Origin of the sequence: Streptomyces sp. NPDC102360, assembly GCF_044766085.1 — a bacterium.
Lineage (GTDB): Bacteria > Actinomycetota > Actinomycetes > Streptomycetales > Streptomycetaceae > Streptomyces.
The window spans coordinates 109,158-153,283 of record NZ_JBIWLG010000006.1; the positions used below are offsets into that span (position 1 = coordinate 109,158).

Annotated in this window: 47 protein-coding genes (1 of these 47 only partly in view); 18 read left to right on the forward strand and 29 right to left on the reverse strand. The window is 70.5% G+C overall.

The features are described 5' to 3' along the window. The 6 genes from ACIRHA_RS23885 to ACIRHA_RS23910 form a co-directional block, all read right to left on the reverse strand. Positions 1 to 114: the 5' portion of a carbohydrate ABC transporter permease gene (locus ACIRHA_RS23885; protein ID WP_403849239.1), read on the reverse strand. It extends 828 nt beyond the left edge of the window; the window shows 114 of its 942 coding nt (coding positions 1–114); it begins with the start codon at positions 112 to 114; its stop codon lies beyond the left edge, outside the window. Between the two features lie 139 nt (positions 115 to 253). Next, entirely contained in the window at positions 254 to 1,993 is a 1,740-nt protein-coding gene (gene araD, locus ACIRHA_RS23890; RefSeq protein WP_403849241.1) for an L-arabinonate dehydratase, read from the reverse strand. After that, positions 1,990 to 2,907 carry a dihydrodipicolinate synthase family protein gene (locus ACIRHA_RS23895; RefSeq protein ID WP_403849243.1) on the reverse strand — a complete coding sequence of 306 codons (918 nt, stop codon included), beginning with the start codon at positions 2,905 to 2,907 and terminating at the stop codon, positions 1,990 to 1,992. Before ACIRHA_RS23895 ends, araD begins: the two co-directional genes overlap by 4 nt. Next, positions 2,904 to 3,575, reverse strand: a complete 672-nt coding sequence (locus tag ACIRHA_RS23900) for a GntR family transcriptional regulator (protein ID WP_403849246.1) — start codon at positions 3,573 to 3,575, stop codon at positions 2,904 to 2,906. The genes ACIRHA_RS23895 and ACIRHA_RS23900 overlap by 4 nt, the downstream gene beginning before the upstream one ends. Positions 3,576 to 3,744: 169 nt before the next feature. Continuing rightward, positions 3,745 to 4,905, reverse strand: coding sequence for a hypothetical protein (locus ACIRHA_RS23905; RefSeq protein WP_403849248.1), 1,161 nt, complete (start codon positions 4,903 to 4,905; stop codon positions 3,745 to 3,747). Further along, positions 4,902 to 5,846 carry a 5-dehydro-4-deoxyglucarate dehydratase gene (locus ACIRHA_RS23910; RefSeq protein ID WP_403849251.1) on the reverse strand — a complete coding sequence of 315 codons (945 nt, stop codon included), beginning with the start codon at positions 5,844 to 5,846 and terminating at the stop codon, positions 4,902 to 4,904. Before ACIRHA_RS23910 ends, ACIRHA_RS23905 begins: the two co-directional genes overlap by 4 nt. Before the next feature lie 224 nt (positions 5,847 to 6,070). Between ACIRHA_RS23910 and ACIRHA_RS23915 the strand changes: the two genes are divergently transcribed. From ACIRHA_RS23915 to ACIRHA_RS23940, 6 genes are all read left to right on the forward strand, one after another. Continuing rightward, positions 6,071 to 6,901 (forward strand): NAD-dependent epimerase/dehydratase family protein, encoded by an 831-nt coding sequence (locus ACIRHA_RS23915; protein WP_403849254.1) that lies wholly within the window; start codon positions 6,071 to 6,073, stop codon positions 6,899 to 6,901. Positions 6,902 to 7,187: 286 nt separating this feature from the next. Next, positions 7,188 to 7,949 (forward strand): DeoR/GlpR family DNA-binding transcription regulator, encoded by a 762-nt coding sequence (locus tag ACIRHA_RS23920; protein WP_403849257.1) that lies wholly within the window; start codon positions 7,188 to 7,190, stop codon positions 7,947 to 7,949. Between the two features lie 24 nt (positions 7,950 to 7,973). Then, positions 7,974 to 9,350 (forward strand): ABC transporter substrate-binding protein, encoded by a 1,377-nt coding sequence (locus tag ACIRHA_RS23925; protein WP_403849260.1) that lies wholly within the window; start codon positions 7,974 to 7,976, stop codon positions 9,348 to 9,350. Further along, positions 9,347 to 10,285 (forward strand): carbohydrate ABC transporter permease, encoded by a 939-nt coding sequence (locus ACIRHA_RS23930; protein WP_403849263.1) that lies wholly within the window; start codon positions 9,347 to 9,349, stop codon positions 10,283 to 10,285. The genes ACIRHA_RS23925 and ACIRHA_RS23930 overlap by 4 nt, the downstream gene beginning before the upstream one ends. Continuing rightward, positions 10,285 to 11,118 carry a carbohydrate ABC transporter permease gene (locus ACIRHA_RS23935; protein WP_403849267.1) on the forward strand — a complete coding sequence of 278 codons (834 nt, stop codon included), beginning with the start codon at positions 10,285 to 10,287 and terminating at the stop codon, positions 11,116 to 11,118. The genes ACIRHA_RS23930 and ACIRHA_RS23935 overlap by 1 nt, the downstream gene beginning before the upstream one ends. Before the next feature lie 49 nt (positions 11,119 to 11,167). After that, positions 11,168 to 12,157 (forward strand): zinc-dependent alcohol dehydrogenase family protein, encoded by a 990-nt coding sequence (locus tag ACIRHA_RS23940; RefSeq protein WP_403849269.1) that lies wholly within the window; start codon positions 11,168 to 11,170, stop codon positions 12,155 to 12,157. Positions 12,158 to 12,211: 54 nt separating this feature from the next. Here ACIRHA_RS23940 and ACIRHA_RS23945 read toward each other — a convergent pair whose 3' ends face one another. Continuing rightward, entirely contained in the window at positions 12,212 to 13,171 is a 960-nt protein-coding gene (locus ACIRHA_RS23945; protein ID WP_403849272.1) for a PRC and DUF2382 domain-containing protein, read from the reverse strand. A gap of 240 nt (positions 13,172 to 13,411) precedes the next feature. Then, positions 13,412 to 14,644, reverse strand: a complete 1,233-nt coding sequence (locus tag ACIRHA_RS23950) for a TerD family protein (RefSeq protein WP_403850108.1) — start codon at positions 14,642 to 14,644, stop codon at positions 13,412 to 13,414. A gap of 145 nt (positions 14,645 to 14,789) precedes the next feature. Here ACIRHA_RS23950 and ACIRHA_RS23955 point away from each other — a divergent pair, with 145 nt between their 5' ends. Then, entirely contained in the window at positions 14,790 to 16,283 is a 1,494-nt protein-coding gene (locus ACIRHA_RS23955; protein ID WP_403850111.1) for an amino acid permease, read from the forward strand. A 4-nt stretch (positions 16,284 to 16,287) separates the two neighbouring features. Here the strand turns inward: ACIRHA_RS23955 and ACIRHA_RS23960 are convergent, their stop codons facing one another. Further along, positions 16,288 to 17,727 (reverse strand): alkaline phosphatase PhoX, encoded by a 1,440-nt coding sequence (locus tag ACIRHA_RS23960; protein WP_403849275.1) that lies wholly within the window; start codon positions 17,725 to 17,727, stop codon positions 16,288 to 16,290. A 116-nt stretch (positions 17,728 to 17,843) separates the two neighbouring features. Here ACIRHA_RS23960 and ACIRHA_RS23965 point away from each other — a divergent pair, with 116 nt between their 5' ends. From ACIRHA_RS23965 to ACIRHA_RS23980, 4 genes are all read left to right on the forward strand, one after another. Beyond that, entirely contained in the window at positions 17,844 to 18,608 is a 765-nt protein-coding gene (locus ACIRHA_RS23965) for an SDR family NAD(P)-dependent oxidoreductase (protein ID WP_403849277.1), read from the forward strand. Between the two features lie 77 nt (positions 18,609 to 18,685). Continuing rightward, positions 18,686 to 18,937: a hypothetical protein gene (locus tag ACIRHA_RS23970; protein ID WP_403849278.1), complete on the forward strand. Its 252-nt coding sequence runs from the start codon at positions 18,686 to 18,688 to the stop codon at positions 18,935 to 18,937. Positions 18,938 to 18,987: 50 nt separating this feature from the next. Continuing rightward, positions 18,988 to 20,142: a hypothetical protein gene (locus ACIRHA_RS23975; protein ID WP_403849279.1), complete on the forward strand. Its 1,155-nt coding sequence runs from the start codon at positions 18,988 to 18,990 to the stop codon at positions 20,140 to 20,142. Positions 20,143 to 20,159: 17 nt separating this feature from the next. Continuing rightward, entirely contained in the window at positions 20,160 to 20,606 is a 447-nt protein-coding gene (locus ACIRHA_RS23980; protein ID WP_403849281.1) for a hypothetical protein, read from the forward strand. A 209-nt stretch (positions 20,607 to 20,815) separates the two neighbouring features. Here the strand turns inward: ACIRHA_RS23980 and ACIRHA_RS23985 are convergent, their stop codons facing one another. Next, complete coding sequence (locus ACIRHA_RS23985) at positions 20,816 to 22,255, reverse strand: hypothetical protein (RefSeq protein ID WP_403849284.1); 1,440 nt, start codon at positions 22,253 to 22,255, stop codon at positions 20,816 to 20,818. Between the two features lie 212 nt (positions 22,256 to 22,467). On the opposite strand from ACIRHA_RS23985, the gene ACIRHA_RS23990 reads away from it, so the two are divergent. Then, on the forward strand, positions 22,468 to 24,306 hold the full coding sequence (locus tag ACIRHA_RS23990; protein WP_403849286.1) for an endonuclease/exonuclease/phosphatase family protein: 1,839 nt from the start codon (positions 22,468 to 22,470) through the stop codon (positions 24,304 to 24,306). Positions 24,307 to 24,334: 28 nt separating this feature from the next. On the opposite strand, the gene ACIRHA_RS23995 is transcribed toward ACIRHA_RS23990, so the two are convergent. From ACIRHA_RS23995 to ACIRHA_RS24010, 4 genes are all read right to left on the reverse strand, one after another. Next, the gene (locus ACIRHA_RS23995) at positions 24,335 to 25,087 is read right to left on the reverse strand and encodes an SRPBCC domain-containing protein (protein ID WP_403849288.1); all 753 of its coding nucleotides are present in this window, start codon (positions 25,085 to 25,087) and stop codon (positions 24,335 to 24,337) included. A gap of 62 nt (positions 25,088 to 25,149) precedes the next feature. Continuing rightward, positions 25,150 to 25,815, reverse strand: coding sequence for a hypothetical protein (locus tag ACIRHA_RS24000; protein ID WP_403849290.1), 666 nt, complete (start codon positions 25,813 to 25,815; stop codon positions 25,150 to 25,152). Beyond that, the gene (locus ACIRHA_RS24005; protein WP_403849293.1) at positions 25,812 to 26,003 is read right to left on the reverse strand and encodes a hypothetical protein; all 192 of its coding nucleotides are present in this window, start codon (positions 26,001 to 26,003) and stop codon (positions 25,812 to 25,814) included. Before ACIRHA_RS24005 ends, ACIRHA_RS24000 begins: the two co-directional genes overlap by 4 nt. Further along, positions 26,000 to 26,299 (reverse strand): hypothetical protein, encoded by a 300-nt coding sequence (locus ACIRHA_RS24010; protein ID WP_403849296.1) that lies wholly within the window; start codon positions 26,297 to 26,299, stop codon positions 26,000 to 26,002. The genes ACIRHA_RS24005 and ACIRHA_RS24010 overlap by 4 nt, the downstream gene beginning before the upstream one ends. 212 nt (positions 26,300 to 26,511) lie before the next feature. Here ACIRHA_RS24010 and dapA point away from each other — a divergent pair, with 212 nt between their 5' ends. Further along, positions 26,512 to 27,399, forward strand: a complete 888-nt coding sequence (gene dapA, locus ACIRHA_RS24015) for a 4-hydroxy-tetrahydrodipicolinate synthase (protein WP_403849299.1) — start codon at positions 26,512 to 26,514, stop codon at positions 27,397 to 27,399. Here dapA and ACIRHA_RS24020 read toward each other — a convergent pair. Further along, entirely contained in the window at positions 27,386 to 28,609 is a 1,224-nt protein-coding gene (locus ACIRHA_RS24020) for a WD40 repeat domain-containing protein (RefSeq protein WP_403849301.1), read from the reverse strand. The two genes, dapA and ACIRHA_RS24020, sit on opposite strands and share 14 nt — an antisense overlap. Then, positions 28,606 to 29,175 (reverse strand): SigE family RNA polymerase sigma factor, encoded by a 570-nt coding sequence (locus tag ACIRHA_RS24025; protein WP_403849303.1) that lies wholly within the window; start codon positions 29,173 to 29,175, stop codon positions 28,606 to 28,608. The genes ACIRHA_RS24020 and ACIRHA_RS24025 overlap by 4 nt, the downstream gene beginning before the upstream one ends. A gap of 223 nt (positions 29,176 to 29,398) precedes the next feature. On the opposite strand from ACIRHA_RS24025, the gene ACIRHA_RS24030 reads away from it, so the two are divergent. After that, positions 29,399 to 29,722, forward strand: a complete 324-nt coding sequence (locus tag ACIRHA_RS24030; RefSeq protein ID WP_403849306.1) for an SCO4225 family membrane protein — start codon at positions 29,399 to 29,401, stop codon at positions 29,720 to 29,722. Between the two features lie 72 nt (positions 29,723 to 29,794). Here ACIRHA_RS24030 and dapD read toward each other — a convergent pair whose 3' ends face one another. The 11 genes from dapD to ACIRHA_RS24085 form a co-directional block, all read right to left on the reverse strand. Then, the gene (dapD, locus tag ACIRHA_RS24035) at positions 29,795 to 30,784 is read right to left on the reverse strand and encodes a 2,3,4,5-tetrahydropyridine-2,6-dicarboxylate N-succinyltransferase (RefSeq protein ID WP_403849308.1); all 990 of its coding nucleotides are present in this window, start codon (positions 30,782 to 30,784) and stop codon (positions 29,795 to 29,797) included. A gap of 99 nt (positions 30,785 to 30,883) precedes the next feature. Continuing rightward, a complete protein-coding gene (locus ACIRHA_RS24040) occupies positions 30,884 to 31,423 on the reverse strand; it encodes a TetR/AcrR family transcriptional regulator (protein ID WP_403849311.1) in 540 nt (179 codons plus the stop codon). Further along, entirely contained in the window at positions 31,423 to 31,743 is a 321-nt protein-coding gene (locus ACIRHA_RS24045) for a DMT family transporter (RefSeq protein WP_399232402.1), read from the reverse strand. Before ACIRHA_RS24045 ends, ACIRHA_RS24040 begins: the two co-directional genes overlap by 1 nt. A gap of 124 nt (positions 31,744 to 31,867) precedes the next feature. Next, positions 31,868 to 32,206 carry a metal-sulfur cluster assembly factor gene (locus tag ACIRHA_RS24050; RefSeq protein WP_266720908.1) on the reverse strand — a complete coding sequence of 113 codons (339 nt, stop codon included), beginning with the start codon at positions 32,204 to 32,206 and terminating at the stop codon, positions 31,868 to 31,870. Continuing rightward, on the reverse strand, positions 32,203 to 32,661 hold the full coding sequence (sufU, locus tag ACIRHA_RS24055) for a Fe-S cluster assembly sulfur transfer protein SufU (protein ID WP_403849313.1): 459 nt from the start codon (positions 32,659 to 32,661) through the stop codon (positions 32,203 to 32,205). The genes ACIRHA_RS24050 and sufU overlap by 4 nt, the downstream gene beginning before the upstream one ends. Positions 32,662 to 32,697: 36 nt before the next feature. Beyond that, a complete protein-coding gene (locus ACIRHA_RS24060) occupies positions 32,698 to 33,954 on the reverse strand; it encodes a cysteine desulfurase (RefSeq protein WP_403849315.1) in 1,257 nt (418 codons plus the stop codon). Then, positions 33,951 to 34,715 (reverse strand): Fe-S cluster assembly ATPase SufC, encoded by a 765-nt coding sequence (gene sufC / locus ACIRHA_RS24065; protein ID WP_403849318.1) that lies wholly within the window; start codon positions 34,713 to 34,715, stop codon positions 33,951 to 33,953. Before sufC ends, ACIRHA_RS24060 begins: the two co-directional genes overlap by 4 nt. 7 nt (positions 34,716 to 34,722) lie before the next feature. Continuing rightward, positions 34,723 to 35,058: a non-heme iron oxygenase ferredoxin subunit gene (locus ACIRHA_RS24070; RefSeq protein ID WP_403850114.1), complete on the reverse strand. Its 336-nt coding sequence runs from the start codon at positions 35,056 to 35,058 to the stop codon at positions 34,723 to 34,725. Between the two features lie 8 nt (positions 35,059 to 35,066). Beyond that, a complete protein-coding gene (gene sufD, locus ACIRHA_RS24075) occupies positions 35,067 to 36,251 on the reverse strand; it encodes a Fe-S cluster assembly protein SufD (RefSeq protein WP_403849321.1) in 1,185 nt (394 codons plus the stop codon). A 59-nt stretch (positions 36,252 to 36,310) separates the two neighbouring features. Continuing rightward, positions 36,311 to 37,735, reverse strand: a complete 1,425-nt coding sequence (sufB, locus tag ACIRHA_RS24080; RefSeq protein ID WP_403849323.1) for a Fe-S cluster assembly protein SufB — start codon at positions 37,733 to 37,735, stop codon at positions 36,311 to 36,313. Next, on the reverse strand, positions 37,732 to 38,454 hold the full coding sequence (locus ACIRHA_RS24085) for a helix-turn-helix transcriptional regulator (RefSeq protein ID WP_403849326.1): 723 nt from the start codon (positions 38,452 to 38,454) through the stop codon (positions 37,732 to 37,734). Before ACIRHA_RS24085 ends, sufB begins: the two co-directional genes overlap by 4 nt. 207 nt (positions 38,455 to 38,661) lie before the next feature. On the opposite strand from ACIRHA_RS24085, the gene ACIRHA_RS24090 reads away from it, so the two are divergent. From ACIRHA_RS24090 to ACIRHA_RS24105, 4 genes are all read left to right on the forward strand, one after another. Then, positions 38,662 to 39,453, forward strand: coding sequence for an aminoglycoside N(3)-acetyltransferase (locus ACIRHA_RS24090; protein ID WP_403849330.1), 792 nt, complete (start codon positions 38,662 to 38,664; stop codon positions 39,451 to 39,453). A gap of 56 nt (positions 39,454 to 39,509) precedes the next feature. Further along, positions 39,510 to 40,433, forward strand: a complete 924-nt coding sequence (locus tag ACIRHA_RS24095; RefSeq protein WP_403849332.1) for an ABC transporter ATP-binding protein — start codon at positions 39,510 to 39,512, stop codon at positions 40,431 to 40,433. Further along, positions 40,430 to 41,218: an ABC transporter permease gene (locus tag ACIRHA_RS24100; RefSeq protein WP_403849335.1), complete on the forward strand. Its 789-nt coding sequence runs from the start codon at positions 40,430 to 40,432 to the stop codon at positions 41,216 to 41,218. Before ACIRHA_RS24095 ends, ACIRHA_RS24100 begins: the two co-directional genes overlap by 4 nt. A 97-nt stretch (positions 41,219 to 41,315) precedes the next feature. Beyond that, on the forward strand, positions 41,316 to 42,323 hold the full coding sequence (locus ACIRHA_RS24105) for a heme A synthase (RefSeq protein WP_403849337.1): 1,008 nt from the start codon (positions 41,316 to 41,318) through the stop codon (positions 42,321 to 42,323). Between the two features lie 117 nt (positions 42,324 to 42,440). Here ACIRHA_RS24105 and ACIRHA_RS24110 read toward each other — a convergent pair whose 3' ends face one another. Further along, a complete protein-coding gene (locus tag ACIRHA_RS24110) occupies positions 42,441 to 43,529 on the reverse strand; it encodes an amidohydrolase (protein ID WP_403849340.1) in 1,089 nt (362 codons plus the stop codon). A 94-nt stretch (positions 43,530 to 43,623) separates the two neighbouring features. Further along, positions 43,624 to 43,959: a hypothetical protein gene (locus ACIRHA_RS24115; RefSeq protein ID WP_403849342.1), complete on the reverse strand. Its 336-nt coding sequence runs from the start codon at positions 43,957 to 43,959 to the stop codon at positions 43,624 to 43,626. Positions 43,960 to 44,126: the final 167 nt, after the last annotated feature.

Consider the following 44,126-nt stretch of genomic DNA (forward strand, 5'->3'; position numbering starts at 1 on the left):
CAGCCCGGCGGGCGCGATCAGCAGATACGGGAGCCTGCGCGGGGTGGCTGACTTGCGGCGCCGGGGCGGCGACGCGCCCTGCGGTGCTTTGGCCACGGCTGCGGCTTGGGCCATGACGGGAACTCCGTTCTCGGTGGCTCAGGTCGGTGCTTCTTGCTTCTGTACGGGGTGTACGGGGCCGTAGAAAGCGCTTGCACGTGGCACGTATCGAAGCGCTTCCTACGGACTGTGGTGCGAGGTGGTGCGCGGTGACTCAGCTCGCGTACGGGTCCGGGACCGCGCCGGGCCCCGCCAGGAACGCGAAGTCGCAGCCGGTGTCGGCCTGGGTGATCTGCTCGTTGTAGAGCACGCCGTAGCCGCGCTGATGACGCTCGGCGGGTGGCGTCCACGCGTCCCTCCGCCCCTCCAACTCCTCGTCGCTCACATTGAGTTGGAGGGACCGGGCGGCGACGTCGAGGGTGATGGTGTCCCCGCCGCGGACCAGCGCGAGCGGTCCCCCGACGTGCGACTCGGGGGCGATGTGCAGGACGCACGCCCCGTAACTCGTGCCGCTCATCCGCGCGTCGGAGAGCCGCACCATGTCGCGCACACCCTGCTTGAGCAGATGGTCGGGGATGGGCAGCATCCCGTACTCGGGCATGCCGGGCCCACCCTTGGGGCCCGAGCCGCGCAGCACCAGGACGCTGTCGGCGGTGATGCCCAACTCCGGGTCGTTGATGGTGCGTTGCATGGTCTTGTAGTCGTCGAAGACGACTGCCGTGCCGGTGTGCTTGAGCAGCCCCGGCTCGGCGGCGATGTGCTTGATGACGGCGCCGTCGGGGCAGAGGTTGCCGCGCAGGACGGCGACACCGCCCTCGACCGCGACCGGGTTCGTACGGGCGCGGATCACGTCGTCGTCGTGGACCTCGACGCCTTCGACCTGATCGCCGAACCGCCCGCTGACCGTGGGCCGTTCGAGGTGCAGCAGGTCGGTGATCCGGGAGTGGAACGCGGGCAGGCCACCGGCGAAGTAGAAGTCCTCCATCAGGTACGTCCGTCCGCCCGGCCGCACGTTCGCGAGCACGGGAACGGTGCGCGCCACGCGGTCGAAGTCGTCGAGCGTGAGCGGCACTCCGGCCCGCCCCGCCATGGCGATGAGGTGGATGACGGCGTTGGTGGAGCCGCCGAGTCCGAGCACCGTGGTGACGGCGTCCTCGAAGGCCTCGGGGGTGAGGATCTCGGACGGCTTGAGCCCTGTCCACGCGAGGTCGACGGCGCGGCGCCCGGAGGCGGCGGCCATCCGCTCGTGCGCGGAGTCGACGGCCGGGATCGAGGAGGCACCCGGCAGCGTCATACCGAGGGTCTCGGCCGCCGCGGTCATGGTGGACGCGGTCCCCATGGTCATGCAGTGACCGGGCGACCTCGCCAACCCGCCCTGGAGTTCCCGGAGTTCGCAGTCGGTGAGGTTGCCTGCCCGGTGCTCGTCCCAGTACTTCCACATGTCGGTGCCGGAGCCGAGGGTCTCGCCGCGCCAGTGACCGGGCAGCATCGGACCGGCCGGCACGAAGATCGCCGGCACGTCCGCGGAGGCCGCGCCCATGAGCAGGGCGGGTGTCGACTTGTCGCAGCCGCCGAGCAGCACCGCCGCGTCGACCGGGTAGGAGCGCAGCAGCTCCTCGGTCTCCATCGCGAGCAGGTTGCGGTAGAGCATCGGGGTCGGCTTCTGGTACGTCTCCGAGAGCGTGGCCACGGGGAACTCCAGCGGGAAGCCGCCCGCCTGCCACACACCGCGCTTCACGGCCTCGGCGCGCTCGCGCAGGTGTACGTGGCAGGGGTTGATGTCGGACCACGTGTTGAGGACGGCGATGACCGGGCGACCCTTGTACTCCTCGGCCTCGTACCCGAGTTGGCGCATCCGGGCGTTGTGCGACCAGGTGCGCAACTGGCCCTCGGTGCCGTACCACTGGTGTGAGCGGAGCTGTTCGGGCTCGAGTCTCCGGTCCGGGGCGGTCATATGGACCACCCCGCCGCGATCTCGGCGACCTCTGCGCGCTCCGTCTCAGGCAGTTCCTTGCTCGGCGGGCGGACGTCGCGGCGGCACAGGCCGAGGGAGGCGAGGGCCTCCTTGACGACGGTGACGTTGTTGGCGGAGGCGTCGGCGCCGCGCAGTTCCTCGAAGCGGCGGATCTGCTCCCACACCTTCATGGCGGCGGGGTAGTCGCCCGATCGAAGCGCTTCGATCATGGACAGCGAGACGCTCGGCGCGACGTTCACGAGCCCCGAGGTGAAGCCGGTGGCGCCCGCGGAGAAGTAGGCGGGCGCGTACGGCTCGGCGAGCCCGGCCACCCAGACGAACCGGTCGAGGCCCGCGTCCCGGGCGAATCCGGCGAAGCGCGCGGCGTCCGGGACCGCGTACTTCACGCCGATCACGTTCGGGCAGGCCGCGCCGAGTTCGGCGAGCCGGGCGCCGGGGAGCGCCGCGTTCCTGAGGTACGGGACGACGCCGAGTTCGGGCACGGCCCGCGCGATCGCCCGGTGGTAGTCGACCCAGCCGACCTCGGACACGTAGGGGTGCACGGGCTGGTGGACCATCACCATGTGGGCGCCGTGCTCGCCGGCGTGCCGGGCGGCCTCGATCGCGGTCGGCACGTCATGGCCGACGCCTACGAGGACGATGCCCCGCTCCCCCACCTCGTCGAGGGTCAACTCCGTGACGAGGCGGCGCTCTTCGGGGCCGAGGGCGTAGAACTCGCCGGTGTTCCCGTTCGGCGTGAGGGTGCGCACCCCGCTGTCGAGCAGGCGCCGCAGCAGGGCCCTGTACTGGCCCTCGTCGACGGATCCGTCCTCGGCGAACGGGGTCACCGGGATCGCGACCACATCGGCGAGCGCGGCGCGCTGGGTCTCGAACTTGGCTGGTGTGACTCTCATGAGTGCTGCTCACCCTCTTCTTCCCGGTCTTCCCGCACTTCGGGGAAGGCCCGCTCGACGAACGACGCGATGTGGTCACGCAGCGCACGCGAGGCCCCCTGGGCGTCACCGGCGAGGGCGAGCTCCAGGATCTCCCGGTGCTCGGCGGCCTCCCGGTCCCACGAGGGGTCGGCGGCCCACGCCACGGCGGACACGAGGGCGGCCTGGTCGCGGACCTCGTCGAGCATCCTGCCGAGCAGCGGGTTGCCGCAGGGGAGGTACAGGGCGCGGTGGAACTCCCGGTTGGCGAGCGAGCGCTGGGCCGTGTCGCTCGCGGTGGCGGCGCTGTGCAGCGCGTCGCGGGCGGCGTCGAGGGAGGCGCGGCGGCACACGGTGCGGCGCAGCGCCTCCGGTTCGAGCAGCAGCCGCACGTCGTAGACCTCGCGGGCCATGTCGGCGTCCACCATGCGCACCGTGACGCCCTTGTACTGGCTCATCACGACGAGCCCGGTCCCGGCGAGGGTCTTGAGCGCCTCGCGCACCGGGGTCTTGGAGACCCCGAACTGGGCGGCCACATCGGTCTCCACCAGGGCCTGACCGGGGCGCAGCCGCCCGGTCAGGATGCGGCGCTTGATCTCCTCCAGGACGTACTGGGTACGGGAGGGGATCGGCGTGGGCACAGAGGTCATGCGGGCCTCTCGTATGGCGTATCGCGTCTCATATATGACGTACGAAGTACGACGCGTTGAAGCTAGAAGGGCGACTGTGTTTCGTCAACGCTTCCGGCAAAAGAAGTTCACACAACTTCCATGAACCATATGGAAGTTGATCACCCGCTGCCCCTCGCCGCCTCGCCCGTCAGAGCTCTGCGAGCGCCCCCGCCACCGCGGAGAGGTCCCCGTCCGACGCCAGCCCCGCGTGGTACAGCCGGAGTTGTGTTGCGCCCAGCTCCCGTGCCGCGCGCGCGTCCTGCGCGAGGCTGTCCGGGCTGCCACCCATGCCGCGTACGACGGTGAGGTTCGCGGCGACGACACCCCCGCCCTGTTCCGCGAACGGGCGCACCAGGCCCGCACCGCCCGTGCAGGGCACGACGACGCCGTCGGCGACGGAGAGGATGTGCTCCGGGTCGACGCCGGCGTTGGCCCCGCAGTGGTACGACACCGGGTCGGCGTGCAGCAGCACCTGGAAATCGGCGGGTGCCGCGGCCCGTACCGCCGCGACAGCCGCCTGCTGGAGGGTGCGGGCCGTGGTGTCGCGGTACGCGCGCGTGGCGGCCGCGGTCTCGGCGCCGAGCAGCTTCTCGACCGTCGCCCAGCCGTCGTCCGACGCCTTCCCCCGCCATACGGGGTCCAGGGCGGACCGAACGGATACCGCCAACTCGACCGGATCCAGACCGTGTTGACCGTATCCCTCGCGGCAGGATGCGCAGAAGCACAGCGACATCAGGTACTGCCCGGCCTCGCCGAGACCGACGCCGCCGGTCTTGTCGTGGGCGTGCAGATGCGCGAGGCCGTACCAGCCGAGCGATTCGAGTTCGGTGCCGCGCGCGCCGGGGCGCGTCGCCGCCTCCGCCGCCAGGTCGACGAGGTAGGCGCGCGTGGCGGGCTGCGCGATGCACGGCGCCCAGGGGTAGCGGTCGCCGTAGGCGTTGACGACGGAGGTGTGCGGATGCTCGGCGCCCATCCGGGAGTTGTGGGCGAGCACAACCCACGTGTGGACGTCGAGTCCGGCGTCCGCGAGGGCCTCGGCGGCCTCTCCGTAGGCATCACCCGGGGCCCAGTCCCCGGCCTCGTACGGCACCAACTCCCGTCCCTGCCAGCGATGTTCATCGACGGGGTACAGCACGGCCGCGTGCTCCGCCGTCACGATGCGGTGGCGCGGATGGCGGGGCGTCAGCGCGCGCGTGGAGTGGTACGCGGCGGCGAGGGTGACCTGCTGGACGCCGAGGTCGGCGATGCGGCGGGCGGCGTCCGGGTCGCCGTTGACGTCCCAGGGGTAGACGAAGGTGGAGGCCCTCATGCGTCGGCTCCTTCCAGCAACTTGGCGCCCTGTTCGATGAGTTCGGTAAGCCGCTCGATGTGTTCCGCGCGCGGCTCGTGCAGCGGCGGCCGCACCCCGCCGACGTCGAGCCCGCCGAGCCGCACCCCCGCCTTCACGAGCGAGACCGCGTACCCGCGCCCCTGGTTGCGGAGCTCGACGAGGGGCCGGTAGAAGCCGTCGAGCAGCCGGTTCACCGTGATGTCGTCGCCCGCGTTCAGCGCCTTGTGGAAGGCCTGCGCGAGCTCGGGCGCGAAGGCGAAGACGGCGGAGGAGTAGAGGGTGACGCCGATGCCGCGGTAGGCGAGCCCGGTGAGTTCGGCCGTGGGCAGCCCGTTGAAGTAAAGGAAATCCTCCGGCCCTTCCGTCCGTACGGCGCTCACGATCCGCTGCATCAGGTCCAGGTCGCCGAGCCCGTCCTTGAGCCCGATCACCTTGGGGTGACGGGAGAGCGCGACGACGGTCTCCGGGGTGAAGACCGCGTTGTCGCGCTGGTAGACGATGGTGTCGAGGGAGGTCGCGTCGGCCAGCTCGGCGTAGTGCCGCAGCAGCCCCTCCTGACCGGCGACGACGAGATAGGGCGGCATCGCCAACAGGCCGTCCGCGCCCGCCCGTTCGGCCGCCTGCGCGTAGCGGACCGCGAGCGCGGTGCCGTATCCGGCGCCCGCGACGACGGGCACCCGGCCCGCCGTCGCCTCGACCGCGGCCGCGACGCAGTCCTCGAACTCCTCGGGCGTGAGGGCGTGGAACTCCCCTGTGCCGCAGCAGGCGAACACGGCGGCGGCCCCGGCCTCGACGCCGCGCCGGACATGGGTGCGGTAGGTGTCGAGGTCGACGGATCCGTCGGGCCCGTACGCGGTGACGGGGAAGAACAGCGGCCCTCGGGGGTCACGGAGTCGGGCGGCGAGCGAAGGTGGCGTCACGGGCTCTCCCTGAGCTGATGCACGGCCATACGTGCACGGTTATGATTCGCGTTTACATTTCTGAACATCCACGGTAGGACGCCCCTTTGAGCGCGGTCAAGCGCCCGAACTCACCTCCCGTGCAGCTCTCTTGACGGGTACGACACCACTCCATAGCGTTTCCCTGCATCCACGAATGTGAACGGCTCACGGACACACGGCTCACAGACACGGAGATCACACGCATGCCCCGCACCCTCCTGCTCACCGGCGCGGCCGGCGGACTCGGCACCCTGATGCGGGAGCTGCTGCCCCAGCACGGTTACGAGCTCCGCCTGCTCGACGTGCGCCCGGTCGAGAACGCGCCCGACGCGATCATCGCCGATCTCAGCGACACGGAGGCACTGCGCGAGGCGGTGCGCGACGTCGACGGCGTGCTGCACCTCGCCGGCATCAGCCTGGAGTCGACCTTCGAGAAGATCCTCGACTCGAACATCAAGGGCACCTACCACCTCTACGAGGCCGTACGCGAGGAGGCCGCGTCCCGCACGGACGGCACGGCCCCCCGCATCGTCTTCGCCTCCTCCAACCACGCGATCGGCTACACGCCGCGCCCGCACGTGGAGGACGGCGCGCCGCTGGTCCCGGTCGAGACGCTGCGCCGCCCCGACACGTACTACGGCCTGTCGAAGTCGTTCGGCGAGGACCTCGCCCAGTTCTACTGGGACGAGCACGGCCTGGAGACCGTCTCCGTACGCATCGGCTCCTGCTTCAAGGAGCCCACGGACGTCCGCATGATGTCGGTGTGGATGAGCCCCCAGGACGGCGCCCGGCTCTTCCACGCGGCGCTGACCGCCGAGAAGGTCGGCCACACCGTCGTCTACGGCTCGTCCGACAACACCCGCCTGTGGTGGGACCTCTCCAGCGCCCGCGCCCTCGGCTACGAGCCGCAGGACGACTCGGAGGCGTACGCGGAGAAGCTCCTTGCCGAGCACGGCCCGCTCAGCGACGACAACCCCGCGCATCGCTACATGGGCGGCCGCTTCATCAACGACCCGCCGATCTGGCCGTACTGAGCACACGTTTTCCGTAGGACGGAGCGGCGGGCGGGCACCTAACGGGCCCGCCCGCCGCCTTGTTCGGGCATCCGCCCCGCCCGAACCCACATGATTCCCCGCTCCCCCGCAGGTCCGGGCCGGACCGCGCGCCCCGCGAAACGGGCAGGAACGGGCGGCATCGGGCCCGCTGGGGGCCTGTTCACCTCGGCGTACCCCCGGTACAACTTCCGGTGCGGGTCCTTCCGGGCCCGAAAAGCCCGAACGGGCAGTGCACGGGCAGTGACAGGTACGGAGGTCGGCGGGCATGAGCGCGGAGGAACGACAGCGGGAGATCGTGCGGACGGCGCGGCACTCCGGCTCCGTCGACGTCACCGAACTCGCGGCCGCGCTCGGTGTCGCGAAGGAGACCGTGCGCCGCGACCTGCGGGCCCTGGAGGACCACGGCCTGGTGCGGCGTACGCACGGCGGGGCGTATCCGGTGGAGAGCGCCGGGTTCGAGACGACGCTGGCGTTCCGCACGACGATGCACGTGCCGGAGAAGCGGCGGATCGCCGCGGCCGCGGCGGAGCTGCTCGGCGACGCCGAGACGGTCTTCGTCGACGAGGGCTTCACGCCGCAGCTGATCGCCGAGGCGCTGCCGCGCGAGCGGCCGTTGACCGTCGTCACCGCCTCCCTCGCCACCGCCGGCGCGCTCGCCGGGAACGACAACACGACCGTGCTGCTGCTCGGCGGCCGGGTCCGCGCGGGCACGCTCGCGACCGTGGACCACTGGACGTCGAAGATGCTCGCCGGGTTCGTCGTCGACCTCGCCTACATCGGCGCCAACGGCATCTCCCGCGACCACGGCCTGACCACCCCCGACCCGGCCGTCAGCGAGGTGAAGTCGCAGGCGATCCGGGCGGCGCGGCGCACGGTCTTCGCGGGCGTGCACACCAAGTTCGGCGCGACCAGCTTCTGCCGCTTCGCCCCGGTAGGCGCCTTGGAAGCGATCGTCACCAGCACTCAGCTACCCATGTCCGAGGCCCACCGCTACTCGCTGCTGGGGCCTCAGGTCATCCGCGTGTGAACACCCACAACCCCAGGAGCATCGATGCGAACCCAGAGCCGACGCAGGCCACCGGGCCCCCTGCTCGTGATGGCCGCCGCAGGGGCGCTGCTCACCACCCCCCTCCTGTCCGGCTGTTGGGCCGGCGCCGGCGGGCTCGGCAGCGGCGGTGACTCCCTCAACGTCCTGATGGTCAACAACCCGCAGATGGTCGAGCTGCAGAAGCTCACGGCCAAGCACTTCACGCAGGAGACCGGCATCAAGGTGAACTTCACGGTGCTGCCGGAGAACGACGTCCGCGACAAGATCAGCCAGGACTTCGCCAACCAGGCGGGCCAGTACGACGTCGCGACCCTCTCCAACTACGAGATCCCGATCTACGCCCGCAACGGCTGGCTGCGCTCGCTCGGCCCCTACGTGAGCAAGGACAAGGGCTTCGACCAGAAGGACATCCTCGCCCCCATGCGCGAGTCGCTCACCGGCGACGACGGGAAGCTCTACGGCGAACCGTTCTACGGCGAGTCGTCCTTCCTGATGTACCGCAAGGACGTCTTCGCCAAGAAGGGCCTGAAGATGCCCGAGCACCCGACCTGGCAGCAGGTCGCGGACCTCTCGGCCAAGGCCGACGGCGCCGAGAAGGGCATGAAGGGCATCTGCCTGCGCGGGCTGCCCGGCTGGGGCGAGTCGATGGCGCCGCTGACCACGGTCGTGAACACCTTCGGCGGCACCTGGTTCGACAAGGACTGGAAGGCCCGCCTCGACGACAAGGGCTTCAAGGAAGCGACCAAGTTCTACGTCGACCTGGTGCGCAAGCACGGAGAGTCCGGCGCCGCCCAGGCCGGCTTCGCCGAGTGCCTCAACAACCTCACCCAGGGCAAGACCGCCATGTGGTACGACGCGACCTCCGCCGCGGGCTCGCTCGAAGCGGCCAAGTCCCCGGTCAAGGGCAAGATCGGCTACGTCGCCGCGCCCACCGAGAAGACGAAGTCCAGCGGCTGGCTCTACACCTGGGCCTGGGGCCTCCAGAAGGCCTCCCCCAACCCCGACAAGGCCTGGAAGTTCATCTCCTGGGCCTCCGGCAAGGAGTACGAGAAGCTCGTCGGCGAGAAGTTCGGCTGGGCCAACGTGCCGGCCGGCAAGCGCGCCTCCACGTACGACATCCCGCAGTACCGCGAGGAGGCGGCCCCCTTCCAGGCCCAGACGCAGGCCGCCATCGAGAGCGCGCGGCCAAGCGATCCGGGCGTGCAGCCGCGGCCCGCGCCCGGCATCCAGTTCGTCGGCATCCCCGAGTTCACCGACCTCGGCACCAAGGTCTCGCAGGAGATCAGCGCGGCCGTCGCCGGACGCCAGTCGGTCGATTCGGCCCTGGCCAAGTCCCAGAAGCTCGCCGCCGAGATCGCGAAGGAGTACGAGGGCCGATGACCACCACGACCACCGCTCCCGCGACCCGCCCCACTCCCACGCCGGTCGTCCCGAACACCCCGAGCAGACTGCGCGCCTGGGCGACCCGCGCACCACTGCTGCCCGCCCTGGTCTTCATGATCGTGGTCACCCAACTCCCGTTCGTGGCCACGCTCGTGATCTCGTTCTTCGACTGGAACGCGCTGTACCCGGACGCCCGCCACTTCACCGGCTTCGGCAACTACTCCGAGGTCCTCACCGACCCGGACCTGCGCAAGTCCGTCCTCACCACGATCGTCCTGACGGTGTCGGTGGTCGTGGCCAGCCTGGTGATCGGCCTCGCCCTCGCACTGCTGCTCGACCGGCGCTTCAAGGGCCGCGGCCTGGTCCGTACGCTGCTGATCGCACCGTTCCTGATCGTCCCGGTCGCCGCGGCACTACTGTGGAAGCACGTCCTCTACAACCCCGAATACGGCCTGCTCAACGGGCTGTTGCACTACGTGGGCGGCCCCCAGCCCGACTGGATCTCGAACACGCCGCTGCTCGCGGTGGAGCTCTCCCTCGTCTGGCAGTGGACGCCGTTCATGATGCTGATCCTGCTCGCGGGGCTCCAGTCGCGCTCCCCCGAACACCTCGAGGCCGCCCGCGTGGACGGCGCGGGCCCGTGGCAGACCTTCCGGTACCTGACCCTTCCCCACCTGCGCAGGTATCTGGAGCTGGGCGCGCTGCTCGGCTCGATCTACATCGTGCAGAACTTCGACGCCGTCTTCACCATCACGTCCGGCGGCCTCGGCACCGCCAACCTGCCGTACACCGTCTACCAGTCCTTCTACCAGGCCCACGAGAACGGTCTCGCCTCGGCGGCCGGCGTGCTGGTCGTCATCGGCTCGATCATCATCGCGACGTTCGCGCTGCGCGTCGTGTCGTCGCTGTTCCGCGAGGAGGGGTCACGCTGATGACGTTCTCAACTTTTCTGCGCGGCAAGGGACTTGGACTGCTCGCCTGGCTGGCCGGCATCGTCTTCTTCCTGCCGATCGCCTGGATGGCCCTGACGTCCTTCCACTCGGAGTCGGACGCGGCCACCAACCCGCCGTCCTTCGCCGCCTCGCTCACCCTCGACGGCTACCGCGACTTCTTCGGCGCGGGCGGCGGCGCGAGCCCCTGGCCCGCACTCATCAACTCGACGGTGGCCTCGCTGGTCGCGACGCTGCTCGTGCTGCTGCTCGCGCTCCCCGCGGCGTACGCGCTGTCGATCCGCCGGGTCCGCAAGTGGACCGACGTCCTGTTCTTCTTCCTCTCCACAAAGATGCTGCCGGTGGTGGCGGGCCTGCTGCCGATCTACCTCTTCGCGAAGAACACCGGCTTCCTCGACAACATCTGGCTCCTGGTCATCCTCTACACGTCGATGAACCTGCCGATCGCGGTGTGGATGATGCAGTCGTTCCTGGCCGAGGTGCCGGTCGCGGTGATCGAGGCGGCGCAGATCGACGGGGCGCGGCTTCCGACGGTCCTGACCCGGGTGGTCGCCCCGATCGCCCTGCCCGGCATCGCGGCGACGGCCCTGATCTGCTTCATCTTCTCCTGGAACGAACTCCTCTTCGCGCGGGTGCTGACCGGCGTCGTCGCCCAGACCGCACCCGTCTTCCTGACCGGCTTCATCACCAGCCAGGGCCTGTTCCTGGCGAAGGTGTGCGCCGCGTCCCTCGTGATCTCCCTGCCGGTGCTCGCGGCAGGGTTCGCCGCCCAGGACAAGCTCGTCCAGGGCCTGTCCCTCGGCGCGGTGAAGTGAACCGAGTGCAGCACTGCCACAACTCCCGTACGTGCTTTGGAGGTTGTACATGAAGGCCGCGATCGTCGAATCGGTGGGCAAGGTCGTCGTCGGCGAGGTGCCGGATCCGACACCGGGCCCCCGCGACGTGATCGTCGAGGTCGCGGCCTGCGGGCTCTGCGGCACCGATCTGCACATCCTGCAGGGCGAGTTCGCCCCTACGCTGCCGGTGGTCCCGGGTCACGAGTTCGCGGGCACGATCGCCGAAGTGGGCTCTCAGGTAACGGAGTTGAGGGTCGGCGACCGGGTGGCGGTGGACCCCTCCCTGCACTGCCACGAGTGCCGCTACTGCCGGGCCGGGCGGGGCAATCTGTGCGAGCGGTGGGCGGCGATCGGGGTGTCGACGGCGGGCGGCGCGGCCCAGTACGCCGTCGCGCCGGTCGCCAACTGCGTCCCGCTCCCCGACCACGTACAGACCCAGGACGCGGCGCTCATCGAACCGCTGTCCTGCGCGGTGCGCGGCTACGACGTCCTGCAGTCACGGCTCGGCTCACACGTCCTGATCTACGGCTCGGGCACGATGGGCCTGATGATGCTGGAGCTGGCCAAGCGGACCGGCGCGGCGAGCGTGGAGGTGGTGGACCTCAATCCGGACCGCCTCAAGACGGCCCAGCGCCTCGGTGTCTCGGCGTCCGCGGCGAACCCGGACGAGCTGGACCGCCCCACCGGCTGGGACGTCGTCATCGACGCGACCGGCAACGCGGCGGCGATCCAGGACGGCCTCGGCCGTGTCTCCAAGGCGGGCACGTTCCTCCAGTTCGGCGTGGCCGACTACGCGACACGCGTGACCATCGACCCGTACCGCATCTACAACCAGGAGATCACCATCACCGGCTCGATGGCGGTCCTGCACAGTTACGAGCGGGCGGCGGAGCTCTTCGCGGGCGGTGTCCTGGACCCGTCCGTCTTCATCAGCGACCGGCTGCCGCTCGCCAACTACCCGCAGGCGCTCGACCAGTTCGCCTCGGGCGTGGGCCGGAAGATCGTCGTGGTGCCCTGACACACAGCGGTGCGGGCCCGTCTTCCCGGCGGGCCCGCACGCTTCCTGCTGCGGTCAGTGGCGCGGCCCGCGGCGGCCCCGGCCCTCGCCGGGCATGCCGTCGTCCTTCGGCTCGTCGAACTCGATCTTCTCCTTGCGGACGGTGTCGGAGACCTCCTTCGTCTCCGTGACCTTCTCGGTCTCAAGCCGAACGCGCTCGACCGGAACGGTCTCCTTCCGGACGACCGCGCGCTCCGCGTGCAGCGTCACCTCGGTCTCGCCCTCGCCGATCGTGGCCTTCCCGCCATCGCCCTCACGGATCGGTTCGCGCACGACGCGGACCTCTTCGTGGGACACGGGCACCGACGTGGTGACGTTCTCCGTCTCCACCGTCTTGCGCAGGTGCGCGTGGCCGACTTCCTGCTCCTCGACGCCCACGCGCAGGCGCTCCTCGGAGCGGATCATCTCGTCGGCCTTGCGGTCGCCGTCGGCGCCGGCTCCGGAGCGCATGGCAGGCTCCCGTGCGCCGGCACCCGCACCGGCACCCGCACCGGCAGCCGCGTGCCGCCCGGAGTCCGACCGTGCGCCGGCTCCGGCGCCCATGGCACCGGCCGCGCCCGCGGCACCCGCTGTGCCCGCCGTGCCCGCCGCCCCCATCCGCCCCGTGTCGGTCTGGGCCGGTCGCTGGGGCTGAGTGCCGGCGGCGTCCGCCGAGGGGCGCGTCATGCCGTAGTGCGTGTACAGCTCGTTCTTCTCGGACTCGTCGAGGTGCTGATCGGCGTCGACCCGCGGCGCGTCCTTGACCGCTTCCTTGGTGTACCGCACGTTGAGCCGGTCACTGTCGTGCGTGGCCCCCATCAGCGGCACGAAGGTCTCCTTCATGCCGAAGAGGCCCGTCTTGACCGTCACCCAATCGGCGTTGCCTGTCCTGTCATCGAGGTAGACCCGCTCAACGCTGCCGATCTTCTCCCCAGTGCGGTCATAGGCGGTGAGCCCCACAAGGGCATCGGGGTTGTTGATCTCGCTCTGCGTCATGCGTGATCACTCCCTTCGGGACATGGAGGCGGCTGGTGGCCGCCGCTTGGGCCATGTGCCTCAGGTCCATCGCGCGCCGGACCTGGGGAGTTCGCAACAAGGGACTTCACTCGGCGTAGCCGTAACGCCTGGTAGGAGAGCCTTTGCGGCCCCATGGAGGGCCGCCGGCACGCCCGGGCCGAATACGCCGAGTGCCGCCATCCGGGTGAACAGTTGGCGATGACAACAGCCCGCGTGCTGCTACAGCGCCTTCGCCGCCGGCTTCACCATTCCGCGCACCGTCCGTGACTTCACGAACTCGCCGATCGCCGTCATCTCCCACTCGCCGGAGAACTGCTTGATGAGCTTCGCCATCATCACGCCCGTCTGCGCCTCGGCGTTCGTGAGGTCGAAGCGGACCAGCTCCTCGTCCGTCGCCGCGTCGACGAGGCGGCAGTACGCCTTGGCGACCTCGGTGAACTTCTGACCCGTGAACGAGTTCACCGTGAAGACCAGGCCCGTGACCTCCTGCGGGATGCGGCCCAGGTCCACGACGATCACCTCGTCGTCACCGCCGCCCTCGCCCGTGAGGTTGTCGCCGGAGTGCTTGATCGCGCCGCCCACGATCGAGAGCTTGCCGAAGTAGCAGCTGTCGACGTGGTTGCGCTGCGGCCCGTACGCGATGACCGACGCGTCCAGGTCGATGTCCTTGCCGCGGTAGGCGGGCTCCCAACCGAGGCCCATCTTGACCTGCGAGAGCAGCGGCTTGCCGCCCTTGACCAGGGACACCGTCTGGTTCTTCTGGAGGGAGACGCGCCCCTTGTCGAGGTTGATCTTCCCGGAGCCGGGCGCCGGGGCGGGCGCGGCGGCGGCAGGCGCGGCGGCCGGCGGGGCCGGAGTCGTCCGCGGGTCCACCGGCGGCGGCGTCGGCGCGGGCATCGCGGCCGGCGGGGCGGGCGGAGCCTGCGGGGCCGGGGCCGGAGCAGCGGCCGGGGTCGCCGGCTCCTCCACCGACACACCGAAGTCCGTGGCGATCCCCGCGAGCCCGTTTGCATACCCCTGGCCCACCGCGCGTGCCTTCCACGCGCCGTTCCTCAGGTACACCTCCATGACCACCAGCGCCGTCTCCGCACCGAGCTGCGGCGGCGTGAACGTGGCGAGGACCGAGCCGTCGTCCGCGCCGCGGATCGTGGCCGTCGGCTCGACGCCCTGGAACGACTGGCCCGCGGCGTCGGGGCTCGCGGTGACGACGATCTTCTCGATGCCCGGCGGCACTGCGGACGTGTCCACCGTGATGGAGTCGGGCGCGGAGCCGCCGCCCGACGTGTACGTCACGCCGGGTCCCGAGGGCTGGTTGTAGAAGATGAAGTCGTCGTCCGAGCGCACCTTGCCGTCGGCGGTGAGCAGCAGGCCCGATACGTCGAGCCGCACGGGCGCCGTGACGTCAACCGCCACGCGCTGCACGGTGAGCGGGATGTTCGAGCCGGGAGTCATTGCGGTCATGCCTGGGGTAACGATCGACCCCGCTTTACCGTTCCCTTACCCGGGACTTTCGCGGGGGACTTTTCTCGCCCCGGCACGCCTGCGGCGCGTAGCTGCGACGCCGGGCACTTAATTTGCGAGAGTGCCCGTCGTGAACATGCACAAAGGCCACCAAACCGGACCGGCGGGTGAAGACCCCCACCTGGACGACCCGACCACCGCCGAAGGGGTCGCCGACGCCGGTGACCTCGGGTACAGCAAGAGCCTCCAGCCCCGCCACATCAGCATGATCGCGATCGGTGGGGCGATCGGTACGGGACTCTTCCTCGGTGCGGGCGGCAACCTCGCGAAGGCGGGACCCGCCCTCGCGTTCGCCTACGCGATCTGCGGCATGTTCGCGTTCTTCGTGGTGCGGGCACTGGGCGAACTGGTCGTCCACCGGCCCTCCTCCGGCTCCTTCGTCAGCTACGCGCGCGAGTTCCTCGGCGAGCGCGGCGCGTTCGTGGCCGGCTGGATGTACGTACTGAACTGGTCGTCGGCCGGGATGGCCGACATCACCGCCGTCGCCCTGTACGTGCACTACTGGTCGATGTTCACGACGATCCCGCAGTGGGCGCTGGCCGCGGTCGCCCTCGCGATCGTGCTGACCATCAACCTCATCTCCGTGAAGAGCTTCGGTGAGATGGAGTTCTGGTTCGCCATCGTGAAGGTGGCGGCCCTGGTGCTGTTCCTGCTGATCGGGATCTTCTTCCTGGTGACGGGGAAGCCTGTGGACGGAAATTACGACCCGGGTGTCTCGCTCATCAGCGACAACGGCGGTTTCTTCCCGCTGGGCGTGCTGCCGGTCGTCCTCATCACACAGACCGTGGTCTTCGCGTACGCGGCGGTCGAGATGGTCGGTGTGACGGCCGGCGAGACCGCGGAGCCGGAGAAGGTCGTGCCGAAGGCCGTGAACTCGATCATGTGGCGTGTCGGCATCTTCTACGTCGGCTCGGTCGTGATGCTGACGCTGCTGCTGCCCTGGACGGCGTACTCGGCGAACGAGAGCCCGTTCGTGACGGTCCTCTCGAAGATCGGGGTGCCGTCGGCGGGCGGGATCATGAACCTGGTGGTGCTGACCGCCGCCATGTCCTCGCTCAACTCCGGGCTCTACACCACGGGCCGCATCCTGCGCTCGATGTCGATGGCGGGCTCGGCCCCGTCCTTCACGGCCCGGATGAGCGGCAGCCATGTCCCGTACGGCGGGATCCTGCTGACGGCGACGGTGGCGATGTTCGGGGTCGCGCTCAACGCGTGGCTCCCGGACGACGCGTTCGCCATCGTCACCAACGTCTCCTCGCTCGGCGTCATCTCCACCTGGGTGATGATCATGCTCTGTCACCTGGTGTTCGTGCGGCGGGCGCGGGAGGGCGCCGTGCGCCGGCCCGCGTTCCGGCTGTGGGCCTCGCCGTGGATCGAGCTGACCACCATCGCGTTCCTGCTCGGCGTGATCGTGATGATGTGGTTCGACAAGGACGGCGCGGGCCGCGACACGGTGCTGATGCTGATCCCGATCGCGGTGTGTCTGACGATCGGCTGGTACGCGGTGCGGGGGCGGGTCCACCGGATCGCCGCGGAGCGCGAGGCGCCGCCGGTGGACCCGCTCCAGTGAGCCCTCAGCCCTGTCGCTTCCAGGGGCCCTTGATCGCCAGCATGATGCCGGGGTTCTGGATGTTGGCGTAGAGGGTCGAGCCGTCGGGCGAGAAGGTCACGCCCGTCATCTCGCTGTACTCCGGCTCCGCCGCGGTCCCGATGTTGAGATCATTGCGCGCGATCGGGTAGGTACGGCCCCGCTCGGTCGCCCCGAACAGGTGCTGGATGCCCTCGCCGTCCTCGGAGATGACCAGACCGCCGTACGGGGAGACGGTGATGTTGTCCGGGCCGTCCAGGGCGCCGTCCTTCGACGGGTCCGGGTTCACACCGAGCAGCACCTTCAGCGTCAGCGTGCGGCGCTTGGGGTCGTAGAACCAGACCTGTCCGTCGTGCGCGACGGGGCTCTCCTCGCGGGCGTACGAGGAGACGACGTAGGCGCCGCCGTCGCCCCACCACATGCCTTCGAGCTTGCGGGCGCGGGTGATCTCGCCGTCCTTGAACTGCTTGCGCGTGGAGACGGACTTGGCGTCGCGGTCGGGGACGTCGACCCAGTCGACGCCGTACGTCGTGCCGATCTTCGTGGCACGGGACAGGTCGTCGACGAAGCGGCCGCCCGAGTCGAAGCACCGGGTCGCCTGCAGCACGCCCGCGTCGTCGGCGAGGGTGCGCAGCTTGCCGCGGCCGTGCTCGAAGCCCTTCGGCGGAACCCAGCGGTAGAGCAGGCCGTTCGGGCCCGAGGCGTCCTCGGTGAGGTAGGCGTGGCCGCGCTTGGGGTCGATGACGACGGCCTCGTGCGCGTAGCGGCCGAACGCCTTGATGGGCTTCGGGGACCGGTTGGCACGGTGGTCCGCCGGGTCGACCTCGAAGACGTAGCCGTGGTCCTTGGTGAAGCCCTTGGAACCGGCCTTGTCCTCGGTCTCCTCGCAGGTCAGCCAGGTGTTCCACGGGGTGTGCCCGCCCGCGCAGTTGGTGGCGGTGCCGGCGATGCCGACCCACTCGGCGACCTCGCCGCTCCGGCGGACCTCCACGACGGTGCAGCCGCCGGCCGCCTTCGGGTCGTAGACGAGGCCCTCGGTCAGCGGCACCGGGTGCGGCCAGTCGGCGCGGGCGCCCGCCAGCTCGTGGTTGTTGACGAGCAGCGTGGCGCCGCGCGGGCCCGCGAAGGTGGCGGTGCCGTCGTGGTTGGAGGGCGTGAACTCGCCGGACTCCAGCCTGGTCTTCCCGCAGTACGTGATGACCTTGTACGAGAAGCCCTCGGGCAGCGCGAGGATGCCGTCCGGGTCGTCGATCAGCGGGCCGTAGCCGACGCCCTTGTCCTTGCCCTTGAGTACGTCGACGGTGGCGTCGTCGGTGGCCGCGAGGGCGTTCGGCGCGGTGGCCAGGGAGCCGACGGACCCGGCGAGCGCGATGCCGGCGCCGGTGGCCGCGGATCGTCTGGTGAAGTCCCTGCGAGTGAGCGACATGGTGGCTGTCTCCCGTGGTGATCGATGAGAGTGAACGGGCCCTGTTTTCGGCCATACGTTCTCGCTCGCGTATAAACGGCGGTTGAACACCGTCCAACGCCAAGGGGCCCGCTTACATGACTTCCGTGAACCTGGAACCGTCCGACCGCCGCGTCCTCGTCTCCGGGGCCTCGCGCGGCCTCGGCCGGGCACTGGCCCGTGCCTTCGCGGCGAACGGCGACCGGGTCGCGGTGCACTACGGCTCGCGGGAGGACGAGGCGCGGGCCACGCTCGACTCGCTCACGGGTGCCGGGCACGTCCTCGTCGGCGGCGACATCTCCGACCCCGAGGGCGCGAAGTCCGTCGCCGAGCGGGCGGCCGAAGGCCTCGGCGGCATCGACGTCCTGGTCAACAACGCGGCCGTGAACACCCCGCACCCTCCTGCCACCACCCCGTACGAGGAGTGGGTGCGGCAGTGGCAGAACCATGTCTCCGTGAACCTGCTCGGCACCGCGAACCTCAGCCACCTCGCCGCGCAGCGCATGATCGGGCAGGGCACGGCGGGCCGGATCGTCAACATCGGCTCGCGCGGCGCGTTCAAGGGCGAGCCCGACCACCCGGCGTACGGGGCGACGAAGGCCGCCGTGCACGCCCTCGGCCAGTCCCTCGCGGTGGCGCTCGCGCCGCACGGGATCGGGGTGGCGTCGGTGGCGCCCGGCTTCATCGAGACGGAGCGGGTGGCGCACCGGCTGACCGACGAGGTGCGCGCGCAGAGCCCGTTCGGCCGCGTGGCCTCGGCCGAGGAGATCGCCGATGCCGTCCTGTGGCTCGCCTCACCGGCCTCACAGTGGGCCTCCGGCACCGTCCTCGACCTGAACGGCGCCTCGTACCTGCGTACGTGACGTCTCCGTATTCGCGCAGTACACCTTGACCGGTCTGCCGTGCGGCAATAGACAGGCGACAGAAGACAGTTCGGGGGGTGGCGAGCCGAATGGACGTACGCCAGGCACGCGGCCTCCATGAGAGCCGGCTGATGAGGCTGGCCAATGTCACCGGAGTCGGAACCGGGAAGGACGAGCACTCGGGCGAGGACGTCATCGTCGTCTTCGTGACCCGCAAAGTGCCCCGCGACCGGCTCCGTGCGGAGGACATCGTCCCCAAGACGCTCGACGGGGTACCGGTGCGTGTGCTCGCGATCGGCGACGTGCACGCCCAGGACGACGAGCGGTGAGGGGTCCCCCGCACTTCAGCGGTAAGTCAGGGGAATAGAGGTGGTCTGGCGTGCGCCAGCCCGAATTGATGCGCGGACCCGCCGGAGGGCAGCTCAGCGACAGCTCCCGGCAGCAAGCGACCAGTGATTTCCTGCGGCGCGAGGCGCCCCTTGCCAATGTGGTCGGCTTCGGCCACGGCGTGAAATGGTCGAACGGCGAGCCGACGGGCGAGGAGGCCGTCCTCGTCTTCGTGACCCAGAAGGTGCCCGAATCCCTGCTGCCCGAGCGGGATGTGATTCCACGTCAGATGGATGACGGCACCCCGACCGACATCGTGGCCGTCGGCCACATCTCCGCCCAGCGCCGGCAGAGCCGCCCCTCCGGAGCCCGCTCCGAAGAGGTCGTGTACGGCCCCGACGGCGGTATCCCCCAGCAGTTCTCCGGCCACGGCCAGCCACTGCTCGAAGAGCTTGGCGGGCTCCAGGGCTTCGAGCCGCAGCAGCTCGTACGCCGGATGCGGCCGTGCCCCTCCGGCTTCTCGGTCGGCAACGTCGCCATCACCGCGGGCACCCTCGGCAGCGTGGTCTACGACTTCCTGCCGGGCGCGACCGTGGACCCGCCGGGGCCAGGACTCGGCACCCCGGCGAAGTTCTACGTCCTCTCCAACAACCACGTCCTCGCCGACTCCAACCGGGCCCAGCTGGGCAGCGCCATCGTGCAGCCCGGCCGGTTCGACGGCGGCACGGACCCCGCGGACCGCATCGCCACGCTGTCCCGCTTCATCACCATCCAGTTCGCCCCGCAGACGCCGCTTGAGCGGCAGAACAACGTGGTCGACTGCGCGCTCGCCGAGGTCCAGTTCCAGGACGCCACGCGCGACCAGTACTTCAGCGGACCGCCGCGCGCCTGGCGCCGCAAGGCGAACGTCGCCGTCGGCGACCTGGTGAAGAAGACGGGCCGTACGACGAACGTGTCCTTCGGCCGGATCGTCTCGGTCGACGCCACCATCGACGTCAACTACGGCACGGCGGGCACGGCCCGCTTCAAGGACCAGATCCTCACCACCAGCATGTCCGCGGGCGGCGACTCCGGTTCGCTCGTGACGTCCTACGACAACGTGGCGGTCGGCCTGCTGTTCGCCGGTTCGACGACGGTCACGGTCGAGAACCACATCGAGAACGTGCGCACCCTGCTGCGCGTCGAGATCGCCGAGCAACTGGCATAGGAGGTGACGGAAACGCCATGACCACTCAGTCACGCAAGGGCAAGAGCCAGACCCGCTCGGAACACCGCTTCCACAACCCGCAGGGCGCGGAGGTCAAGACCCGCGACGAGGCGTTCGCCACGCAACGCGAGGTGTCCGCGGAGGCGCTGACGGTCGACTGCAAGCTGGAGTTGAACAACGGTTCGGTCACCTTCGCCATCACCGCGAAGATAAACCCGAACACGCACCCGTTCGTGGTGACCGGCGGCCAGATCACCTCGGGCATCTGCGGAGCCCCGTGGGACATCACGGGCGGCTTCATCGGCGACACCATCCGCCTGGACGCGAAGCGGGCGGGCCAGGGTTCGTGCGCCTCAACGATCACACTGGTCGGCGAATTCCAGAACCCACCGTCATACCGCGGCACATACGGCTTCGACGGCGCGTCCTCGTCGTTCAAGCACACGACGCGGTATCTCTGCTAGTGCGCACAGCGCCCGGCCGCCGCATCCAAGCGGCGACCGGGCGCATGTCGCATTTCAAGCCCCGCCGGCGCGCCCAAGCGACGGCCGGGCACATTTCAAGCCCCGCCGGCGCGTCCAAGCGCGACCGGGCACATTTCAAGCCCCGCCGGCGATTGAGGCGCGGGGTCCGGGGCAGCGCCCCGCGACCGCAACCACGGTGCCGCGCACCCTCAACTCCCGTTGGCGGACCGCGCCTTGAACGCCGCCTTCCGCGCCTCCTTGGCCACCTTCTTGTCCGGGTGCAACCGCCCCATCGCCTCCAACACATCCGCGGTAGCGGGATGCTCCACCCGCCACGCCGCCGCGAAAAACCCGCTGTGCTGCGCCGCGAGCCCCTCCACCAACGCCTGCAACTCCTCCGAGTTCCCCTCGATGGAAAGCTGCGCGGCGATCGTGTCGACGGTCAGCCAGAACACCAGGTCCTGCGACGGCGCCGGCACATCCCCGAACCCGTGCTCGGCCAGCCACACCCGGGCGAGACCACCCAGCTCCGCATCGTCGAGCACCTCACGCAGCGCCGGCTCCGCCTCCACGCCGACCAACGAAAGCGCCTGCTGGCACCGCAGCCGCCTGAGCGGCCCCCACTCGTCGCCGCCACGCGCCGCACCCAGCAACTCCCGCGCCGCGGCGAGCGGTTCACGCCGCGCGAGCCACTGCTCGATCTCGACCTGAGCCGCGGCCTCGGGGAACCCGGCGGTGCCGTCGAGCAGCGCGTCGGCACCCTTGTCGGCGAGGTCGCCGACGGCCGGGGCGTCCAGGCCCGCGTCGAGCATCCGGGCCCGGATCCCGTACAGGCCGAGCGGGGTGAGCCGGACCATTCCGTAGCGGGAGACGTCGGAGTCGTCGGCCGGCTCGGCGACCGACTCGTCGGCGTCGGCCATGAGCGCCTCGTCGACCGGCTGGAACTCCACGAGCCCCACAGGATCCAGCAGCCGGAACTGGTCGTCGAGCCGCATCATCGCGTCGGACACCTGCTCCAGCACGTCGTCCGTGGGCTCGCCCATGTCGTCGGGCACGATCATCGACGCGGCGAGCGCGGGCAGCGGCACGGCCTCCTCGCCGGCGCCGCCCTCGCTGACGGTCAGCAGGTAGAGGTTGCCGAGCACGCCCTCCAGGAACTCGGACTCCGCCTCGGGGTCCCAGTCGAGCTGCGAGAAGTCGATGTCGCCGCCCTCCTCGATGGCACCGACCAGGTCGTCGAGGTCGGGCACGCTCGCGTCGGCGAGCACGGTGTCGAGCGCGCCCAGCCACACCGCGAGCACGTCGGAGGGGCCGCCGGAGGTGAGCGTGCCGAGCTCCTCGCCGACCGTGACGGTGCCCTCCTCCTCGTCGACGACCTCCACGAGGCCCGTGTCGACGGCGATGCGCCAGGCCTCGCTCGCGTACGCGGCGGCGTCGGCCTCGTCGACGGCATCGGTGAGCGCCAGCTCTGCCGCGGCGGCGGGCAGCTGCTCCTCGACGAGTTCACCGCCCGCGCCGACCCGGGTCTCCGGACCGGCCCAGCGGGCGAGCTTCACCGCGCGGGACAGCAGGGGGGTGGCGAGCGCGTCCCGCGCCAGCTCCGCTTCGGCGGGCAGCCGCACCGGCGGCAGGGGGGAGCTGTCTGACATCGGCTGGTTCTCCTAGGGGGACGTGCGGGGGGCCTACGTTGCGTTGCGACCGCCCAGCCTAGACGGATTTACACCCATGCTGCCGGGTTCACGGACCGGTCGGCTTCTCCTCATGTCCCCGACATCCCCGAAACCTTGACAACTCGCGTGCGCAGGACGGAAATTGACGCGCGTAGAAGGCGTCGCACGCCTCTCCCAACAAGGAGTCGAACATGAAGCCGAGCAAGTACGTGCTGTCCCGGTCGCGCCTCGCCGCGCTGTCCGTCGCCTGCGCGGCGGTGTCCGGCACCCTCGCCACGCTCCCCGCCCACCCGGCGGCGGCCGCCGACGTCGCCATCCACGACATCCAGGGCGCCACCCGCATATCCCCGCTCGCCGGACAGCAGGTCACGGGCGTGACGGGGGTGGTGACGGGCGTCAGAACGTACGGCTCGTCCCGCGGCTTCTGGTTCCAGGACACCGCGCCCGACGCCGACCCGGCCACCAGCGAGGGCGTCTTCGTCTTCACGAGTTCCACTCCCACCGTGCGGGCCGGCGACTCCGTCACCGTCTCCGGAACGGTCTCCGAGTACGTGCCCGGCGGCGCCTCGTCCGGCAACCAGTCGCTCACCGAGCTGACGAAGCCGACCGTGACCGTGAACTCGTCGGGCAACCGGGTGCCGGTCACGACGATCAGCGACAAGTCGGTCCCGCGCGCGTACGCGCCGCAGGGCGACCCGGCGGCGAACGGCTCGGTCAACAAGCTGCCGCTGCGCCCGCGCGCGTACGCCCTCGACTACTACGAGTCGCTGGAGGGCCAGAACGTGCGCGTCGGCTCCTCGCGGGTCGTCACCGCGTCCGACGCGTTCGGCGAGCTGTGGGTCACCGTGAAGCCGCACGAGAACCGCACGAAGCGCGGCGGCACCCGCTACGCCTCGTACGCGGACCAGAACGGCGGGCGCCTACAGATCCAGTCGCTCGGCGCGCTCGCGGACTTCCCCGCGGCCGACGTCGGCGACGTCCTGACCGGCGCCACCGAGGGCCCGCTCGACTTCAATCAATACGGCGGATACACGCTGGTGGCACGGGAGTTGGGGGGCCTGAAGCAGTCCGGACTTCAGCGTGAGACGACCCGCGAGCAGAAGTCGGGCGAGCTGGCCGTGGCGACGTACAACGTCGAGAACCTCGACCCGTCCGACGCCACCTTCGACGCTCATGCCGCCGCGATCGTCGACCACCTGCGCTCGCCCGACATCGTGTCCCTGGAGGAGATCCAGGACAACAACGGCGCGAAGAACGACGGGACGGTCGCGGCGGACGCGACGATGCGCAAGCTGATCGACGCGATCGCCGCCGCGGGCGGGCCCCGCTACGACTGGCGTTCGATCGACCCGGAGAACAACAAGGACGGCGGCGAGCCGGGCGGAAACATCCGCCAGGTCTTCCTGTTCAACCCGGACCGCGTCTCCTTCACCGACCGCCCCGGCGGCGACGCCACCACACCGGTGGGCGTGACCAGCGAGAACGGCAGGGCGGCGCTCACCGCGTCACCCGGCCGTGTGGCACCCGGCGACGCCGCGTGGGCGAACAGCCGCAAGCCGCTGGCCGGCGAGTTCACGTTCCGCGGCAAGCCGGTCTTCGTGATCGCCAACCACTTCGCGTCCAAGGGCGGCGACCAGGGCCTGCCCTCCCAGTACCAACCGCCCGCGCGCTCCTCGGAGACGCAGCGGCACGCGCAGGCGACGGTGGTGAACACCTTCGCCAAGGACATCCTGAAGGCGCAGCCGGACGCGGATGTGATCACGCTCGGCGACATCAACGACTTCGAGTTCTCCGGAACCGCTCAGCGCCTGGAGGCGGGGGGTGCGCTCTGGTCGGCGATCAAGTCCCTGCCGAAGCACGAGCGTTATACGTATGACTACCAGGGCAACAGCCAGGTCCTCGACCAGATCCTGATCAGCCCGTCGATCAGGGCGAAGGACGCGTTCACGTACGACAGCGTGCACATCAACAGCGAGTTCCACGACCAGATCAGCGATCACGACCCACAGGTACTGCGCTTCCGCCCCTGACCGCCGGTCGACGAGGTCCGAGCCGGGGTTACGCGAAGATCTGCGCCAGCCAGTCGCCCCACTCGGCCTCGTTCCGCGCGGCGTCCGCGTCCTCCGCGAAGTCGTGGACGCTGACGCCGACGGGCGCACCCCAGTGGCCGCGCCCGAAGAAGCGGTACAGGGCGTCCTCGGTGCGCAGCCCGAGGAAACAGGCGTTGCGGTAGTCGAGCACGGCGTCCAGGGTCTGCCCGGCCGGGCCCTGGACGCGGACCCGCGCGCCCTCCGTCGCGTCGGCGGGCAGGCCGAGCGCGCGGCCGACGGCGGTGAGCGCCTCGCGGTTCGCCGAGGTGCCGGGCCCGTCGAGCGTGGCGAAGGCGATCGGGCGGCCCGCGAAGTGCGTCACGTACTGGCGCAGCGTGTGCAGGTAGAAGTCCGTGTGCTTGTCGGCGCCGTCGAAGAGGTCGTCCCAGTGCTCGGTGAAGACGCCGCTGTGGACGTAGCGGACCCGGGACCGGCCGCCGCCGTCGCGCGGCTCGATGGTCCAGTCGAGCTGGTTCAGCGGCTGGCCGGGCGGCAGGGCCGCCGGGTCGTCGGAGCGGACTGTGAGCCGGCGCGGCGGGTCCCACACGGTCAGTACGGAGTGGAAGGGGCCCTCGCCGCCCTCCTTGGGCTCGTACTCCATGGGCCACAGCCAGCCGCCGGACCCCTTGGTGACGGCGTCCCACACCTGCTGGGGGCCGACGCCGACCTCGAACTCGCGTGGGATCTCGAACGGCTTTCCGCCGCCACGTGACCCGCTCATGACCGCCGACTCCGTCGCATGGACTCACGGTCCCACAGGTCGGCCGAGCCCGCCCCGCGTGGCTACCCGCCGCTTCCCATCGCCCGCCCCAGGCGCGCCAACTGCCCCTGGAACCAGTCGAGTCGGGCCTGGAGCAGTGCCGCCTCCGCCGCCAGTTCGGGCATCTGGGGGACGGGCCCCCGCGGCCCCACTCCCGGTGCGGCGCGCACCCGCAGCCCGTCGCCCGCGAGCCGGGCGAACGCCTCCAGGGCCCAGCGCGGCCTCCCGCCCACGCACCCGGCGCACGCCGCCTCCAGCACGAGCCGACCGGCGCGCCCCCACCCCGCGTCGGCGAGCACGGCCGCCTCGGTACCGCACGGGCACGGCCCGACGGTGGCGGTCCGCACCCGCTGGCGCCCGTAGCGGAACCCGCGCTCGAACCGGATGTAGGGCCCGAGGACGGCGACTTCGAGCAGCACCGCCCTACGGTGCCCGGCCTCGACCAACAGCCCTTCCGCGCACCGGCGTTCGTGTACGCAGTGGAATCCGCAGTCGCAGCGCCGGTGCGGTGCGCCGTGCCGCCGCCCGTACACGCAGCGCGCCTCGTCGAGCACCTTGTAGGGCGCGGCGGCGCCGAGCGAGACGCCCAGAAAACCGGCGCTCCCACCGTCCGCGGCGAGCACGGGATGGGCGATTTTGTAACCGGTGGGCGGCTCCGTCGGACGCTCCTGAGGGAGCCGCAGCCTCATCGCGCGGCCGGGACCTCGGCGGGCTCCGGTGCGACCTCGCGCACGACGGCCTCAGTGCGCACGGTGGTCTCAGCGCGCACGGTGGCCTCGGCCGTCAACTCCTTGGCCTCGTCGTCCACTTCGGGACGCTCGGTCTCCCGCGGCGTTTCTTCGGCGATTCCGGTGGCGAGTGCCCTGCCCAGCCTCATGGTGCCTCCCCTGAACGGCCTTCGGTGACCCGGTTGCCGGTCACCGGCCTCTCATGGTGGCGCATCCGGCCCGATTCGGCACCGGTGCGTTCGGCATCCTGCACGAGCAGGGCATGCTCGTCGGCCACCACGGCCTCGGCCACGGCCACCGCCCGCTCCCCCGCGAGCCGCAGCCCGGCCTGCGACCAGGGCGCGGGCACCGGGCGCCTGCGCCTCCACCACACGGCGCACGCCGCGTAGAGCCCACTCGCACACATCACCGTGGGCGCGGCAAGCGCCATCACCATGTCTCGCACCACACGCACCTCGCGAACGGACCAGCATCTTCACTGCGGTTCATCGGGTTCCCGCCACGCCACCTGAAGCGCACATCTCAGCCAAACCGGACACGGAACGACGCATTCACGCCCTGCTGCCCCGATTTCGCCTGAACACTTCAGCAGTGCTTCGCACCACCTCGTAGCAGAATTAAGTGGAGCTGCACCGTGCCCGGGCCGACACTCCCCTCATGGCCGACGCAACCCCACGCCCCTCCCCCTTCAACCGCGCCCTGTGCGCCATGGTCACGCCCTTCACACGGACGGGCGCGCTCGACCTGCCCGCAGCCCAGAAGCTGGCCGACCAGCTGGTCACCGAGGGCTGCGAAGGCCTCGTCCTCTCCGGCACGACCGGGGAGTCGCCGACCACGACGGACGCGGAGAAGACGGACCTCGTACGGGCGGTGCGCGAGGCGGTCGACGGCCGCGCGAAGGTCGTCGCCGGCATCGGCACGTCCGATACCCGCCACACCGTCGACCTCGCCCAACAGGCCCAACAGGCGGGCGCCGACGGCCTGTTGGTCGTCACCCCGTACTACAGCCGTCCACCGCAGGACGCGATCGAGGCGCACTTCCGCGCGATCGCCGACGCCGCGGACCTCCCCCTGATGCTGTACGACATCCCCGGCCGCACCGGCACCCGCATCGAGCCGGAGACGATGATCCGGCTCGCGGGCCACGCCCGGATCGTCGCCGTGAAGGACTGCGCGTACGACCTCCTCGGCACCCAACGGGTGATGTCAGAAACGGACTTGGCGTACTACACGGGCTGCGACGAGTACGTCCTGGCGCTGTACGCACTGGGCGGCGCGGGCTACGTATCGACGGTCTCGAACGTGGCGCCCGCCGCCTTCCGCGCCATCATCGACGCGTACGACGCGGGCGACACCGCGGAGGCCGCGCGCCGCCAGCAACTCACCGTTCCCCTCACCCAGTTGATGATGAACGCGGGCCTGCCGGGCACGGTCACCGTGAAGGCCCTCCTCGGCGGCCCGGTCCGCGCACCCCTGCGGCCCGCCGGCCAGGAGACGGCCGACGGGCTGCGGGTGGCGCTGGAGAAGCTGCTCAGCGCGTCGTGAACTGGGGCGCCCAGCGTCCCGGGTAGTCGGCCGACGCCTTGCGGAAGTCGCTCAGCTGGACGACCTTGTCGCTGCCGACCGTCACCAGCAGCAACTGGTTGCGGAACTCGCCCCCGCCACCGCACTTCCTGGGGTCGCAGCCCCAGGCGACGAGCCGCTTGTCGTCGGCCCAGGCGAGCAGCTGCTGCGCGGGCAGCTTGTCGACGAGTTCGCCGGTCCGCGCGTCGTTCACGGCGACGGCGATCTTGTCGCCCTTGCCGGCGAAGTCCCCGCCCGCGAGCTTCCCGCCCGGCGAGAGTCCGGCCTCGGAGTACATCAGCCAGTGCCGCAGCTTCGCGGGCGTCGGCACCTTCTTGCCGTCGAGCGTGCGGACCTGCGGTCCGCCGTCGGTCATCGAGGCCGTGACCACCAGGTCGCCACCGGGCGCGAACCGGAAGTCCTCACGGGCGTTGTGGTCGAACTCCCCGCCCGTCAGCGGCACCGCGGCCCACGTGCCCTTCCCGCTCTTCACGTCGATGACGGAGAACCCGGTCCTGGACGGGTGCCCGGCGCTCGGCTCCTCCGGGCCGCTGCCGTCGCTCATCGGCCGGTCCTTGTACAGATGGTCCGGGTCGGTCTTGTAGGTCGTGACGACGAGCTTGCTGCCGTCCGCCGAGAACTCGGCCCCGGCCGCTCCCTGCGCCACCGGAATCCAGCGCGTCACCTTGTTCGTGGCCAGGTCGAGGATGCCGACCCGCTTGGCCGGGAGCTTCTTCTCCAGGACGGCGGCGGTGCGCAGGCCCGGAGCGACGGTGAGCCAGGACCATGCCGTGGTCTTCCGATAGGTCTTGGTGGTCGGGTCGAACACCCCGTACGTGCGGACCAACTTCCCGTCCCCGTCCGCGTACTTGACCCGCTTGTACGTGGCGAACGAGGCGAGCGCCGTGCGTCCCGCCGCGATGACGTCCTTGGGCGGCGACTGGTCCGGGTGCGCGATGACGTCGGCGGAGCCGGTCACCTTCGCGGGCGGGGCGTCCTCCCCCTCGTCCATCCGCGGCACCAGCACGGCGGCGGCGACCACCGCCGTGGCGGCCACGAACGCGGCCACGGCCGTGCCGGTACGACGCCTGCGCCGCGCGGCCAGGACCCGGTCGGCGAGGTCGACGGGCGCGGGCCCGACGCCGTCGGCCTGCTCGCGCAGCGCCTCCTTGAGCACGATGTCGACGTTCACGGGCGCACCTCCGCCGGCGCGTAGTCACGGGAGGACGGCGGCCGGTCGTCGCCGTCCTGTGCCAGTTCGGGAGCGAGCCCGCGCAGCTTGGCGAGCGCGCGGTGGGTGGTGGAGCGCACGGTCCCCACGGACACGCCGAGCTCCCGGGCGACATCGCCCTCCGGCAGGTCCTCGAAGTACCTGAGTACGAGCACGGTGCGCTGCCGCGCGGTGAGCCGGGAGAGCGCGGCGCGCAGCACGACGCGCAGTTCGGCGTCGGCCGTTCCGTCCCCCGCCGCGGCCCCGTCCGGCACCCTCCCGTAGCTGACCTCCCGCTTCGGCCACTTCAGCCGCCACCGGCTGATCTGCTGCCGGTAGAGGGCCTGGCGCACATACGCCTCCGGGTCCTCGATCCGGTCCCACCGCCCGGCCACCTTGATCAGCACGCTCTGCAGCAGATCCTCGCCCGCGTGCCGGTCGCCTCCGCTGAGCAGCACGGCCGTCTTCAACAGCACGGACGACCGCTCCGCCACGAACTCCCTGAACGTCTCCGCGCCCACGCTGTGCTCTTTCCGGACCGCATTCATCGACGCCCTCCCCCTCCCCGGGCTCCCCCCGGGCTGCCCCCGGCTGTCCCGCTGTCACCCGTAATGACGCGCGCGGCCGTGGGCCGCTATGCCTGCCGGGCGGGAATTCTTCCGTGTGGCCTGCTCTGAGGGGACGAACCAGGTACGGATACTCATGACGGCGGCGGCCGCCCGGCGTGACCATGGCAGTAGAACGGCACCATCACCCACGGGGAGACGACCGATGAATGCCCGCACCCTGCTGCGCCTGACCGTCACCAACCCCGCGTCGGCGATCTACCTCGGCCTCGTCGGCGCGTCCGTCGTGTTCACCGGCGTCGTGGTGCTGACGTCCTCGGACCCGGGCTTCGTCGGGGTCTGGCCCTTCTTCTTCACCGCCCCGACGTCCCTGCTCGCGATGGGGATCATCGGCGCGGTCGGCGGCCTGGACGCGCCCATGTGGCTCCTCGCCACCGGCATCGCCGCGAGCGCCCTCCTCCAGTCCCTGGCCCTCGGCGCGACCTTGGAGGCCCTTCGCGGCCGCCGCCGCATCGGCCGCGTCGCCTGACACCCTCCGCGAACGCACGAGCGCCCTCCCGTGAGTCACGGGAGGGCGCTCGCCTGTACCGGCTGCCGCAGGCTAGTTGTGGCTGTGCAGCACCTCGTTGAGGCCGCCCCACACCGCGTTGTTCGGGCGGGCCTCGACCGTGCCGGTCACCGAGTTGCGGCGGAAGAGGATGTTCGAGGCGCCGTTGAGCTCGCGGGCCTTGACGACCTGGCCGTCGGGCATCGTGACGCGGGTGCCGGCCGTGACGTACAGGCCCGCCTCGACGACGCACTCGTCGCCGAGCGCGATGCCCACGCCCGCCTCGGCGCCGACGAGGCAGCGCTCGCCGATGACGATGCGGACGTTGCCGCCGCCGGAGAGGGTGCCCATCGTGGAGGCGCCGCCGCCGATGTCGGAGCCGTCGCCGACGACGACGCCGGCGGAGATGCGGCCCTCGACCATCGACGTACCGAGCGTGCCGGCGTTGAAGTTCACGAAGCCCTCGTGCATGACCGTGGTGCCCTCGGCGAGGTGCGCACCCAGGCGGACGCGGTCCGCGTCGGCGATGCGCACGCCCTTGGGGGCGACGTAGTCCGTCATGCGCGGGAACTTGTCCACGGACGTCACCTGGAGGTGCAGGCCCTCGGCGCGGGCGTTCAGGCGCACCGTCTCCAGGTCGTCGACGGCGACCGGGCCGAGCGAGGTCCAGGCGACGTTGGCGAGGAAGGCGAACTGGCCGTCCAGGTTCACGCCGTGCGGCTTGACCAGGCGGTGGCTGAGCAGGTGCAGACGCAGGTACGCGTCGTGCGCGTCGAGCGGCTTGTCGTCGAGGGACGCGATGACCGTGCGGACGGCGACGATCTCCACGCCACGGCGGGCGTCGGGGCCGATCGCCTTCGCCGCGCCCGCACCGAGCAGCTCGACGGCCTGCTCGGCGGAGAGCTTCTCGGTCCCGGCCGGACCCGGCTCGGCGACGAGCCGGGGAGCGGGGAACCAGGTGTCGAGCACGGTGCCGTCGGACGTGAGGGTGGCGAGGCCGGCGGCGACGGCGCCGGTGGAGCGAGAGGCAGTGGTGTCGGTCATGCCCCAAACCTAATCGGCGGCGGCCCACGGAGGCGAACCGGTCCACGCCCCCGTCTCACGTGCCGGGCGCCCACCGTCCCGTACCCGGACAAGCCGCGCTCAGGGGATCAGCCGCGCCAGCATCTCCCGCGTGTACCCGGCGTCGTACTCGCCGCCCGTCAGCAGCATTTGCAGCGAGATCCCGTCCATCAGCGCGACCATCGCCCGCGCGGTGACCGGATCGGTGCGCCGGGCGACGACCACGGCGAGCTCCTCGCACCACTCGGCGGCGACGGGCCGCAGCGCTGGCCTGCGCAGGGCGGCCAGATACAGCTCGTACTCCAGCTCCACGCCCTCCCGGTCCCCGGCGAGCCACTCGCCGAGCAGCGCGGCGAGCTCGGCGGGCAGATCGCTGTCCGGGTCCTGGATGGCGTGGTGCCCGGCGACGACCTTCGCGAAGCCCTCGTTGGCCTGCCGCAGCGCGGCCACCATCAGCTCGTCGAGCGTCTTGAAGTGGTACGTGGTGGAGCCCAGCGGCACGTCCGCCTCGGCGGCGACGGTGCGGTGGCTGAGCCCCGCGATGCCCTTCGACCCGACGACCCGGATCGCGGCGTCGATGATCCGCTGGCGGCGCTCGGGATCGTAGCGACGCGTGCCCATCAGTGCGCCCCGCCCAGATTCAGCAGTACGACGCCGCCGATGACGAGGACGATCCCGCCGACCTTGGCGAGCGTCAGGCCCTCGCCCAGGAACAGCATGCCGATCGCGGCGATGATCGCCGTGCCGGTGCCCGCCCAGATCGCGTAGGCGGTGCCGATCTGCACGGTCTTCAGCGTCTGCGCGAGCAGCGCGAACGCGACGATGTAGCCGGCGACGGTGAGCAGCGAGGGCCAAAGCCTGCTGAACCCCTCGCTGTACTTCATGGCGGTGGTGGCCCCCACCTCGGCGGCTATGGCGCCGGCCAGCAGCACGTATCCCATGTGTACGAGTGTACATAACGGCGGCAACGAAAAAGCCCCGCCGGCGATTGAGGAGAATCGGGGTTGCGGTCGCGGGGCTCTGCCCCGGACCCCGCGCCTCAATCGCCGGCGGGGCTTGAGTTGCTCACACGTTGAAGCCGAGCGCCCTCAGCTGCTCGCGGCCGTCATCCGTGATCTTGTCCGGGCCCCACGGCGGCATCCAGACCCAGTTGATCCGCAGCTCGTTGACGATGCCGTCGGTCGCGGACTTCGCCTGGTCCTCGATGACGTCCGTGAGCGGACAGGCCGCCGACGTCAGCGTCATGTCGATCGTCGCGATGTTCGCGTCGTCGACGTGGATGCCGTAGATCAGGCCCAGGTTGACGACGTCGATGCCCAGCTCGGGGTCGACGACGTCGTACAGCGCCTCGCGGACCTCCTCTTCGGAAGCCGGCTTCATCTCCACTGCCGTGCTGTCACTCATGCCGTCTTCGCCTCCTCCGCGAGGGCCTGGGCCGTCGCTTCCTTCCACGCCATCCAGCTCAGGAGGGCGCACTTGACTCGTGCCGGGTACTTGGAGACCCCGGCGAACGCGACGGCGTCCTCCAGGATCTCCTCCATCGAGTCGTCCGGCTCGATCTGACCCTTCGACTGCATCAGTTCCAGGAAGGTCTCCTGGATCCGGCGCGCGTCGGACAGCTCCTTGCCGACGAGTAGATCGTTCAGGACGGACGCCGAGGCCTGGCTGATGGAACAGCCCTGCCCCTCGTACGACACGTCCTCGATCTTCTCGCCGTCGTACTTCACGCGCAGCGTGATCTCGTCGCCGCACGTCGGGTTGACGTGGTGCACCTCGGCGTCGCCATCCCGCAAGCCCCGGCCGTGCGGGTGCTTGTAGTGGTCCAGGATGACTTCCTGGTACATCGAATCCAGCTTCATGCGATTCCTCGCCAACCCCTCAACCGCCGTGTTGGTCTAACCGAAAAAGTTCCGTACGTGCTCCAGGCCGTCGACCAGAGCGTCGATCTCGGCCGGCGTGGAGTACAGATAGAACGACGCTCGCGTGGTCGCAGGAATTCCGTACCGCAGGCAGACCGGCCGTGCGCAGTGGTGACCGACCCGGACAGCGATGCCCTGCTCGTCGAGGACCTGGCCCACGTCGTGCGGGTGGATGTCGCCGAGCGTGAAGGAGATCGCGGCGCCCCGGTCCTCGGCCGTGGCCGGGCCGATGATCTTCAGGTCGGGGACCTCCTGGAGCCGCTTCACCGCGTACTCGGTGAGCGCCTGCTCGTGCTGGAGGATCTTGTCCATGCCGATCGAGTTCAGGTAGTCGATCGCCGCACCGAGCGCGACGGCCTCGGCGATCGGCGGCGTGCCGGCCTCGAACTTGTGCGGAGCGGGAGCGTACGTCGACGAGTGCATCGACACGGTCTCGATCATCTCGCCGCCACCGAGGAACGGCGGCAGGTCCTCAAGGAGCTCCTGGCGGCCCCACAGCACGCCGATGCCGGTCGGGCCGCACATCTTGTGCCCCGTGAAGGCCACGAAGTCGGCCTGCAGCGCCTGCACGTCGATCGGCATGTGCGGCGCCGCCTGCGAGGCGTCGATGAGGACGAGGGCGCCCACCTCCTGGGCGCGGCGCACGATGGCCTCGACCGGGTTGTGGGTGCCGAGGATGTTCGACACGAGCACGAAGGAGACGATCTTCGTCTTCTCCGTGATGACCTCGTTGATGTTGCTCAGGTCAAGACGGCCGTCGTCCGTCAGACCGAACCACTTCAGCTTCGCGCCGGTGCGCTGCGAGAGCAGCTGCCACGGAACGATGTTGGAGTGGTGCTCCATCTCCGTGATCACGATCTCGGTCTCGTGATCGACCTTGTACGGCTCGTCGGCCCAACCGAGCATGTTGGCAACGAGGTTGAGCGACTCCGAGGCGTTCTTCGTGAAGATGACCTCGTCGCGGCTCGGCGCGTTGATGAACGCGGCGACCTTGTCGCGCGCGCCCTCGTACAGCGCCGTGGCCTCCTCGGCCAGCACGTGCACGCCGCGGTGGACGTTGGCGTTGTGCTGCTCGTAGTACTCCGTGATGGCGTCGAGGACCTGGCGCGGCGTCTGCGAGGTCGCCGCGTTGTCCAGGTACACGAGCTTCTTGCCGTCGTGCAGCACCCGGTCGAGGATCGGGAAGTCCTTGCGGATCGCCTCGGTGTCGAGGAGGCCCGGCAGCTGTGTCACGCGGATGCGCCACCCTTCACGTACTTGTCGTAGCCCTCGGCCTCGAGCTGGTCGGCGAGCTCGGCGCCGCCGGACTCGACGATGCGGCCGCCCGCGAACACGTGCACGTGGTCGGGCTTGATGTAGCGCAGGATGCGCGTGTAGTGGGTCACCAGGAGGGTGCCGACCTCGCCGTTCTCACGGACGCGGTTGATGCCCTCGGAGACGATGCGCAGGGCGTCGACGTCGAGGCCGGAGTCGGTCTCGTCGAGCACCGCGATCTTCGGCTTGAGGAGCTCCAGCTGGAGGATCTCGTGGCGCTTCTTCTCACCGCCGGAGAAGCCCTCGTTCACGTTGCGCTCGGCGAAGGACGGGTCCATGGAGAGCTTCTCCATGGCCTCCTTGACCTCCTTCACCCAGGTGCGCAGCTTGGGGGCCTCGCCGCGGATGGCGGTGGCCGAGGTGCGCAGGAAGTTCGACACCGAGACACCCGGAACCTCGACCGGGTACTGCATGGCGAGGAACAGGCCGGCGCGGGCACGCTCGTCGACGGACATCTCGAGGACGTCCTCGCCGTCGAGGGTGACGGTGCCGCTGGTGATCGTGTACTTGGGGTGACCCGCGAGGGAGTAGGCGAGGGTCGACTTGCCGGAGCCGTTCGGACCCATGATCGCGTGGGTCTCGCCCTGCTTCACGGTCAGGTCGACGCCCTTGAGGATCTCCTTCGTGGCGTTGTCCGCCTCGACGGTGACGTGCAGGTCCTTGATTTCAAGCGTAGCCATGGGGACTTCAGTTCTCCTGGGTGAGGGAGGCGGAGACGTCTACGAGAACATCGCCCCCTTCGATCTTCACGGGGTATACGGGCACGGGGCGGGTGGCCGGAAGGCCGGAGGGCTTGCCGGTGCGCAGGTCGAACGCGGACCCGTGCAGCCAGCACTCGATCTGGCAGTCCTCGACCTCGCCCTCGGAGAGCGAGACGTTCGCGTGCGAGCAGATGTCGTTGATCGCGAACACCTCGCCCTCGGTGCTCACGATGGACACGGGCGTGCCGTCGATCTCCACCCGCTTCGGGGTGTCGGTCTCCAGCTCGGCGAGTCCACAGGCGCGCACGAAGGCCGGGGTCATCGGCCCAGTCACGACACGATCTCCAGCTCGGTCTCGATCTTCTCGAGCAGACGCTCCTCGATGTCCGGGACACCGATCTGCTGGACCAGCTCGGCGAAGAAGCCGCGCACGACGAGGCGGCGCGCGTCCTCGGCCGGGATGCCGCGGGACATCAGGTAGAAGAGCTGCTCGTCGTCGAAGCGGCCGGTCGCGGAGGCGTGACCCGCGCCGACGATCTCGCCGGTCTCGATCTCCAGGTTCGGCACCGAGTCGACGCGGGCACCGTCGGTCAGAACCAGGTTCCGGTTCATCTCGTACGTGTCCGTGCCCTCGGCCGCGGCCTCGATGAGGACGTCACCGATCCACACGGCGTGCGCGTTGTCGCCCTGGAGCGCGCCCTTGTAGACGACGTTCGACTTGCAGTGCGGGGTGTTGTGGTCGACCAGGAGGCGGTGCTCCTGGTGCTGGCCCGCGTCGGTGAAGTACAGGCCGAACAGCTCGGCCTCGCCGCCGGTGCCCGCGTAGTTGACGCGCGGGTTGAGGCGGACGACGTCGCCGCCGAAGGTCACGACGACCGACTTGAAGGAGGCGTCGCGGCCGACGAGCGCGTTGTGCTGCGCCACGTGCACGGCCTTGTCGTCCCAGTCCTGCACGGAGACGACGGTCAGCTTCGCGCCGTCGCCCAGCAGGTAGTCGACGTTGGCGGCGAGCACCGCGTCACCGGTGTGGTCGATGACGACGACGGCCTCGGCGAAGGCGCCCAGCTCGATGACCTGGTGGCCGTAGGCGGTGCCGCCCTCGCCGTGCACCGCGATGCGGATCGGCTCGGTGAGGACCGTCTCCTTGGGCACGGAGACGACGGACGCCTTCTCGAACGCCGAGTACGCCTGCGCGGCGACGCGGTCGACGGGCTTGCCGGCCTTGCCGACGCGCGCGTCGTCGCGGCCGACCAGCTCGACGTTGACGCCCGCCGGGGCCTCGACGTCGACCTTCACGCCGTCACCGGTGGCGGTGGCGGTGCCGTCGTGCAGGCCGCGCAGCCGCTCCAGCGGCGTGAACCGCCACTCCTCCTCGCGGCCGTGCGGGACCGGGAAGTCCCGCACGTCGTAGGAGGGGGGCGCGCTCATGCGCGTGGCGACGGTCGACTCGGCGGCGACCGCGACGGCGCCCGCGGTCGTCGAGCCTGCCGGGATGGTGGTGGGAGCCTCAGCCATGGCTGTCGTAGTGCTCGCTTTCATTACGTAAGTGACTTGATGGCGGCGACAGTTGGCGGTTAGCCGACCGAGCCTTCCATCTGCAGCTCGATCAGCCGGTTGAGCTCGAGCGCGTACTCCATGGGCAGCTCCTTGGCGATCGGCTCGACGAAGCCGCGCACGATCATCGCCATGGCCTCGAACTCGGTCATGCCGCGGCTCATCAGGTAGAAGAGCTGGTCCTCGGAGACCTTGGAGACGGTCGCCTCGTGGCCCATGGACACGTCGTCCTCGCGGACGTCCACGTACGGGTACGTGTCGGAGCGCGAGATCTGGTCGACGAGCAGGGCGTCGCAGAGCACGTTCGACTTGGCGCCGGGGGCACCCTCGCCGATCTCGATGAGGCCGCGGTAGGAGGTGCGGCCACCGCCGCGCGCCACGGACTTCGAGACGATGTTGGACGACGTGTTCGGCGCCATGTGCACCATCTTCGCGCCGGCGTCCTGGTGCTGGCCCTCGCCCGCGAAGGCGATGGACAGCGTCTCGCCCTTGGCGTGCTCGCCCATCAGGTAGACGGCCGGGTACTTCATGGTGACCTTGGAGCCGATGTTGCCGTCGACCCACTCCATGGTCGCGCCCTCGTACGCCACGGCGCGCTTGGTGACCAGGTTGTAGACGTTGTTCGACCAGTTCTGGATGGTCGTGTAGCGGCAGCGCGCGCCCTTCTTGACGATGATCTCGACGACGGCGCTGTGCAGGGAGTCGCTCTTGTAGATGGGCGCGGTGCAGCCCTCTACGTAGTGCACGTACGCGTCCTCATCAACGATGATCAGCGTCCGCTCGAACTGGCCCATGTTCTCCGTGTTGATACGGAAGTAGGCCTGGAGCGGGATCTCGACGTGCACGCCCTTCGGCACGTAGATGAAGGAGCCACCGGACCACACGGCCGTGTTCAGCGACGCGAACTTGTTGTCGCCGACCGGGATGACGGTGCCGAAGTACTCCTTGAAGAGCTCCGGGTGCTCCTTCAGGGCCGTGTCGGTGTCCATGAAGATGACACCCTGCTCCTCCAGGTCCTCACGGATCTGGTGGTACACGACCTCGGACTCGTACTGGGCCGCGACGCCCGCGACGAGGCGCTGCTTCTCCGCCTCCGGGATGCCGAGCTTGTCGTACGTCGCCTTGATGTCCTCGGGCAGGTCCTCCCAGGACTCCGCCTGCTTCTCCGTGGAGCGCACGAAGTACTTGATGTTGTCGAAGTCGATGCCCGAGAGGTCCGAGCCCCAGTTCGGCATGGGCTTCTTGCCGAACAGCTTCAGGCCCTTGAGGCGGAGCTTGGTCATCCACTCCGGCTCGGACTTCTTGGAGGAGATGTCCTTGACAACGTCCTCGTTGATGCCGCGCTTGGCAGAGGCACCGGCCTCGTCGGAGTCCGCCCAGCCGTATTCGTACTTGCCCAGGCCCTCGAGCTCAGGGTGGGCAGTCTCCTCGATGGGGAGAGTCATGCGGGGTTCCTCCCGGCCGTGCTTGCAGATGCGTTGGTGGTCGTGTTGGGGGTGTTCTTGGGGATGAACGTCGTGCAGACCCCGTCGCCGTGGGCGATGGTGGCCAGTCGCTGTACGTGTGTGCCCAGCAGTTGCGAGAACATTTCGGTCTCGGCCTCGCACAGTTGCGGGAACTGCTCGGCTACGTGGGCGACTGGGCAGTGGTGCTGGCAGAGCTGCTCACCGACCGGTGCGCTACGCGCCGTAGCAGCGTACCCGTCCGCACTCAAGGCCCTCGCCAGGGCCTGGGCGCGCTCCTCGGGGGCTGCCGCCTCTATCGCCGCCCGGTAGGGACCGGCCTGCGCGGCGATCCGCGCGCGGGCGAAGGAGACGAGCGCCTCGTCGCCGCCGGCCTGCTCCTTGATCCAGCGGAGCGCTTCCGCGGCGAGCTTGTCGTAGGACTGGTCGAAGGCGTCCCGACCGCAGTCGGTCAGCGCGAACACCTTGGCGGGGCGGCCGCGGGTGCGGGCTCCGTAGACGCGCTGATCCCTGGGCTCCACGACATTGTCCCCGCCGAGTGCGTCGAGGTGGCGGCGGACGGCGGCCTGGGTGAGGCCGAGGCGCCCCGCCAGCTCGGCGACGGTGGACGGGCCGTGGTCCAGGATGGAGCGCGCGACCCGGTTGCGCGTTGACCGCTCCCCGGTCGTGAGCTCCTCTGGGACCTCGCCGACGTTTTTCACAACGCCATTGTTGCGTAATTCCTCAGACCCTGACAAGCGCGGCGGTGATCGCCCCACCGTGCGGTGCATCACTTAGGTAAACCTAAGTAGACACGCGGCGTGACCTGCGGAAACGATCTTTGATCGATCAGGACGCCGGTGCCGCGACCCTCGGCTCAGCGCCTCATCCCATGGCGCCCGACGCCCCTCACGAGGACACTCGCCCCCATGCCCACACCCCCTCCGACCGGCCCACTCGTCACCCGCGCGACCCTCGCGTCGGACCTTCGTCTCCTCGGCGTCCGAACGGGCGACACCCTCCTCGTGCACACCTCTCTCAGCAGCCTCGGCTGGGTGAACGGCGGCCCGGTCACGGTCGTCCGCGCCCTCCTCGACGCGCTCGGAACCGACGGCACACTCGTCGTCCCGAGCCAGTCCTCGGAGCTTTCGGACCCGGCCCAGTGGAGCGCTCCGCCCGTCCCACAGGAGTGGTGGGAGACGATCCGGGCGACCATGCCCGCGTACGACCCGGCGACCACGCCCACGCGCGGCGTCGGCGTCCTCCCGGAGACCGTGCGCAGGTGGCCGGGCGCCCTGCGCAGCGCGCACCCGCAGACGTCGTTCGCGGCGCTCGGTGCGCACGCGGCCAAGGTGACCGACGGGCACGCCGTCGACTGCCGACTCGGCGAGCACAGCCCGCTGGCCCGTCTGGAGGAACGGCACGCGCGCGTACTCCTCCTCGGCGCCGGATACGAGGCGTGCACCAGCTTCCACCTGGCCGAGTACCGGATCCCGGGGCGCGCCGAGGACGCCGGGCGGCCGGGGCCGGACGGGTGGGAGCACGTGAGCGAGGTGGCCATCGACAGCGACCGGTTCGACGAGCTGGGCGCCGCCTTCGAGCGCGACACCCCGGTCCTCCGCGGCCGCGTCGGCGCCGCCGAATCCCGCCTCTTCGGGGTCGCCGAAGCCGTGGCGTACGCGGAGAAGTGGCTCCCGGTGCACCGCCCCGCCATTGCGTGACGGTTCTGCCGCCCCGGGCGTCCGGGGCCCGCGCCGCGTCCTTAGACTTGCGCACCATGCGAAGTGAGCCAGTCGTCCACATCACCGGTCTGGTGAAGCGGTACGGAACCAAGACCGCGGTCGACGGCCTCGACCTCACGGCGGCCCCCGGCATCACGGCCGTCCTCGGCCCCAACGGCGCGGGCAAGACCACCACCATCGAGACCTGCGAGGGCTACCGCAGGCCGGACTCCGGCACCGTCCGCGTCCTCGGCCTCGATCCGGTCAAGCAGGCCTCCGCGCTGCGCCCCCGGATCGGCGTCATGCTGCAGTCCGGCGGCGTCTACTCCGGCGCCCGCGCCGACGAAATGCTCCGCCACATCGCCAAGCTGCACGCCCACCCGCTCGACGTGGACGCCCTCATCGAGCGGCTCGGCCTCGGCAGCTGCGGCCGCACCACATACCGGCGGCTCTCCGGCGGCCAGCAGCAGCGGCTGGCGCTCGCCATGGCCGTGGTCGGCCGCCCCGAACTGGTCTTCCTCGACGAGCCGACCGCGGGCCTCGACCCGCAGGCCCGGCACGCCACCTGGGACCTGGTGCGGGACCTGCGCGCCGACGGCGTCTCCGTCATCCTCACCACGCACTACATGGACGAGGCGGAGCAGCTCGCCGACGACGTGGCGATCGTCGACGCCGGCAAGGTCATCACGCAGGGCTCCCCGGAGCAGCTGTGCAAGGGCGGCGCCGAGAACACGCTCCGCTTCTCCGGGCGCCCCGGCCTCGACGTGGCCTCGCTCCTCAAGGCCCTGCCCGCCGACGCCGCGGCCGTCGAGCTCACCCCGGGCTCCTACCGCGTCAGCGGCAAGGTCGACCCCCAGCTCCTCGCGACGGTCACCTCCTGGTGCGCCCAGCACGGCGTGATGCCGGACCGGATCTCCGTGGAGCGGCACACCCTCGAAGACGTGTTCCTGGAAATGACCGGCAAGGAGCTGCGCGGATGAGCGCCACCGAAACGCACCGCGGCGCCGGTACGTACGCCCCCGCCCCGGGAGCCGCGCCGCTCCCCCGCATGATCGCGACCCAGGCCGCGCTCGAGACGAAGATGCTGCTGCGCAACGGCGAACAGCTGCTGCTCACGGTCGTCATCCCGACACTGCTGCTGGTGCTGTTCTCGGCGGTCGACATCGTCGACACAGGCTCCGGCAAGGCCGTCGACTTCCTCGCCCCCGGCATCCTCGCGCTGGCCGTGATGTCCACGGCCTTCACCGGCCAGGCCATCGCCACCGGCTTCGAGCGGCGCTACGGGGTGCTGAAGCGGCTCGGCGCCTCCCCGCTGCCGCGCTGGGCGCTGATGACGGCGAAGACGCTGTCGGTCCTGGTGACGGAGATCCTCCAGGTCGTCCTCCTCACCGTCATCGCGTTCGCGCTCGGCTGGTCCCCGCACGGGAACCCGTTCGCCGTTCTCCTCCTCCTGGTGTTCGGCACGGCGGCGTTCTCCGGTCTCGGTCTCCTCATGGCGGGCACCCTCAAGGCGGAGGCCACGCTGGCCGCGGCCAACCTCGTCTTTCTGCTCCTCCTGGTCGGCGGCGGCGTCATCGTGCCGCTCGACAAATTCCCCGACGCGGCCCAGTCGGTGCTCGGCCTGCTGCCCATCTCGGCGCTCTCCGACGGCCTGCGGGACGTGCTGCAGCACGGCGCGGCGATGCCGTGGGGCGACCTGGGGATCCTGGCGGTGTGGGCGGTCGTGGGGCTCGGCGCGGCGGGGCGCTTCTTCCGCTGGGAGTGAGTGCCCGGACACGTACGGGGGCGTAACACGCGTCACAGATGGCCCAGTTACGTCCCCCTCGTGAAGCCGTGCACAAGCGGCGGCCTACGATGGGCCCGTGCCAAAGCTGACCCCCACCGACGCCGCGCGGGCGCTGCGCAATCCGCTCGCCTTCATCGCCGAGTACTGGACTCCCACTCAGCGGACCGTCCAGCGCGCGGCCATGTCCGCCGTCGTCATGACGGTGCTCATCGTCTGCACCGGCGGCGCCGTGCGCCTGACGGGCTCGGGCCTCGGCTGCCCGACCTGGCCCAAGTGCACCGATCAGTCGCTGACCGCGACGAGCGAGATGGGCTTCCACGGAGCCATCGAGTTCGGCAACCGCATGCTCACCTACGTGCTGTGCGCCGCGGTCGGCTGGGCGATCATCGCCGCCCGCTCGCAGAAGCCGTGGCGGCGCACGGTGACCCGGCTCGGCTGGGCCCAGTTCTGGATCGTCATGGGCAACGCGGTCCTCGGCGGCATCGTCGTCCTGGTCGGCCTCAACCCGTACACGGTGGCCGCCCACTTCGTCCTGACCACCGCTCTGCTCACGGTCGCCGTCCTGATGTGGCAGCGCACCCGTGAGGGCGACGCCGAGCCGCGCCCGCTGGTCGGCAAGGCCATCAAGCAGCTGGTCTGGGCCCTGGTCGCGGCGGCGGCGCTGCTGATCCTCGTCGGCACGGTGGTGACCGGCGCGGGCCCGCACGCGGGCGACTCCAGCGACGTGCACCGGATGCCGCTCGACTGGGAGACCGTGGCGAAGGCGCACGCGGTCCTGGCCTGGATCGTGGTGACGCTGACCTTCGCACTGTGGTTCGTCCTGAAGGCGGTCGACGCCCCCAAGGGCCCGCTGCACCGCACCCGCGACCTGTTCCTGATCCTGCTCGCGCAGGGGGCGGTGGGCTACATCCAGTACTTCACGGATCTGCCGGAAATCCTGGTCGGCGTCCACATGCTGGGCTCGGCCCTGGTTTGGATCGGCGTGCTGCGCGTCCTGCTGTCGCTGCGCGAGCGCCCTGTCGCTGACTCGGCCATCCCGGCTCCTGCCGCGACCGACCGGTTCGAGGGCGCGGCCAGCCGATAAGACGTGTGCCGCAGGTCGGGGAGCAGCTGGCGCAAGGCCTCATCGGATACGTCCAGTAGGGGCCAACCCCGCAGGGCGGCACACGTCACTCGCTCCAACGAGGCCCGCGAGCTTCGGTCACCCGAGCCCGTACACCCGCCGCGCCGTCCCCGACGCGATCATCCCGGCCACCCGCTGCGCGTCGCTCAGCGACCACGCCCCGTCGGCGACCCACTCCCCGAGCACCCGCCCGAGCGCCTGCCGGAACAGCCGCGCGCCCACGACGTGCAGCTCGGGCAGCCCCTGCGCGCCCGTCGAGAACAGCAGCTTCCCGAACGGCGCCAGCTCCAGGAATTCCGCGAGCAGCCCCGCCGCCCGCGCCCCCGTCCGGGCGAGCGCGGGCCCCAGGTCCGCGTAGACGTGCGAGAAGACGCCCGCCAGATGCGCCGCGTGCCGGTGGTACGGGTAGCCGTGCAGCAGCACCACGTCCGTGCCGAGCCCCGCCGTGGCGCGGGCGAACTCCACGAGCACCGCCGGGTCGGTGTGGTCGAGGTGCCCCCAGCGCAGTTGCAGCGGACGGCCCGAGGCGACCGCGATCCACAGCAGGTGGCGAAGGAGCACCGGGTCCGTCAGCGCGCCGCCGACCTGTCGCCCCGCCAGCCACCGCCCCGCCGCGCCCCGCACCTCGCCGGGCCCCGGCGGCCGCGGGTCGAGCGCGAGCCCGTGGCGTACGCCGGCGACCGAGGTGAAGGCGACCGCGCCGGAGGCCGCGGCGTGCACCGATTCGGCGAGGTTGGCGAGGAGGGAGTCGACGGTCCCCGAGGTGTCCGCGACCTGCTCCGCGAGGAGTTCGAGGCGGACGATCTCGTGGGCCTCGCCCTGGGCCGCTGAGGCCAGCTCGGCGGGCCCGGTCAGATCGTCGGCGAGCCCCGTGTCCACGAGATACGTGGTGATGCCGCTGCCGCGCAGCAGTCTGCGCCCGGCCTCGACGACGCCCAGCTCGCGGCGCCTGGCCAGATAGCGGGCGGGCGGACAGTGGGGTTCCAGACCGAGCAGCGGCGGGCACCAGCGGCGCACCGCGAACCCGGTCTGGGTGTCGAAGAACGTGGTGCCGGGAGCGGGCGGCCCCTCGCCCCGGCCGAGGTGGGCCTCGAACGTGCCGAGGCCCAGCTCCGTACGCAGCACCCCATGGCAGTACTGATCCACGAGGGACGGCGTTTCGATCATCCGGGCTCCCCGTATGTGGACCGTGCTTCTACAGTCCTAACGGGTGAACGGGCACCTGGTGTTGCTCGACATCGGCCCCGCACAAACGCCCGATTCAGCCGCCGAGCTGGATGCCCGCCATCCGCTTCCATTCGTACGGGCCCGTCTCGACCTTGGCCGCGAAGTCGCCGTCGAAGTCCTCGTGGACGGTGATGCCCGCCTTCTCGACGGCCTTCTGCGCGACCTCGTACGTCGACGCCACCAGGTCTCCCCAGCCTCCGTCCTCGCCGACGAGCACGATGCGCGTGCCGTGCTCCCCGATGTACGCGAGCTGTCCCTCGACGCCGCCGTGCGCCTTGGCGAACGCGCCGATCTCCTTGGCCAGCTTGGCCGCGCGACGCTCGTCCTTGGCCGCCCTGCGGGGCGCCTCAACCGTTTGAGTCTCTGCCATGGACAGGATGCTACCGACGAGTAGTCAAACAAGCGATAAGTGGGGTGGGGGGGGGGGGGCCCCCCCCCCCCCGCCCCCCGGCATGGTTATGATTTTAAGCCCCGGAAGGCTCCCCCCCCCAACCCACCCACCCCCCCCAAACCAAATAAATTGTAGCAATGGAAAAC

What these genes read in the sequence shown, in the direction of transcription:
- ACIRHA_RS23940 (WP_403849269.1), top strand. Translation starts at nt 11,168, where the DNA reads ATGAAGGCCGCGATCGTCGAATCGGTGGGCAAGGTCGTCGTCGGCGAG.
- ACIRHA_RS24005 (WP_403849293.1), bottom strand. Translation starts at nt 26,003, where the DNA reads ATGAGGCTGGGCAGGGCACTCGCCACCGGAATCGCCGAAGAAACGCCG.
- sufC (WP_403849318.1), bottom strand. Translation starts at nt 34,715, where the DNA reads ATGGCTACGCTTGAAATCAAGGACCTGCACGTCACCGTCGAGGCGGAC.
- ACIRHA_RS24095 (WP_403849332.1), top strand. Translation starts at nt 39,510, where the DNA reads ATGCGAAGTGAGCCAGTCGTCCACATCACCGGTCTGGTGAAGCGGTAC.
- ACIRHA_RS23965 (WP_403849277.1), top strand. Translation starts at nt 17,844, where the DNA reads ATGACTTCCGTGAACCTGGAACCGTCCGACCGCCGCGTCCTCGTCTCC.
- dapA (WP_403849299.1), top strand. Translation starts at nt 26,512, where the DNA reads ATGGCCGACGCAACCCCACGCCCCTCCCCCTTCAACCGCGCCCTGTGC.
- ACIRHA_RS23920 (WP_403849257.1), top strand. Translation starts at nt 7,188, where the DNA reads ATGAGCGCGGAGGAACGACAGCGGGAGATCGTGCGGACGGCGCGGCAC.
- ACIRHA_RS24100 (WP_403849335.1), top strand. Translation starts at nt 40,430, where the DNA reads ATGAGCGCCACCGAAACGCACCGCGGCGCCGGTACGTACGCCCCCGCC.
- ACIRHA_RS24040 (WP_403849311.1), bottom strand. Translation starts at nt 31,423, where the DNA reads ATGGGCACGCGTCGCTACGATCCCGAGCGCCGCCAGCGGATCATCGAC.
- sufU (WP_403849313.1), bottom strand. Translation starts at nt 32,661, where the DNA reads ATGAAGCTGGATTCGATGTACCAGGAAGTCATCCTGGACCACTACAAG.
- ACIRHA_RS24030 (WP_403849306.1), top strand. Translation starts at nt 29,399, where the DNA reads ATGAATGCCCGCACCCTGCTGCGCCTGACCGTCACCAACCCCGCGTCG.
- ACIRHA_RS24115 (WP_403849342.1), bottom strand. Translation starts at nt 43,959, where the DNA reads ATGGCAGAGACTCAAACGGTTGAGGCGCCCCGCAGGGCGGCCAAGGAC.
- ACIRHA_RS23905 (WP_403849248.1), bottom strand. Translation starts at nt 4,905, where the DNA reads ATGAGGGCCTCCACCTTCGTCTACCCCTGGGACGTCAACGGCGACCCG.
- ACIRHA_RS24110 (WP_403849340.1), bottom strand. Translation starts at nt 43,529, where the DNA reads ATGATCGAAACGCCGTCCCTCGTGGATCAGTACTGCCATGGGGTGCTG.
- ACIRHA_RS24025 (WP_403849303.1), bottom strand. Translation starts at nt 29,175, where the DNA reads ATGAATGCGGTCCGGAAAGAGCACAGCGTGGGCGCGGAGACGTTCAGG.
- ACIRHA_RS24070 (WP_403850114.1), bottom strand. Translation starts at nt 35,058, where the DNA reads ATGACCCCGGCCTTCGTGCGCGCCTGTGGACTCGCCGAGCTGGAGACC.
- dapD (WP_403849308.1), bottom strand. Translation starts at nt 30,784, where the DNA reads ATGACCGACACCACTGCCTCTCGCTCCACCGGCGCCGTCGCCGCCGGC.
- ACIRHA_RS24050 (WP_266720908.1), bottom strand. Translation starts at nt 32,206, where the DNA reads ATGAGTGACAGCACGGCAGTGGAGATGAAGCCGGCTTCCGAAGAGGAG.
- ACIRHA_RS23895 (WP_403849243.1), bottom strand. Translation starts at nt 2,907, where the DNA reads ATGAGAGTCACACCAGCCAAGTTCGAGACCCAGCGCGCCGCGCTCGCC.
- ACIRHA_RS23915 (WP_403849254.1), top strand. Translation starts at nt 6,071, where the DNA reads ATGCCCCGCACCCTCCTGCTCACCGGCGCGGCCGGCGGACTCGGCACC.
- ACIRHA_RS23945 (WP_403849272.1), bottom strand. Translation starts at nt 13,171, where the DNA reads ATGACGCAGAGCGAGATCAACAACCCCGATGCCCTTGTGGGGCTCACC.
- ACIRHA_RS23950 (WP_403850108.1), bottom strand. Translation starts at nt 14,644, where the DNA reads ATGACTCCCGGCTCGAACATCCCGCTCACCGTGCAGCGCGTGGCGGTT.
- ACIRHA_RS23930 (WP_403849263.1), top strand. Translation starts at nt 9,347, where the DNA reads ATGACCACCACGACCACCGCTCCCGCGACCCGCCCCACTCCCACGCCG.
- ACIRHA_RS23960 (WP_403849275.1), bottom strand. Translation starts at nt 17,727, where the DNA reads ATGTCGCTCACTCGCAGGGACTTCACCAGACGATCCGCGGCCACCGGC.
- ACIRHA_RS24090 (WP_403849330.1), top strand. Translation starts at nt 38,662, where the DNA reads ATGCCCACACCCCCTCCGACCGGCCCACTCGTCACCCGCGCGACCCTC.
- ACIRHA_RS23955 (WP_403850111.1), top strand. Translation starts at nt 14,790, where the DNA reads ATGCACAAAGGCCACCAAACCGGACCGGCGGGTGAAGACCCCCACCTG.
- ACIRHA_RS23935 (WP_403849267.1), top strand. Translation starts at nt 10,285, where the DNA reads ATGACGTTCTCAACTTTTCTGCGCGGCAAGGGACTTGGACTGCTCGCC.
- ACIRHA_RS23995 (WP_403849288.1), bottom strand. Translation starts at nt 25,087, where the DNA reads ATGAGCGGGTCACGTGGCGGCGGAAAGCCGTTCGAGATCCCACGCGAG.
- ACIRHA_RS23900 (WP_403849246.1), bottom strand. Translation starts at nt 3,575, where the DNA reads ATGACCTCTGTGCCCACGCCGATCCCCTCCCGTACCCAGTACGTCCTG.
- ACIRHA_RS23985 (WP_403849284.1), bottom strand. Translation starts at nt 22,255, where the DNA reads ATGTCAGACAGCTCCCCCCTGCCGCCGGTGCGGCTGCCCGCCGAAGCG.
- ACIRHA_RS24000 (WP_403849290.1), bottom strand. Translation starts at nt 25,815, where the DNA reads ATGAGGCTGCGGCTCCCTCAGGAGCGTCCGACGGAGCCGCCCACCGGT.
- sufD (WP_403849321.1), bottom strand. Translation starts at nt 36,251, where the DNA reads ATGGCTGAGGCTCCCACCACCATCCCGGCAGGCTCGACGACCGCGGGC.
- ACIRHA_RS23925 (WP_403849260.1), top strand. Translation starts at nt 7,974, where the DNA reads ATGCGAACCCAGAGCCGACGCAGGCCACCGGGCCCCCTGCTCGTGATG.
- ACIRHA_RS24045 (WP_399232402.1), bottom strand. Translation starts at nt 31,743, where the DNA reads ATGGGATACGTGCTGCTGGCCGGCGCCATAGCCGCCGAGGTGGGGGCC.
- araD (WP_403849241.1), bottom strand. Translation starts at nt 1,993, where the DNA reads ATGACCGCCCCGGACCGGAGACTCGAGCCCGAACAGCTCCGCTCACAC.
- ACIRHA_RS23990 (WP_403849286.1), top strand. Translation starts at nt 22,468, where the DNA reads ATGAAGCCGAGCAAGTACGTGCTGTCCCGGTCGCGCCTCGCCGCGCTG.
- ACIRHA_RS23980 (WP_403849281.1), top strand. Translation starts at nt 20,160, where the DNA reads ATGACCACTCAGTCACGCAAGGGCAAGAGCCAGACCCGCTCGGAACAC.
- sufB (WP_403849323.1), bottom strand. Translation starts at nt 37,735, where the DNA reads ATGACTCTCCCCATCGAGGAGACTGCCCACCCTGAGCTCGAGGGCCTG.